56 protein-coding genes (2 of these 56 only partly in view) are annotated in these 57671 nt (G+C 42.1%); 24 read left to right on the top strand and 32 right to left on the bottom strand.

Annotated features, from left to right (window positions below; genetic code table 11):
• The 7 genes from PJIAN_RS07965 to leuD form a co-directional block, all read left to right on the top strand.
• Positions 1-35: the 3' portion of a 2-isopropylmalate synthase gene (locus PJIAN_RS07965; protein WP_068703833.1), read on the top strand. 1462 nt of this gene lie to the left of the window's left edge; 35 of the gene's 1497 nt are visible here — the last part of the coding sequence; its start codon lies off the left edge, out of view; the stop codon is at positions 33-35.
• Between the two features lie 59 nt (positions 36-94).
• A complete protein-coding gene (locus PJIAN_RS07960; protein WP_172795589.1) occupies positions 95-1420 on the top strand; it encodes a YihY/virulence factor BrkB family protein in 1326 nt (441 codons plus the stop codon).
• 38 nt (positions 1421-1458) lie between these two features.
• On the top strand, positions 1459-1815 hold the full coding sequence (locus PJIAN_RS07955; protein WP_068703829.1) for a four helix bundle protein: 357 nt from the start codon (positions 1459-1461) through the stop codon (positions 1813-1815).
• A gap of 33 nt (positions 1816-1848) precedes the next feature.
• Positions 1849-3240: a 3-isopropylmalate dehydratase large subunit gene (gene leuC / locus PJIAN_RS07950; RefSeq protein ID WP_068703827.1), complete on the top strand. Its 1392-nt coding sequence runs from the start codon at positions 1849-1851 to the stop codon at positions 3238-3240.
• Between the two features lie 98 nt (positions 3241-3338).
• Positions 3339-3767: an acyl-CoA thioesterase gene (locus PJIAN_RS07945; RefSeq protein WP_068703825.1), complete on the top strand. Its 429-nt coding sequence runs from the start codon at positions 3339-3341 to the stop codon at positions 3765-3767.
• Between the two features lie 43 nt (positions 3768-3810).
• Positions 3811-4194, top strand: a complete 384-nt coding sequence (locus tag PJIAN_RS07940) for a GxxExxY protein (protein ID WP_068703823.1) — start codon at positions 3811-3813, stop codon at positions 4192-4194.
• Positions 4195-4258: 64 nt separating this feature from the next.
• Positions 4259-4846, top strand: coding sequence for a 3-isopropylmalate dehydratase small subunit (gene leuD, locus PJIAN_RS07935; RefSeq protein ID WP_068703821.1), 588 nt, complete (start codon positions 4259-4261; stop codon positions 4844-4846).
• Positions 4847-5131: 285 nt separating this feature from the next.
• Here leuD and PJIAN_RS07930 read toward each other — a convergent pair whose 3' ends face one another.
• Positions 5132-5725 carry a DUF4136 domain-containing protein gene (locus PJIAN_RS07930; RefSeq protein WP_172795588.1) on the bottom strand — a complete coding sequence of 198 codons (594 nt, stop codon included), beginning with the start codon at positions 5723-5725 and terminating at the stop codon, positions 5132-5134.
• A 406-nt stretch (positions 5726-6131) separates the two neighbouring features.
• Between PJIAN_RS07930 and PJIAN_RS07925 the strand changes: the two genes are divergently transcribed.
• From PJIAN_RS07925 to PJIAN_RS07910, 4 genes are all read left to right on the top strand, one after another.
• The gene (locus tag PJIAN_RS07925) at positions 6132-8618 is read left to right on the top strand and encodes a glycoside hydrolase family 9 protein (protein ID WP_068703817.1); all 2487 of its coding nucleotides are present in this window, start codon (positions 6132-6134) and stop codon (positions 8616-8618) included.
• A gap of 45 nt (positions 8619-8663) precedes the next feature.
• A complete protein-coding gene (locus PJIAN_RS07920) occupies positions 8664-10538 on the top strand; it encodes a putative glycosyl hydrolase (RefSeq protein ID WP_153802521.1) in 1875 nt (624 codons plus the stop codon).
• Positions 10539-10771: 233 nt separating this feature from the next.
• Positions 10772-12247: a DUF5687 family protein gene (locus tag PJIAN_RS07915; RefSeq protein WP_068703813.1), complete on the top strand. Its 1476-nt coding sequence runs from the start codon at positions 10772-10774 to the stop codon at positions 12245-12247.
• A 53-nt stretch (positions 12248-12300) separates the two neighbouring features.
• Positions 12301-12996, top strand: coding sequence for an ABC transporter ATP-binding protein (locus PJIAN_RS07910; RefSeq protein WP_068703811.1), 696 nt, complete (start codon positions 12301-12303; stop codon positions 12994-12996).
• A 94-nt stretch (positions 12997-13090) separates the two neighbouring features.
• Here the strand turns inward: PJIAN_RS07910 and PJIAN_RS07905 are convergent, their stop codons facing one another.
• From PJIAN_RS07905 to PJIAN_RS07845, 13 genes are all read right to left on the bottom strand, one after another.
• Entirely contained in the window at positions 13091-14137 is a 1047-nt protein-coding gene (locus PJIAN_RS07905) for a DUF1573 domain-containing protein (RefSeq protein WP_068703809.1), read from the bottom strand.
• Between the two features lie 52 nt (positions 14138-14189).
• A complete protein-coding gene (locus tag PJIAN_RS07900) occupies positions 14190-14603 on the bottom strand; it encodes a DUF1573 domain-containing protein (protein ID WP_068703807.1) in 414 nt (137 codons plus the stop codon).
• A gap of 254 nt (positions 14604-14857) precedes the next feature.
• Positions 14858-16261 (bottom strand): NADH-quinone oxidoreductase subunit N, encoded by a 1404-nt coding sequence (locus PJIAN_RS07895; RefSeq protein ID WP_068703805.1) that lies wholly within the window; start codon positions 16259-16261, stop codon positions 14858-14860.
• Between the two features lie 48 nt (positions 16262-16309).
• The gene (locus PJIAN_RS07890; RefSeq protein ID WP_068703803.1) at positions 16310-17803 is read right to left on the bottom strand and encodes a complex I subunit 4 family protein; all 1494 of its coding nucleotides are present in this window, start codon (positions 17801-17803) and stop codon (positions 16310-16312) included.
• Positions 17804-17809: 6 nt separating this feature from the next.
• The gene (nuoL, locus tag PJIAN_RS07885) at positions 17810-19750 is read right to left on the bottom strand and encodes an NADH-quinone oxidoreductase subunit L (RefSeq protein WP_068703801.1); all 1941 of its coding nucleotides are present in this window, start codon (positions 19748-19750) and stop codon (positions 17810-17812) included.
• Between the two features lie 3 nt (positions 19751-19753).
• Positions 19754-20068, bottom strand: a complete 315-nt coding sequence (gene nuoK / locus PJIAN_RS07880; RefSeq protein ID WP_068703799.1) for an NADH-quinone oxidoreductase subunit NuoK — start codon at positions 20066-20068, stop codon at positions 19754-19756.
• A gap of 48 nt (positions 20069-20116) precedes the next feature.
• Positions 20117-20641 (bottom strand): NADH-quinone oxidoreductase subunit J family protein, encoded by a 525-nt coding sequence (locus PJIAN_RS07875; protein ID WP_068703797.1) that lies wholly within the window; start codon positions 20639-20641, stop codon positions 20117-20119.
• On the bottom strand, positions 20641-21144 hold the full coding sequence (locus PJIAN_RS07870) for a 4Fe-4S binding protein (RefSeq protein WP_201787352.1): 504 nt from the start codon (positions 21142-21144) through the stop codon (positions 20641-20643). Before PJIAN_RS07870 ends, PJIAN_RS07875 begins: the two co-directional genes overlap by 1 nt.
• A gap of 43 nt (positions 21145-21187) precedes the next feature.
• Positions 21188-22321, bottom strand: coding sequence for an NADH-quinone oxidoreductase subunit NuoH (gene nuoH / locus PJIAN_RS07865; protein ID WP_068703795.1), 1134 nt, complete (start codon positions 22319-22321; stop codon positions 21188-21190).
• A gap of 19 nt (positions 22322-22340) precedes the next feature.
• Positions 22341-23465 carry an NADH-quinone oxidoreductase subunit D gene (locus PJIAN_RS07860; RefSeq protein WP_068703793.1) on the bottom strand — a complete coding sequence of 375 codons (1125 nt, stop codon included), beginning with the start codon at positions 23463-23465 and terminating at the stop codon, positions 22341-22343.
• 6 nt (positions 23466-23471) lie between these two features.
• The gene (locus PJIAN_RS07855) at positions 23472-23927 is read right to left on the bottom strand and encodes an NADH-quinone oxidoreductase subunit C (protein ID WP_068703791.1); all 456 of its coding nucleotides are present in this window, start codon (positions 23925-23927) and stop codon (positions 23472-23474) included.
• Positions 23924-24481: an NADH-quinone oxidoreductase subunit B gene (locus PJIAN_RS07850; RefSeq protein WP_068703789.1), complete on the bottom strand. Its 558-nt coding sequence runs from the start codon at positions 24479-24481 to the stop codon at positions 23924-23926. Before PJIAN_RS07850 ends, PJIAN_RS07855 begins: the two co-directional genes overlap by 4 nt.
• Positions 24472-24822, bottom strand: a complete 351-nt coding sequence (locus PJIAN_RS07845; RefSeq protein ID WP_068703787.1) for an NADH-quinone oxidoreductase subunit A — start codon at positions 24820-24822, stop codon at positions 24472-24474. The genes PJIAN_RS07850 and PJIAN_RS07845 overlap by 10 nt, the downstream gene beginning before the upstream one ends.
• Positions 24823-25194: 372 nt before the next feature.
• Here PJIAN_RS07845 and PJIAN_RS07840 point away from each other — a divergent pair, with 372 nt between their 5' ends.
• A complete protein-coding gene (locus PJIAN_RS07840) occupies positions 25195-25578 on the top strand; it encodes an START-like domain-containing protein (protein ID WP_068703785.1) in 384 nt (127 codons plus the stop codon).
• A 16-nt stretch (positions 25579-25594) separates the two neighbouring features.
• Here PJIAN_RS07840 and hisH read toward each other — a convergent pair whose 3' ends face one another.
• The 4 genes from hisH to PJIAN_RS07820 all read right to left on the bottom strand — a co-directional run bounded on the left by hisH (position 25595) and on the right by PJIAN_RS07820 (position 27858).
• On the bottom strand, positions 25595-26179 hold the full coding sequence (hisH, locus tag PJIAN_RS07835; protein ID WP_068703783.1) for an imidazole glycerol phosphate synthase subunit HisH: 585 nt from the start codon (positions 26177-26179) through the stop codon (positions 25595-25597).
• A 150-nt stretch (positions 26180-26329) separates the two neighbouring features.
• A complete protein-coding gene (locus PJIAN_RS07830) occupies positions 26330-26800 on the bottom strand; it encodes a DUF4252 domain-containing protein (RefSeq protein WP_068703781.1) in 471 nt (156 codons plus the stop codon).
• Positions 26790-27335, bottom strand: coding sequence for a PG0215 family putative anti-sigma factor (locus PJIAN_RS07825; protein WP_068703779.1), 546 nt, complete (start codon positions 27333-27335; stop codon positions 26790-26792). Before PJIAN_RS07825 ends, PJIAN_RS07830 begins: the two co-directional genes overlap by 11 nt.
• A gap of 25 nt (positions 27336-27360) precedes the next feature.
• Complete coding sequence (locus PJIAN_RS07820) at positions 27361-27858, bottom strand: GFO_1088 family ECF-type sigma factor (protein ID WP_068703777.1); 498 nt, start codon at positions 27856-27858, stop codon at positions 27361-27363.
• A 124-nt stretch (positions 27859-27982) separates the two neighbouring features.
• Here PJIAN_RS07820 and PJIAN_RS07815 point away from each other — a divergent pair, with 124 nt between their 5' ends.
• Positions 27983-28762 (top strand): S1/P1 nuclease, encoded by a 780-nt coding sequence (locus tag PJIAN_RS07815; protein WP_068703775.1) that lies wholly within the window; start codon positions 27983-27985, stop codon positions 28760-28762.
• Positions 28763-28769: 7 nt separating this feature from the next.
• Here the strand turns inward: PJIAN_RS07815 and PJIAN_RS07810 are convergent, their stop codons facing one another.
• Together PJIAN_RS07810 and PJIAN_RS07805 are read right to left on the bottom strand one after the other, a co-directional pair.
• Complete coding sequence (locus PJIAN_RS07810; RefSeq protein WP_068703773.1) at positions 28770-29549, bottom strand: universal stress protein; 780 nt, start codon at positions 29547-29549, stop codon at positions 28770-28772.
• Between the two features lie 12 nt (positions 29550-29561).
• A complete protein-coding gene (locus PJIAN_RS07805) occupies positions 29562-30455 on the bottom strand; it encodes a DMT family transporter (protein ID WP_101750737.1) in 894 nt (297 codons plus the stop codon).
• Positions 30456-30626: 171 nt separating this feature from the next.
• On the opposite strand from PJIAN_RS07805, the gene PJIAN_RS07800 reads away from it, so the two are divergent.
• From PJIAN_RS07800 to groL, 4 genes are all read left to right on the top strand, one after another.
• A complete protein-coding gene (locus tag PJIAN_RS07800; RefSeq protein WP_068703769.1) occupies positions 30627-31364 on the top strand; it encodes a 3'-5' exonuclease in 738 nt (245 codons plus the stop codon).
• Positions 31365-31411: 47 nt separating this feature from the next.
• The gene (locus tag PJIAN_RS07795) at positions 31412-32788 is read left to right on the top strand and encodes an MltF family protein (protein ID WP_068704650.1); all 1377 of its coding nucleotides are present in this window, start codon (positions 31412-31414) and stop codon (positions 32786-32788) included.
• A gap of 378 nt (positions 32789-33166) precedes the next feature.
• On the top strand, positions 33167-33436 hold the full coding sequence (locus PJIAN_RS07790; protein ID WP_068703767.1) for a co-chaperone GroES: 270 nt from the start codon (positions 33167-33169) through the stop codon (positions 33434-33436).
• A gap of 62 nt (positions 33437-33498) precedes the next feature.
• A complete protein-coding gene (gene groL, locus PJIAN_RS07785; protein ID WP_068703765.1) occupies positions 33499-35133 on the top strand; it encodes a chaperonin GroEL in 1635 nt (544 codons plus the stop codon).
• Between the two features lie 152 nt (positions 35134-35285).
• Here the strand turns inward: groL and meaB are convergent, their stop codons facing one another.
• A complete protein-coding gene (meaB, locus tag PJIAN_RS07780; protein ID WP_068703762.1) occupies positions 35286-36374 on the bottom strand; it encodes a methylmalonyl Co-A mutase-associated GTPase MeaB in 1089 nt (362 codons plus the stop codon).
• A gap of 140 nt (positions 36375-36514) precedes the next feature.
• Positions 36515-38464, bottom strand: coding sequence for a 30S ribosomal protein S1 (gene rpsA / locus PJIAN_RS07775; RefSeq protein WP_084252325.1), 1950 nt, complete (start codon positions 38462-38464; stop codon positions 36515-36517).
• A gap of 237 nt (positions 38465-38701) precedes the next feature.
• Here rpsA and PJIAN_RS07770 point away from each other — a divergent pair, with 237 nt between their 5' ends.
• The 3 genes from PJIAN_RS07770 to PJIAN_RS07760 all read left to right on the top strand — a co-directional run bounded on the left by PJIAN_RS07770 (position 38702) and on the right by PJIAN_RS07760 (position 40991).
• Complete coding sequence (locus PJIAN_RS07770) at positions 38702-39361, top strand: B3/B4 domain-containing protein (protein ID WP_068703760.1); 660 nt, start codon at positions 38702-38704, stop codon at positions 39359-39361.
• Positions 39362-39503: 142 nt separating this feature from the next.
• Positions 39504-40265 (top strand): hypothetical protein, encoded by a 762-nt coding sequence (locus tag PJIAN_RS07765; protein WP_153802520.1) that lies wholly within the window; start codon positions 39504-39506, stop codon positions 40263-40265.
• 6 nt (positions 40266-40271) lie between these two features.
• Positions 40272-40991, top strand: coding sequence for a DNA alkylation repair protein (locus PJIAN_RS07760; RefSeq protein ID WP_068703756.1), 720 nt, complete (start codon positions 40272-40274; stop codon positions 40989-40991).
• Between the two features lie 217 nt (positions 40992-41208).
• Here the strand turns inward: PJIAN_RS07760 and PJIAN_RS07755 are convergent, their stop codons facing one another.
• The 5 genes from PJIAN_RS07755 to PJIAN_RS07735 form a co-directional block, all read right to left on the bottom strand.
• Positions 41209-41808: an IMPACT family protein gene (locus PJIAN_RS07755; RefSeq protein ID WP_068703754.1), complete on the bottom strand. Its 600-nt coding sequence runs from the start codon at positions 41806-41808 to the stop codon at positions 41209-41211.
• Between the two features lie 15 nt (positions 41809-41823).
• On the bottom strand, positions 41824-42573 hold the full coding sequence (locus PJIAN_RS07750; RefSeq protein ID WP_068703752.1) for a transposase: 750 nt from the start codon (positions 42571-42573) through the stop codon (positions 41824-41826).
• Between the two features lie 203 nt (positions 42574-42776).
• Entirely contained in the window at positions 42777-43706 is a 930-nt protein-coding gene (locus PJIAN_RS07745) for a DUF1848 domain-containing protein (protein WP_068703750.1), read from the bottom strand.
• The gene (locus tag PJIAN_RS07740) at positions 43703-44407 is read right to left on the bottom strand and encodes a hypothetical protein (protein WP_153802519.1); all 705 of its coding nucleotides are present in this window, start codon (positions 44405-44407) and stop codon (positions 43703-43705) included. Before PJIAN_RS07740 ends, PJIAN_RS07745 begins: the two co-directional genes overlap by 4 nt.
• A gap of 651 nt (positions 44408-45058) precedes the next feature.
• On the bottom strand, positions 45059-45541 hold the full coding sequence (locus PJIAN_RS07735; protein WP_153802518.1) for a hypothetical protein: 483 nt from the start codon (positions 45539-45541) through the stop codon (positions 45059-45061).
• A 538-nt stretch (positions 45542-46079) separates the two neighbouring features.
• Between PJIAN_RS07735 and PJIAN_RS07725 the strand changes: the two genes are divergently transcribed.
• The 3 genes from PJIAN_RS07725 (at position 46080) to PJIAN_RS07715 (ending at position 49747) form a co-directional block, all read left to right on the top strand.
• On the top strand, positions 46080-47606 hold the full coding sequence (locus tag PJIAN_RS07725) for a DUF4836 family protein (RefSeq protein WP_068703742.1): 1527 nt from the start codon (positions 46080-46082) through the stop codon (positions 47604-47606).
• A gap of 199 nt (positions 47607-47805) precedes the next feature.
• The gene (locus tag PJIAN_RS07720) at positions 47806-48450 is read left to right on the top strand and encodes an ATP-binding cassette domain-containing protein (protein ID WP_068703740.1); all 645 of its coding nucleotides are present in this window, start codon (positions 47806-47808) and stop codon (positions 48448-48450) included.
• Between the two features lie 109 nt (positions 48451-48559).
• Entirely contained in the window at positions 48560-49747 is a 1188-nt protein-coding gene (locus tag PJIAN_RS07715; RefSeq protein WP_068703739.1) for a transporter, read from the top strand.
• Positions 49748-49799: 52 nt separating this feature from the next.
• Here PJIAN_RS07715 and PJIAN_RS07710 read toward each other — a convergent pair whose 3' ends face one another.
• The 3 genes from PJIAN_RS07710 to PJIAN_RS07705 all read right to left on the bottom strand — a co-directional run bounded on the left by PJIAN_RS07710 (position 49800) and on the right by PJIAN_RS07705 (position 54053).
• Positions 49800-51410, bottom strand: coding sequence for a WG repeat-containing protein (locus PJIAN_RS07710; protein WP_068703738.1), 1611 nt, complete (start codon positions 51408-51410; stop codon positions 49800-49802).
• A gap of 451 nt (positions 51411-51861) precedes the next feature.
• Positions 51862-52059, bottom strand: coding sequence for a hypothetical protein (locus PJIAN_RS14900; protein ID WP_153802517.1), 198 nt, complete (start codon positions 52057-52059; stop codon positions 51862-51864).
• A 383-nt stretch (positions 52060-52442) separates the two neighbouring features.
• The gene (locus PJIAN_RS07705) at positions 52443-54053 is read right to left on the bottom strand and encodes a WG repeat-containing protein (RefSeq protein ID WP_068703737.1); all 1611 of its coding nucleotides are present in this window, start codon (positions 54051-54053) and stop codon (positions 52443-52445) included.
• Positions 54054-55128: 1075 nt separating this feature from the next.
• Between PJIAN_RS07705 and PJIAN_RS07700 the strand changes: the two genes are divergently transcribed.
• Positions 55129-56262 (top strand): helix-turn-helix domain-containing protein, encoded by a 1134-nt coding sequence (locus tag PJIAN_RS07700; protein WP_084252322.1) that lies wholly within the window; start codon positions 55129-55131, stop codon positions 56260-56262.
• A 311-nt stretch (positions 56263-56573) separates the two neighbouring features.
• Here PJIAN_RS07700 and pgeF read toward each other — a convergent pair whose 3' ends face one another.
• Together pgeF and PJIAN_RS07690 are read right to left on the bottom strand one after the other, a co-directional pair.
• Positions 56574-57365, bottom strand: coding sequence for a peptidoglycan editing factor PgeF (pgeF, locus tag PJIAN_RS07695; protein WP_068703734.1), 792 nt, complete (start codon positions 57363-57365; stop codon positions 56574-56576).
• 7 nt (positions 57366-57372) lie between these two features.
• A protein-coding gene (locus tag PJIAN_RS07690; protein ID WP_068703732.1) for a PaaI family thioesterase crosses the window boundary here: on the bottom strand, positions 57373-57671 show its 3' portion. The gene runs 100 nt beyond the window's last position; only the last 299 of its 399 coding nucleotides appear in the window; its start codon lies beyond the right edge, outside the window; its stop codon occupies positions 57373-57375.

Raw genomic sequence — 57671 nt, 5'->3', positions numbered from 1 at the left:
CATACATCGACGCTATCAATAAATTCATTCAATAAAACCGGTAAGCCGGATGAAATACTTCGGTTTCGGGCTCTGTTCCATTAAACCAGGCAATATGACAACAAAGCCAAAACAAACCTTGGTGGGGCGATTCAATCAGTTTATTTTCCACGACCTTTGGCACGCGGATACAAAATTGTTGCCCAAATACAAGGCTTTTGGCTACACAATGATGAAAATAGGGTCGGTGACCTACGACGAGTGGGTGAAGGGCCGGTTGGTGTACCGGGCTTCGGCATTGACTTATTTTACATTGCTTTCTATAGTGCCGGTTTTCGCGTTGTTGTTTGGCGTGGCTAAGGGTTTCGGGATGGATGCCCTGTTGACGCAATGGATGCAGGAGCATCTCGATTGGGCGGGTGATGCCTTGCCGACGATCCTTGATTTTACCAAATCGTTATTGGCTCACACCAAAGGAGAAGTCGTAGCCGGAGTGGGATTGCTGTTCTTGTTCTATTCTGTAATCCAAATGTTTGGATACATAGAAAAAGCATTGAACGATATTCGTCATGTTGAAAAACAGCGAACCTGGGTGCGGAAATTTACCGACTATCTGGCAATGATGATTCTTACTCCGGTCTTTCTGATTGCCTCGTCGAGTGCGATGATTTATTTGTCGCACACATTGCAGTCTGTGACTGATCAGGCCGAAATCAACTGGTTGTTCAAAGCGTTCTTTTCGTTTGTGCCTTACCTGATGAGCTGGTTTTTGTTTGCCTGCATGTACACCATTATGCCGAATGTCAGGGTTAAAATTAAACCTGTAATTATTGCCAGTATTATTGCCGGAACAGCGTTTCAGTTATTGCAGTTTGTTTATATCAATTTTCAGGTAGGTGTGGCTCGCTACAATGCTATTTATGGTAGTTTTGCCGCTTTGCCGCTGTTGCTGATTTTTTTGTATTACACCTGGAATATTTTTCTTCTGGGAGCCAACATTGCCTATACCATCGAAAATATCAAACGTATTGAAATCGAGCGTAGCGTCGTCTCTTTGTCGATACGAAAACAGAAGATTGCCTATCTTTTTCTGGTTCACTATATTGTGAAATGCTTTGAACGGCGTGAAGATCCTCCGGTGGTGCTGACGCTTGCCAAAGCGATTAAGTTGCCCGAGCATGTGGTACAAACGATGCTGACGAAACTGACAGAATCAGGAATCATACGCGAGGTGATAATACCGGATGCCGATAAAACGGGCTACCAGCCGGCGTTTGCCATCTTGCAGATGACTCTCGGAATGTTGATGGAAACCATTGAAAAGAAAATAGACGAGCACGGCTCGCTGCGTGACGTTGAAATCACTAATCAGCTCGAAGATATTCTCGACGAGTACGATACACAGTTCTCCAAGGCCAATGTGCTGATAAAAGACCTGTAATGAGTGGTTAGTGGTTAATTGTCAACGATTAATGAACTATGAAAGAGGGAATCTTAAAACAGAAAAGCTTTGAGTTTGCCATTCGGATTGTGAACCTGTTCAAATATCTGAATGAAGAGAAGTCTGAGTTTTTGATGAGTAAACAACTTCTCCGCAGCGGAACATCAGTTGGTGCAATGGTGCGGGAAGCCGAACATGCCGAGAGTAAAACGGATTTTGTGCATAAATTAGCGATTGCACAAAAAGAGATTAATGAAACGATTTATTGGTTGGATCTATTGCAAGCAACGGCTTATTTGACCGAACAACAGTTTGAAAGTGTCAATAAAGATGCGATTGAACTTATTAAACTATTGACAAGCAGTATTAAGACAACTAAATCCAGATTAAATTAATCACTAATAACTAACAATTCATAATTATATTTCATGTCTAAGACTTTATTTGACAAGATTTGGGACGCGCATGTGGTGACGGCAGTTACCGATGGTCCTACGCAGATTTATATCGATAGGCATTTTTGCCACGAAGTAACCAGCCCTCAGGCATTCGATGGCCTTCGTAAACGCGGTTTGAAAGTATTCCGTCCGGAGAAAACTACTTTGTCTCCCGACCACAATATTCCGACTCTGAATCAGGATAAACCAATTCAGGATCCGATTTCTAAAAATCAGGTAGATACACTCTCGAAGAATGCCGCCGATTTCGGCCTGACACTCTACGGATTGGGACACGAAAAGAATGGTATTATCCACGTAATCGGACCGGAAAACGGTTTGACACAGCCGGGTATGACCATTGTATGCGGCGATAGTCACACCTCTACTCACGGCGCATTCGGTGCCATTGCGTTTGGTATCGGTACCAGCGAGGTGGAGATGGTGCTTGCATCGCAATGTATTTTGCAACCGCGTCCTAAAACGATGCGTATCAACTATAACGGCAAACTGAAACCGGGCGTTACAGCCAAAGATATTGCTCTTTATACTATCTCTCAATTGACAACCGGTGGTGCAACGGGTTATTTCGTGGAATATGCCGGCGAAGCCATCTGTAACCTGTCGATGGAAGAACGTATGACGGTTTGTAACCTGAGTATCGAAATGGGTGCCCGTGGAGGTATGATTGCCCCTGACGAAACTACTTTCGCTTACGTACAAGGCCGCGAATTTGCTCCTAAAGGCGAAGCCTGGGACAAAGTGCTTGCTTACTGGAAAACCCTGAAATCGGATGACGGTGCTAAGTTCGATCGCGAAATCTCCTTCGATGCAGCATCCATCGAACCGTGGATTACTTACGGTACTAATCCCGGCATGGGGATGGCTATCGGAGGTGCAATTCCTACCATCGATCAGATTGATGAGGCTGGTCGCATTTCGTTCGAAAAATCGTTGAACTACATGGGCTTTAAACCCGGTGAAAAACTGGAAGGTAAACAAATCGACTACGTATTCCTTGGTAGTTGTACCAATGGTCGTATCGAGGATTTCCGCGCTTTTGCCGCTTACGTGAAAGGCAAAAAGAAAGCCGATAACGTGATTGCATGGTTGGTGCCGGGTTCATGGATGGTCGAAAAGCAGATTCGTGCCGAAGGTTTGGATAAAATCCTTACCGAAGCTGGTTTTGAATTGCGTCAACCGGGATGTTCGGCTTGCCTTGCTATGAACGAAGATAAGGTTCCTGCCGGAAAATATGCCGTATCAACCTCTAACCGTAACTTCGAAGGACGTCAGGGTCCGGGCGCTCGTACCATTTTGGCAGGTCCGCTGGTAGCTGCTGCTGCTGCTGTAACCGGCAAAATTACCGATCCGAGAAACTAAATCTCAGCACACAGAATACACGGAGACGACGGAATAGTAAATAGTATTCTTGAGATTCTGTTGATTCAGTGTTATCCGTGTGCAAAAAGCGATTAGGTATGAGTGCAGTATTCAAATCGAAAGTGCCTATTCAGGTTCGTTTCAACGATGTGGATATCATCGGACATGTCTCCAATACCGTGTATCTCAATTATTATGATGCCGGTAAAATGGACTATTTCGATCAGGTGATACCCGAAATCGATTTTAGTGGATTGGCTGTTGTGGGGGCTTCGATAAAGATCGATTATCTGAAGCCGATCTTTATGCGCTACAATATTTATGTCGAAACCCGTATCTCTGTCTTAGGAAATAAGAGTTTTACGATGGAACATTTGCTGATTAACAGCGATAACGGCGATCTTCTTTCAACGTGTACGGCGGTTGTGGTCTGCTTTGATATTAAGGCTCAAACCAGTTGTGTCATTCCTGACGATTGGCGCAAACGCATCATCGAATTTGAAGGCGAACAACTGATAATTAAATAAGCACACAGACTACACTGATTTTACAGAATGACACAGAATCAATATGCTACATGAAGCACTGACAGAAGAAATAATATACTGGTTTTATCAAGTGCATCATAAACTTGGATTTGGATTTCTTGAAAAGGTATATAAAAATGCACTTTATCTGGAATTAACAAACGCTGGTTTGAAATGCGAAACTGAGAAGCCAATTAATGTGTATTACAATGGCAAGGTTGTCGGGGTCTTTTATGCAGATATTGTGGTTGACGGTAAAGTTATCTTAGAGTTGAAGGCCGTCGAAAGTATGTGTAAAGAACATGAATATCAGTTGATAAATTATTTAAAAGCGTGTGAATTGGAAGTGGGTTTGCTTTTGAATTTTGGTAAGAAAGCAGAAATGAAACGACTGATTTATACCAACGATAGAAAAACAGTAAGTTAAAACGAGCATTCTGGAAATGCGGATCCGTATATTCTGTGTTTTCCGTGTGCGAAAAAAATAAAAAATGGAAAAATTTCAAACCATCACATCTTCTTGTGTTCCACTCCCTATCGAAAATGTGGACACCGACCAGATCATCCCGGCGCGCTTCCTGAAAGCGACTACCCGCGAAGGTTTTGGTGACAATCTTTTTGCCGACTGGCGTTACGATAAAGCCGGTCAGCCAATTAGTAACTTTGTGTTGAACAACCCAACCTATACCGGCCAAGTATTGGTAGGTGGCAAGAATTTTGGTAGCGGTTCAAGTCGCGAACATGCCGCCTGGGCGATTGCAGGCTACGGTTTCAAAGTGGTTGTGTCGAGCTTTTTTGCCGATATTTTCAAGGGCAATGCGCTTAATAACGGCGTGCTTCCGGTTGTTGTATCGGAAAAATTTTTGGCAGATCTTTTTGCGGCCATTAATGCGGATGCTAAAACAACGGTCACAGTGGATCTCGCTGCACAGACTATCACCAACAATGCCAATGGTGCTGTGGAATCGTTCGATATCAACTCTTACAAAAAGGAGTGTTTGCTGAATGGATTGGACGATATTGACTATCTGTTGAGCAAAAAAGATAAGATTGAAGCCTGGGAAACAGCTTCTATTTGATAATATTTTAGCACACGGAAAACACAGAAAAAACGGAACACACCGAATGACAGGTCATCCGTTCGCTCAGTGTTTTCCGTGTGCTTGTATTTTGTAGTTGTTTGCAGCTTTATTTACATAGCTTGGAGACCTTTCGATTAACGGTAAAAGGGATGTCTAAGAGGCTTTAATATCTGCCTGTTTTTTACGTTTTTAGCACCCGAAAAGCTTAGAAAAAAGAAAAACACCAAATGACCGGTAATCCGTCCACTCAGTGTTTTCTGTGTGCTTGTTTTTTTTGAAAAATTATTTCTTCGCCGGTTTGACCGGAAACTTCTTAAATAGTACTGCACTAGCCTTAGATATCTCTTCCGGGCTTTTTAGTGTCAATGTCTTCGGGCTCATCTCTGCACTGACAGCTGCTGAGTAGAGCAACATCTTGTTTTGAACCGCAACGATGTTAATCACCCAAATACCTTCCTTGTAAATGTGTGTTGAAGTGTACCCTGTATAGGGACGACGGAATGCGTATGGATGATACATCCCAAAGCGTCCGTAGTAGTAATCGGGATATAAGTTGGTGGTGATGTCGGCATTACGTTCGACAAACAGACTGAAGCTGATTTTTAGATCAGAAGCCGGATCTTCGGCATAACCACGGGCTGCCATCTCGCTGCGGATGCCATTCGCCAGATTATTATACTCTTCTTCCGAAAGTACAGCTTTCCCCTTCTTTGGCATTCGCATTGCTTCTGCAAACGGAGCGATGGAGAACGTTCTATACGTTGCGATCTCGGCTTTGTTTAGGACTGCGCTGTGTTCCAGTTTATAAGTACTAGCACAGCTACTGAGAGCAACCGTGACGGCAATCAAGAATGAAAATAATGCTATTTTTTTCATATCCATGTAAGTTTGATGGTGATTTTACATTTACGAATGTAAAAGTAACGGTTGGTTTGTTATATTAGTCTTTGTTTGGTAATGTTTTAGCACAATTTAATAGCAGAAAGGGCCTGACTTGCATTTATTAAGTATAAGTTAAGCCTTCAAAGGTGTTTTTATTAAAAGAACGGCCGTTGTCTAAGCTTAATTCTGAGCTCTGTCTACTTGGTTTGAGAATAATTATTTGCGGAATAAAGCTGTTGGAAGATTGTGGCGGAACGTAAATCTGTTTTTTAACATAATTCCTATGATGAAAAGGTTTTTTCGTTGGAAATAAGCTAATTAAATGCTACCTTCGTCCGGTTTCTTTTCTAAAAAAGAACTATTTATACCGTTTTTTCACAAAATCTAATACAACACAACCATGAAAAAAGCAATCTTATTGTTTGTTTTAAGCTTTGCTGTAATCTCGGTAGGCTATTCCCAAAGCCTCAAGATTAATAGCGATCAATATTTTGAGATGCCAGGACTTAATGTAATGGTGTTTTACGATATTTATCCGGAAGGGCATCAGGGAGCTATCGGAATTATCCAGAACGGAACCCGTGTGGCCACCAATGGAGACCTGCGGCTTGAACCTACTCCGGGACAGTGGCAACCGATTCCGGCAAGTGGTAAGAGAGAAGTCTTTCCCGACAAAAACGAAATCAGCATCAAATGTACCTACCCGGACGAAAGCCGCAACCGCAAAGGCTTTAATCCAGTGATCTATCCCGATTTAAATTTTAGTTACAATGTAAGGGTTATTGGCGAAGGTAAGAAATTTCGTATCATCGTTGATTTGGAGAAGCCTTTGCCAAAGGAATGGATTGGCAAAGTTGGATTCAACCTTGAGCTGTTTCCGGGCAATTTATTTGGTAAGGCCTGGTATGTGGATGGCAAATCGGGAATCTTTGCCAAACAACCGGTTAGTCCGATGCAACAGGATAATGACGGAGCGTGGCAGGCATCGCCTATGGCTTCAGGCAAAAAACTGACCATTGCACCGGATGCTCCCGATCAAACGATGGTCATCACAAGCCTCAAATCGGATATTCAACTACTTGATGGACGGTTTTACCACAATAACGGATGGTATGTGGTACGCTCGGAAGTGCCTGAAGGTGCCTTTAAAAATGCAATAGAGTGGGTGGTCGAGCCGAATGTTGTCCCCAATTTCAAACAAAAACCGGTGGTTCATATCAGTCAAATCGGTTATTTGCCCGACCAACGAAAGGTCGCTAATGTTGAACTGGATGCTTCGGAGACTCAGATCAGGAAAGTCTCTTTGATTCGTCTTGCAGAAGATGGAAAACCTGAAGTTGCGAAGTCGGCTTTGCCCGTAAAATGGGGTAAATATCTCCGGTTCAACTACTATCAATTCGACTTTTCGGATGTGAAGAAGCCGGGTATGTATCAATTGCAATACGATAATTATACTACCGAGCCTTTTAAAATTGATAATGATGTTTATCAACGAGGAGTGTGGCAACCGACTCTGGAATACTTCTATCCGGTGCAGATGTGCCACATGCGTGTGAACGAGGGTTACCGGGTATGGCATGGGCTTTGCCACATGGACGATGCGTTGATGGCTCCCACCGATACCAACCACTACGACGGTTATATGCAGGGACACTCTACGCTGACCCGTTTCAAACCTTACGAACAGGTGCCGGGGCTCAACATCGGCGGATGGCATGATGCCGGAGACTATGATCTGCGTGTCGAATCGCAAGCCGGTGCCGTACATAGCCTTGCTTTGTTGTACGAAGAATTTGGCCTGAAATGGGATCAGACCACCATTGATGAGACAAACAGAGTGGTTGAGATTCACCGTCCCGATGGGAAACCGGATGTTCTGCAACAAATAGAACATGGCGTTTTGTCGATACTGGGAGGTTACGAAAATCTCGGGCGGCTCTATCGCGGCATTATCGATCACGAGTTGAGACAGTATGTTCTTCTGGGCGATGGTTCCACTATGACAGACGGGCTCAAATACAACCCAAAGCTCTCTAAAACAGAGAAAACAGGTGCGGAATCGGGGGCGAGCGACGATCGCTGGGTATTTACCGAAGAAAACCCGGGCAGGGAGTTGTCGACCATTCCGGCATTGGCTGCTGCTGCCCGCGTTTTGAAAGAATATAATGATACATTGTCTGCCAAATGTCTCAAAGCCGCTCTTGAACTCTATGCTAAAAATAATACCGCTTCCGACAGTCGTGGTTGGGGCATCGCGTTCAACAAGGTGAATGCAGCCTGCGAACTTTATCTTACAACGAACGATCCTAAATACCTTGCCGATGTTTATGCTGCCAAAGAAACTCTCTCTAAAAGCCTGTTCTCTTCCGCAACTTATATTTCCAGAGTGTGGAATCTATTGAAGAATGAGGAATTTAAAAATGCTTTATTGCCGGCTTACCAACGTTTGAACGATCAGGTACAAAGTCAGAACAAACAGAACCCGTTTGGAGTTCCTTACCACATTGCCATTTGGGGAGATGGATGGTCGATTGAGCAGGCCGGTGTTCAGCAATATTTTCTGCATAAAAACTTTCCGACTATTTTTTCTTCCAATCTGATTTTTAATTCACTTGATTTTGTATTGGGCAACCATTTTGGCGAAAATACTTCGTCGTTCGTATCGGGCGTTGGTGCGCGGTCGGTGACTACGGCTTATGGACCAAATAGGGGAGACTGGTCGTCTGTTCCGGGCGGTGTAGTATCGGGCACTGGCATTATTCGTCCTGACTTTCCGGAGCTGAAAGTGTGGCCGTTTATGTGGCAACAAACCGAGTATGTGATCGGTGCCGAGACTACTAATTTTATGTTTTTGGTATTGGCTGCAGAAAAGCTGAAGGGAAAATAATATCAAAATTTTGAGATACCTCTAACCTTTAATCTTATAATCACAATGAAAAGAACGGTACTGTTTTCTGTTTTGCCATTTTTGTGCTTGATGGGTGTCAAGGCCGGCAATTACAAGAATTTTCGCGTGACGACTTATGTCATTGTTCAGGATGTGAATAAAATGGGCGATGAAAAGAAGCTGGAAGCGGAATGGAGTGAATTCACAAAGAGCGTAAAACCCGATAAAATCTATCTCGAAACTTTTCGTGACATGAATTTCGTGGACGAAAAAGCACTTCAAACGGCGATCAAATTTTTTAAAAGCAAAGGTGTTGAGGTAGAGGGCGGAATTACTTTCAACTCCCGGGGTTCGGTAACCGGACGTTGGGAGACTTTCTGTTACAGCAATCCCGAAACGAGAGTGCTTATCAGGAAAATTTCAGAGATTGCGGCCAAATACTTTGACGAAATCTTGTTGGACGATTTTTATTTCACCAACTGCAAATGTAAGCTTTGCGTTGCAGCAAAGGGCGATCAGAGTTGGGCTAAATTCCGAACCGCATTGCTCGATCAATCGGCCAAAGAACTGATTGTAGATCCGGCACATGCCGTAAATCCCAAGTGTAAGGTGATCGTGAAATTTCCCAACTGGTATGAGCATTTTCAGGGACTCGGTTTTGATCTTGAAAAGATGCCCACTATTTTTGACGGTGTCTACACTGGCGACGAAACCCGCGACCCGAAAGGCGAACAGCATTTACAGCCTTACGAAAGCTTTTCTATTTATCGCTATTTCAATAACCTTCGTCCCGGCTACAACTTCGGCGGATGGGTCGATAACGGTGCCAGTTATCTTGATATGTTTGCAGAACAATTGTGGATGACTCTGTTTGCCAAAACGCCGGAAATCACCATGTGGAACTATGGCGCAATGAAGGGAACCATTCGTGATACCCCCCGTTCTTGGAGCAAATATAAAACTTCATTCGACTACGACGATATGAAAGCAGAGTCAGCTTCACGCGGTGTTACCCGGCTTACGTATGGCCGTGTTGCCGATTACGCCTTTGAAAAAGCAGATAAGATTTTGGGTAAACTGGGAACGCCAAAAGGGATTAAATCGTACAAACCCTTTAATTCCGTAGGCGAGGATTTTCTTCAGAATTACATGGGAATGATAGGCGTTCCGGTGGAAATTGTGCCCGCATTTCCAGAGAATAATGAGCTTGTGTTGCTCACCGAAACTGCGTCTAAAGATCCCGATATTGTCGCTAAAATCAACAAGCACTTGCTCAACGGGGGCGAAGTGGTGGTTACTTCGGGCTTTTATCATGCGATGCAGGGCAAGGGTATCGAAAATATTTGCGAAATGGTTTACACAGACCGTAAAGCCGACATAGATACCATTATTGTACCGAGCGGTTGGTGGAGAAAGCCATATAAGACTGCGGTGACAATTAAAATACCGCAAATGACCTATATGACCAACGACTCATGGGAAGAGATTTCTACCCTGAGTTATGGTAACGGATGGCCTTTGCTACAGCGGAATTACTATGGAGCCGCCAATTTCTTCGTGTGGGTGATTCCTGAAAATTTCAGCCATTTATACGCGTTGCCTGATGCGGTGCTGAATAGTCTGCGCAACTTTATGGACAACGAAATAGGGCTGCACATCGAAGGTCCGTCGCAGGTGGCCTTGTTCCCCTATGATAACGGTACTTTTGTGGTAGAGTCCTTCCGCGACGAACCCGTGACTATTAACGTGGTAACCCGCAAGTCTAAAAGCATAAAAGATCTCGATAGCGGAGAGGTGATTAACGGCACCAATTCGCAGGGAGAACGTGTGTTGGGACGGAAAAATTATGAAGTGACCAAATACAGCGTTGTTGTACAGCCGCACTCTTTCCGCGGATTCTCTGTCGATACGACCAACTAACACGGATAGTGAACGATTTAGAATCAGTTCAGTAATAATGAAGGGCAGCCATACAAGCTGCCCTTTGTCGTTTTAGATTGTGTGATTTCAAAAGCCGATAATTAATTTTGAAAAAAATAGGATGTCGGTGTAAGTTTTTTTGTTTTTTGCGTCTAATATGATAAAGCATTTGAAACTCAAATTTGGCGTTTGATAAATTTATATACCTTTGTTGTGTTAAAAAATAATTGAATATGATTCTTTTAGAGTTAGTAAAGCAAGAATGGATGAAAGGAATTCGTTCGTCGGGATTCTATAAAAATGTTGCTGTGAGCATTTTTCTGGGGGTGTTTTCACTCTACATAGGGGGCTTATTATTCTTTATGGGTTTTTCTCTAAATAAAATATTGGAGGAAGTGCCGGGTGGAACTCCGATGGAGTTGTTCAATGGAGCCATGCTTTACCTGTTACTCACAGGCTTGTTGCTGCGCTTCATGATGCAGCAATTGGGTACGGTCAACCTTAATGCGTATCAGGTGTTGCCGGTTAACCGTTCTCTTCTGATTAATTTCCTGTTGCTAAAACCACTGGTTAGTCTGGCTAATTATGTGCTGCTGTTGGTGGTAATTCCTTTTGCGGTGCGTTCGGTGGCAGCTTATTATACCGGAGGAGTAGCACTGAGGTTTGTGGTGGCATTCGAACTGATGGTTTGGTGCAACTCCCTGCTGGCATCGTTTCTCAAGCGCCGGTTCGGTTCGGGATTATTGTCATTCGTATTGGTGTTGGTGGCTTTCGGTGCGATCTTTTTACTTGAATACCTGCATGTTTTCTCTCTGTTTGCCATTTCCAGGGCACTTTTCGGGTTTGTAGTGATGAACCCCATCGGATTGCTCATTCCGGCAGGAGCTGTTGTCCTTGCTTTTTTGCTCAACAAATGGTTTTTTGCTCAAAATTTCTATCCTGAAAAATTCAACAGCAAGTTGCAAAATTCACGCACGGCAACTGCCAACCTGTCGTTCCTCGATCGCTTCGGAATTATCGGTGAACTAATATCTGTGCAGCTTAAATTGATGTTGCGGCACAAAAGGACGCGTACTTTATTGTTTTTTTCGGCGATTTTTCTTCTTTACGGCTTGATGTTTTATACCAACGATCATCAATCTGATGGGATGCGCTTTTTCTGCTCCATGTTTATGACAGGTATTCTGATGTTTATTTACGGACAATGGTCGATAAGCTGGGACAGTGCCCATTTTGACGGAATTTTGACAAAGAATATTCCGACACGGACTTATGTCCAGTCCAATTATTACCTGATGCTGGCATTCAATGTCATCTGTTTTATTCTGACTACGCCCTATTTTTTGTTCGGTAGCAAGATTATTTATATGCACCTGACTGCATTTTTGTTCAATACAGGTTGCAACATCATCTTCCTGTTATTTTTTGCTACGTTCAACAATAAAAGGGTCGATCTTTCTCGTTCGTCGGCAATGAATTATCAGGGAACTACCTATAAAAGTTTTCTTATCGTTTTACCCATCATGTTTTTCCCTATATTGTGGGTCAATGTATTGGCGTGGCTTACATCGTTGACGGTTGCATTATGGTCACTGGCAGCAATGGGTTTGATAGGACTTATTTTTAGAAAATCCTTGCTCAATCTTTGCGTAAAGCAATTCAACAGTCGTAAATACATTATTGCGCAGGGATTTCGGGAGGTAGAGTAGAAGCATTTACATTCCTTCAACCTTCAACTTACAACTTACAACTTACAACTCATATGATACAAGTTTCCAATCTCAAGAAAGCATACAACGGAGTAACCGTTTTGAACATTCCGGTATTGAACATCCCCAGAGGCGAGAGCTTCGGGCTGGTAGGTAACAATGGGGCAGGGAAGACCACCTTTTTTCGCCTTATCCTCGATTTAATAGAAGCCAACGATGGCGAAGTACAAATCGACGGACAGAAAGTTGCCCGCAACGAAAGTTGGAAACCGTTTACCGGTTCATTTCTCGACGAGGGCTTTTTGATTGATTTTCTTACACCCGGCGAATATTTCAAATTTGTCGGTAAGCTCTACAACAAATCGGAGGGAGATATCGCTTTGTTTCTGGAGTCAATGGAAGAGTTTTTTAATGGAGAAATCAATGGCAGTAAAAAGTTGATTCGTGAATTCTCAAAAGGAAATCAGAAAAAGATTGGTATTGCAGCAGCGCTTCTTGGTGATCCTCAAATTTTGATTCTGGACGAACCCTTCACTGCACTCGATCCGTCGTCGCAGATACGTCTGAAACGCCTCCTGAACGATTTGCAAACCCGTCAGGGAATAACGATGCTCATCTCAAGCCACGATTTGAATCATGTCACTGAAGTATGTAAGCGAATTGTGGTACTTGAAAAAGGCGATGTGGTGAAAGATATCGCTACCGGCGAAGATACTCTCAAAGAGCTTGAAAGTTATTTTGCAGTATAACCTTATCTCGGTTAGGACGACCTCCGTTGGGGCGACCCTTGTGGTCGCCCTTTTACTTTCCTAAGGTCAACCACAAGGGTGACCTTACCCTTTATTATCGTATCGTTTCCCAGCTGACGGGTAGTTGGAGATCCGTTGTTGTCGGAGAGTTGGTCATCAGGTTGACATTTTCTATTTTTTGACCGATAGATTTGCCGGCTCTGACGGAGAAGTTGATGGTGGCAGTTTGTCCCGCCGCAATGCCTTGCGGTTGTAATTGGGCAGTAATGCAGTTACAGTCAGAAAATATCTTGCGGATAATCAACGGCAACTTACCCGTATTGCGTATATCGAACTTTCCTTTTATTGTTTTCCCGCATTTTATCTTGCCGAGTTTCACTTGCTTTGTCTGCAGGGTCGCAACCGGAGTAGTGGCTTTTTGAGCAGGAGTCAATTTTGAAAAATCCTCCGAAATAAAGCCGGTGATGTTCAGGTTGTTCCTTTGGGAGCCCGAAACATCGTTGTTTACGATCAATATTGCCTTATCGCTTCTAAATCCCCAATCGTTTATCAGAGAAGTATTGCATGTGAATTGAATGTTGCCTTTTTGGCCGGGAGAAAGCGTTTTCGGCTGTACCAAAGCGGTGATATGTTTGGGTAAGTTCCCGATAGAAAGCGTCAGTGAAGAATCAGATGTGTTCAGCACAGGTATTGAAACCACCTTCATTTCTCCTTTGTGAACCTCTCCGAATGGTATGATGGTCGACTTTAGTTTTAGTTTTCCGAAAGATACCGGAAAAGCTTGAGCCTGCGACAGGGGTTGGGCAATAACAGTTCCATGGATGGAAAGCTGCACGATGCTTTCCGTTGAATTGTTGTTAACGGTAATTGTCTTGGTGAATGTTCCCGGTCTGCCTGTAGCAGAATAGGTGACAGTGATTTTTCCTTTGGCTCCGGGAGCTATGGGTTGTTTTGTCCAGCTGGGTGTTGTGCAACCACACGAAGCAGTCACTTGTTGAATTACCAGTGGTGCTTTCCCTGTATTGGTGAAAACAAAGTCATGTGTCACCTTTCCGGTTTCTTCCTTTATGTTGCCAAAATCAAATCCTCTTGATACAAATGAAATGACAGGCTTCTCTCTGTATTGAGAAAAGCCTGTCATTGCGATGCACAAGAATAAACTGAAGAGTAAACTCCTGAACATTGAATTAGTGTTATTTCGTTGCAGTAACCTGAGCTGTAGCTTTCGGGGTAACCTGTCCTTTAATAATTAAAACCACAGGATTTTCAGCCGAGTTGTTGGTTACGGTGATGCTTTTTTGAAATGAACCCGGACGACCAGCTGCCGAATAGGTGACAGTAATAGTCCCTTTTGCACCCGGAGCAATCGGTTCTTTTGTCCATGAAGGAGTAGTGCAACCACAGGAAGCTGTAACTTGTTGAATTACCAATGGAGCTTTTCCTGTATTTGTGAATGTAAATTCGTGTGTGATTTTACCGGCTTCTTCTTTTACAGTACCAAAGTCATAGCTTTTTTCTGCAAATGATAAAACAGGTTTTGGACCGTCTTGTGCAAAACAAAAAGCTGTAAAGCAAAGCAATAGAGCAAAGAAAGATAATCTTTTCATGTCGATGATAGTTTAATTTTTATAGTGTACTAGATTCTTCTCAAATTGATTTTTCTAAAGCGCACTCGTTTGATAATAAGCATCAAAGAGTAACGCAAAGTTATGAAAAAAGATAAATTTTGATTTTACACGAATCATAAAAAATATTTATTTCTATGAATGCAATGCGTCAGGCGTTTGTAATGAATTGATTATAAAACAAAAAGACCCGAAACGAGTTGCGTTCGGGCCTCCTGTATGAATTATTTATGCGATCAGAATCTGCAAAGAGAGTCGATATATTGATAAATTGGAGTAACAAAGCCGATTGCAATCAAACCGATGAGGCAAATATAAAGGGCTGTTGTTAACTGACGGTTTCTGTTGAGAGGTGCTAAATGAGCCTCATTTTCATCGATAAACATGTATTTTACAACGCGTAAATAGTTGTAAAGTGACAATACCAGATTCACCCCGGCAAATCCTAACAAAACATACAAGCCGCTTTTCATTCCGGCAGTCAAAAGGAATAATTTACCAAAGAACCCTGCAATAGGAGGAACACCTGCCAAAGAGAAGAGCGCTACCGCCATTATCAAAGCATAGAAAGGATTCGATTTGTAAAGCCCCTTGAATGATTGAAGCGATTCGGAACCGGTAGAGTCAGCTACTGCGCTGATAACACCGAATGCAGCGATATTGCTTAATAAGTAGATCAAAACGAAATACACTACCGAAGCAGAACCGATTGTTGAGGCGGCAGTAATACCCACCAAGACAAACCCGACCTGAGCAATGGATGAAAAAGCAAGGAATCGTTTAGCGTTTTGCTGACGCAGTGCGAAAAGGTTACCCACCGTCATACTGAGGATGGAAACAATGCTGATGCCCAACAACCAGGCTTCTTTCAATCCTCCGAAAAGAGAATAGAGAACTGTAAGGAAAACGAAAATAACTGATCCTTTACTGATAACCGACAGGAAGTTGGTTACAGCGATAGGAGAGCCTTCGTAAACATCGGCAGTCCATAAGTGGAAAGGTACGATAGACATTTTGAATGCAAATCCGGCAAGGATAAATGCAAAGGCAAAAAGTGTCAGTACGTTCGGGTGCAGGTTGGCAATTACTGATGCGAAAGAAAGGTTTCCAACAGCTCCGTAAAGCAACGAAATACCGAACAACATAATACCTGTTGAGAACGCGGATGACAAGATCAACTTGATACCGGCTTCAGAAGAACGTTGTTCTTTAAGGTTGAAGTTCGACATGGCAGCAATAGGAATTGTCGACATTTCGAGTCCCAGATAAAGCATCAGGATATGTCCGCTTGAAAGCATTACATATACACCGAAGATACTGCCGAGCATTAACAGATAGAATTCCAAACGGTATTTTGACTGCTCAAGCCATGCATATGAAGTAAGAGAAATCAACAGCAAACCAAGATTGATGATGTTTTTTTGTAAAACTATCAAACCGTTAGTGCGGAAGAAATCTGAAAAATAGCTGCCTTCACTCAAGGGTAACCAACCGGCGATAAAGTTAAGCAACAGAAGCACGTTCATTGTGTTAAGGAAACACTTTACGTTCGTGTCAAAACCGCGCAGCGACATTATAAAAATTGCCAGAATGAGGGCTGCAAGGATAATCTCGAACCGAAACATCAAAACTATATCCATGTATCTTTAATTTACTGTATTACAATTTCAGTTATATTATGGCAGATCTTATTTGCCTACCACGGCGATAAAACGACTTACGATTGAAGTTGTATCTGCATCGATCAGGTGAATGAAAAGGAATGGTGCCAAACCGATGATTAAAATACCAAGTGTCAACAGAACTGCTGCCGAACGTTCGCTCCAGGTAGCGTCTTTGAATTTGAGGTATTCTTTATTGGTAACAGTTCCCCAAATAGCAAAGCCAACGGCACGAAGAATATAAACGGCAGTTACAACGATAGAAGCACAAGCTAAAATTGTGGCAACCCGGTAGAATACTCCGGTACGTTCCCATGAGCCGACAAACACAGTCATTTCAGAAACGAATCCACTGAAGCCGGGAAGACCGAGTGAACATAACCCTGAAATAATAAATGCAGAACCGATAAATGGCATCTGTTTCAGCATACCTCCCAGTTCGTCTGCCTGACGGGTGTGAGCTCTGTCATAAATCATACCGATGCTGGCGAAGAAGAGGGCTGTCATGATACCGTGCGATACCATTTGCATTACCGCTCCGGTAACCGCCGCTTTTGTCAACATGGCAATACCAAGAATAACAAACCCGCAGTGACTAACGGATGAGTATGCGTTCATATACTTGAGGTCTTTTTGCATCATAGTAGCAAAAGCACCGTAGATGATTGCAATGGATGCTGTAATGATGAAGATCCAGGAAAGTTCCTGAGCTGCATCAGGCAATAAATAAGTGGCCACGCGTAAACAACCATAACCACCGAGTTTCATTGAAATACCGGCAAGGAACATCGAAGCTGCTGTAGGTGCCGAAGAGTGACCGTCGGGCGCCCAGGTGTGGAACGGGAACATTGCAGTAAATACTCCGAAACCGGTAAAAAGCAAAATATAAAGGATGCGTTGAGTTTCAATTGGAATATGCATTTTAGCTATTTCCTGGAAATCCCATGTCTGTGCACCTGTGAAGTAGAACAAGCCTAAGATGCCGATGAAAACAAGAGCAGAACCAAACATCAGCATTAAAGCCAGTTTCATAGCACTGTAATCTTTACGTCCGCTTCCCCATACACCGATCAACAAATATTTCGGGATTACGGCAAGTTCGAGGAAGAAGAACATTACAAACAGGTTGGTAGAAATAAAGAACCCATAGGCACTTAAGCTGAGCAATAAGATCAGGAAGAAGAACTCCTTAACCTGTTTGCCAATTTTCCACGAAACCAGAATGCCGGCAACTACCACCATGGCAGTCATCAGAATCATCACCAGAGAAATTCCGTCAACGGCTGCGCTAAAATAGATTTGCAACGGAGCAAACCATTCGTAGCTGCTTTCAAGCAACATTTGCCCGGTTTCACCTGCATTGCGGAGGCTTACATAATAAGCGGTAATGCCAATTGCTAAAAATAACTGTACAATACTTCCCGAAAGCGCTGTCCATCTGACAACCTTATCCTTCTTTGCAACCAGAATGCCCAGGGCTGTAATGACGGGGAAAACGAGTAATAATGATAGAATATCCATTGGGTATTACATGAATTTGATGATTAATAAAGCAGCAAGCAATAACACTCCTCCGAGGAAGAACATGGTGTAAGATTGCAAGCGGCCGGATTGCATCGGTTTGATAGCTCTTGAAGTAGCAACTGTTGCTTCGGCAGAACCATTGATGAAAAGGCCATTCACTACAGTACGGTCAAACCATGCAGCAGGACGTCCTACTAAGTTGAACAATACTTTTTTGGTAATGAAGAGATATATTTCATCAATATAGAACTTGTTATAAGAAGCTTTGTAGAATGCATTGATAGAAGATGCGATTTTATCCGGTACATCGTTCTTTTTAGCATACAACAGGTAAGCAATTCCAATACCGATTAAACCAAATGCTACTGGAGCAATGGAGAAAGTCAAATGGAATGGTAGTTCCATCGCTTTGCCGTCTGCACTTACAAAGGAGCCGAAAGGAATCCAACCTGCGAGTGCAGCACCTACTGCCAGAATGATCAAAGGAATATTCATTGCCCAGGTATGACCTTCGTGGTTGTGACTGTGTTCGGGAACCGGATTGTGCCAGAATATACGGAAGTACAAACGGAACATATAATAAGCAGTCAGCCCGCTGGTAAATAAACCAACATAGAAAATTGTCGGATGGCTATGGAAAGCGGCGGCCAAAATAGCTTCTTTACTGAAGAATCCAGAGAGACCGGGAACCCCGGCAATCGCCAAACATGCAATCAAAAATGTAATGTGAGTGATAGGAAGCGATTTCCGCAGACCACCCATATCTTTCATTTCGTTGCTGTGAACCGCATGGATTACAGCACCGGCTCCAAGGAATAAAAGAGCTTTGAAGAATGCGTGAGTGAAGAGATGGAACATTGAACCGGTGAAACCTTCGCTGTTTTCAGCGCCCCAACCGGCAACTCCAAGTCCGAACATCATGTATGCAATCTGTGAAATGGTAGAGTAGGCGAGTACCCGTTTAATATCGGTTTGTGTACAAGCGATCAAAGCAGCAAACAGGGCTGTAAAGGCACCAATGTAGGCAATAATCAATAAAGCGTCCGGAGCTGAAATGGCAAATACAGGGAAAAGGCGGGCAACTAAGAATACCCCGGCAACAACCATCGTTGCTGCGTGGATCAAGGCCGAAACAGGAGTAGGGCCTTCCATAGCATCGGGCAACCAGATGTGCAACGGGAACATGGCCGATTTACCGGCGCCACCCATAAATACAAGTAGCAGTGCCCATGACAGTGCCGACATGCCCATAAAGCTGGTAGCTGTGAAGTTTGCAAGATAAGGAGAACCAACCTGAGTCAAACGTTCAATAATGGTAAAGAAGTCGAGTGATTTTGTATTGTAGCTCAACATCAGGATACCGATAAGGAAACCGAGGTCGGCAAAACGTGTTACGATGAATGCTTTTTTGGCAGCTGCAATGGCCGACGGTTTTGTAAAGTAGAACCCAATCAGCAGGAAGGACGAAACACCGACTAATTCCCAGAAGATGTACATCTGGAAAATGTTTACAGCAATAACCAAGCCCAGCATTGAGAAAGAGAACAACGACAGGTAAGCATAATATCTTTCAAAGTATTCTTCACCTTTCATGTAGCCGAGACTGTAGATGTGAACCATTGATGAAACAATGGTGATCACAAGCAGCATCATGACTGAGATAGGATCGAGAACAATACCCAGATCTATCGAGAGATTTTCAGTGAATTTCAACCATTGGAATTGCAGGGCAATGTGTTTTTCATGCACACCACCTACCAAACCGAAATCGAAGAAATAACCGGCAGCAACGTATATAGCAAGAATAGCTGTTGTTACCAATGACGCACAGCCAATCAGACCTGAGACCCGGTTGCTGAGTCGATTACCGAACAGACCCAAAACAATAAAGCTGAGTGCCGGTAAGATTACAATTAAAAGTGCAGATAAATCGTAGCTATTCATAGTTTAGTATTTCATTGTTGTGGTATCTTCAATATCAATGGTCTTGAATCGACGATACAGATTAATGATAATAGCAATGGAAATAGATACTTCTGCCGCAGCAACCACAATGATAAACATGGTGAAAAAGACACCTTCCAATTGATGCGGGAAAAGATACTTGTTAAAGGCGATGAAATTAATATTCACGCTGTTGAGTATTAGTTCCACCGACATGAGCATCGTAATCAGGTTACGACGGGAGAAAAAGCCGTATACGCCCAAAAAGAAGAGCGTGGAACTTAATATTAAAATGTGCGATAAGGGGACTTGTTCCATATCTTTATATATTTACTCGATAATAGGTTTATTAATCAGCCTTTGAAATTATTTTTCCGTTTCCTGGCTCTTTTTAATAGCAATCACAATGGCTCCGACCAAAGCGGCCAGCAACAGAATGTTGATTACTTCAAATGGGAAAACATAGCCATATTCGCTATAGTTCAACATTTGTAAACCGATGTTATGGACATTGGGCTCAACAGGAGTAACGCCAACAGCAGGTTTGAATACAAATTGAGAAACAACCCATGAGGTAAAGCCTAAACCGGCTACAGCCAAAGTTCCCGAAAGTAGTTTTTTGCTTACCTTGGCTTTGGGCAGTTTCTGACCGGAATGGTGTGTAAGGAAAATAGAGAAAATAATCAAAACTATGATCCCGCCTACATAAATAATGATCTGTAGAGCACCGATGAAATCAACATCCCAAAGGAAATAGAGACCGGCAACAAAGGTCAACGATAACAACAGGCTGATAGCAGCTCTGAAAATCTTGCGGCTGAACACGGTCAGCGCTCCGAAAACAACCACTAAGGTTGCCAGGATATAGAATATAATTGTCGATGCACTCATTATTCTTGAACTTTAGCAGTTACTTTTGGTTTTTCTTTCAGTTTTGATCCCGGCTGGTTAAGTATCTTTGTCAGAGTACTACGATCAAAACAACTTAATTCGTATGAATTGGTCATTTTGATGGCATCTTGCGGGCAAGCATCAATACACTGTTTGCAGAAAGTACACATTTCCAGGTGGTATACCCACTTGTCGAGTACTTTTTTCTTTTTGCCATCTTCCGTTTCCACCTGTTTCGAAATGATCTGGATGGAATTGTTGGGGCATGCCAGCTGACAAAGCGTACAAGCAGTACACTTATGTTCGTTGTTTTCGTCGTGAATCAAAATCACTTCTCCGGCGAATTCATCAGCCACACTTGGATTAGCACGGTTGTCCGGATAATTTTCGGTGATGATAGATTTCCAGGGAGTAACGAAATACTTTAGGGTCAACAAAAGTCCGTTTGCAAGTGATACAAACGCAAATGCGACCTCTTTCAAATAGTTATATAGTGCTTTCACTCTTTTATTAATTACGAATTAATGACTATCGAATGACTCACGATTAAAAATGTAATCCCAGCACAACGATTAGTGCAATGATTACCAGATTCACAATACTCAACGGTAAGAGGTATTTCCATTCCAGTTTCAATAACTGGTCAATTCTCAAACGGGGGAATGTCCAGCGGAACCACATCATAAAGAAGATGATCAGGAACAATTTACCGAAGAACCAAACCAAAGGCCAAGCCAGAGAAACCCATGAAATCCATGCAGGCCATGTTTCCATAAATTTCAGTGCCATAATATCATTAAAGGCATGTGCCCATCCGAAATCGAACGGAAGGTAGAACGGCTGCCATCCTCCAAGGAAGAGGGTAGATGCTACCATTGATACCACGCCCATGTTGATATATTCGTTCAGGTAGAAAATACCAAACTGCATACCGGAATATTCAGTATGATAACCTGCTGTCAACTCAGATTCAGCTTCGGCTAAGTCGAACGGAGCACGGTTACATTCAGCTGTACTTGCAATGATGTAAATGATGAATGCAAAGAAAGCAGGAAGGTGTCCTTTCAGAATCCACCAGCCGTTTGCCTGAGATTCGATGATGCCTCCGGTATTCAGTGTGCCTGCCAAAGCAACGATTGCTACAATAGATAAACCGGCAGACAGCTCGTAACTTACGATCTGAGCACCACTACGCATTGCACCCATCAGGGCATATTTATTATTACTTGACCATCCGGCCATTAATATACCAATTACCCCCATCGATGAAATAGCAGTAACAAAAAGAACTCCGATATTGGTATTCCATAAAACTAACCCGGGACCCCATGAAATTGGAGCCAGAGCTAACAATGAAACACACAGAGAAAGAACAGGAGCAACTACAAATAATAATTTGTCAGCTCTGGTTGGAGTAAAACATTCTTTCAGAAGAAGTTTGATGATGTCGGCAAATAACTGGCAAACACCATGCCAACCTACACGGTTTGGTCCGTGGCGTAACTGCATGTGTCCTGCAACTTTACGTTCCATGTACACCATGATGATAACGCAGACTAACAGTGCAACTACGGCAGCAACTGAGGCGACTACCAACTCGATGAGAAATACCAGCCAGGGTGCCATGCAACTCGAGAGTAACTGGTGAATCCAGGCCAAAACATCCGAAAATTGTATCATTGAAATCATATCTCTGTTTTTATCTGTCCATGTCAGGGATTACCAAATCTATTGTTGCCATGTTTGCCATAAGGTCGGCAATCTTCATACCTACAGAAATCGGTTTTACAGCTCCGAGGTTTGAATAACACGGGGTACGGAATTTCATGCGGTAAGGTTTCGCTCCTCCATCGCTTACGATGTAAACTCCTAATTCACCACGGGCGGATTCAACACGTTGATAGTATTCGCCAGCCGGTAATTTCAGTACACCTTTTAGTTTTGTGCGATAATCACCGGTAGGTAGGTTGTCAAGCAACTGTTCGATAATGTGAATAGATTGATTCATCTCTTCCATACGAACAACGTAACGAGCCCAGTTGTCGCAGCCGTAATCGATTACTTCTTTGAAATCAAGCTTTTCGTATCCGTCGTAAGGATAGAGTTTGCGGATATCGCAGCTAAGACCCGAAGCACGTGCTGTTGGCCCTGTACACCCAAGAGAAATGGCTTGTTCTTTTGACAGGATGCCAATGCCCTGCGTACGGTGTTGGAAAATAAAGTTGCCGGTAATCAGCTGGTCGTATTCTTTACGGTAATCTTTGATGCTTTTGATCAATGCCTTGAGTTTAGGAACAAAGTCAGGACGGACATCGTTCATTACACCTCCGGGGATGATATAGCTCATCGTAAGTCGGTTGCCTGTATTTTGTTCGAATAATTCGAGGATACGTTCCCGGTCACGGAATGCTAAAAAGAATGGGGTTACCGCACCGATGTCCATTGCGCAGGAACCCCACCATAATTCGTGAGAGGTAAGGCGCTGTAGCTCATCCATTATTATACGGATGGCTTTTGCACGGGCAGGAACTTCTATTTGAGCCGCTTTTTCAATAGCCAAAGCACAAACATGGTTATTGATGTGAGCCGAAAGGTAATCCATACGGCTTGTCAAAAAAATGGATTGCTTGTATCCAAGCGATTCTGTCATTTTTTCGATGCCTCTGTGGATATATCCGAGGTGGGGAAGAACGTCTTTGATGATTTCGCCGTCTAAAGTAGCTTCAACACGCAATACACCGTGGGTGGCAGGGTGCTGGGGGCCAATGTTGACCACAAATTCTTCAGTTTTCAGCTCTGATGGGGTTACTATTGGATTTTCCATTCTATTTTACAAAGAAATGATTCTATCGTCTTGATAATCTTTACGGAGAGGATAACCTACCCATTCTTCAGTCAAAAAGATACGGCGAAGGTTCGGGTGATTGGCGAAACGGATGCCAAACAAGTCATAAATCTCGTCTTCATACAGGTCGGCAGCTTCCCAAAGGGAATAAACCGATTCAATCACAGGGTTTTCACGATCTTCCAGTACCACTTTTACCATCATATCATGGTGATAGTAGGTTGAAGAGAGATGGTATACCATCTCAAATTCAGGATTGCGGTCTACTGCTGTCTCGCAAAACAGGAAGTTAAACTTTGTTTCGGGAGCATCACGTAATTGTTTCATTACAGGGATCAATTCCTCTTTTGTAATGAACAATACCGGAAAATCAAATGTCTCATCAACTTTCGAATTCGGGAAAGTTTGTTCGAGATAATGTTTCAGTTCCTCTTTTATCATTTGTCTTCTTCCTTTTTCTTTTTGGGTTTTTGAATAACGTAAGCTTTTGATTTACGGATCTTTTCCTGCAGGGTCATCATGCCGTGAATCAACGATTCGGGACGGGGAGGACAGCCTGGGATATATACGTCAACAGGAACGATTTGATCCACACCTCTCAAAACAGCATACGAGTTGTAATAGAACGGACCGCCAGAAACAGCGCATGCGCCCATTGCAATCACATATTTCGGATCGGGCATCTGGTCGTACAGCCGCTTGAGTACAGGAGCCATTTTGTAGGTAATAGTACCTGCAACCACAATCACATCACACTGACGCGGGCTGGCACGCATTACTTCAAAACCGAATCGAGACCAGTCGTATTTAGCAGATACGGTGCTCATCAGTTCAATAGCACAACAACTTGTACCGAACGATAAAGGCCAGGGTGAGTTGCTACGACCCCAGTTGGCAATTTTATCGATGGTAGTAACGATGAAATTTGTTCTTCCAAATTCATCTTTGTATAAGTCCCCGTCAAATTCAGGGATATATTCTTTTTTTACATCCATGAGAGTGCTTTCTTTTTATATGCGTACAAAAGTCCAATGAAAAGGAAACCCGTGAAAAGGAGAATTTCGATGAAGGCAACCATGCCTAATTCCCTGACAACTGTTGCCCAGGGGAATAAAAACACAATTTCCACGTCGAACACTAAAAATAACAATGCAAAGAGATAATAGCCAATATTAAATTGAACCCATGTCAAGCCTTTGGTTTCAATTCCACACTCATAAGGTTCGCCCTTTTGAGGGTTGGTGGAAGAAATACCGAATATTTTTCCGATATAAATCATTATAACAGCCATGGCTATTGCAATGATTAGCAGAGCGATAAGTGATGCGCTTCCCATAAATCAATAATTATAGTTTTAGAGCGCAAAGGTAATAATTTATACTATTATATACTATCTATTTGAGGAAGAAATAAGTGTGAAATTTACATCATGCTTGTAAAACATTGTTTTTTACTGAAATACCCCTCTGTATATTGATTAGGTTGTGTAGTTTATTTGTGTTTTTTTAATAACACGCTATGGAAATGTAGGGGGATGCAAAAAATAAATTTGCAAATTAGTTTGACAACGGAGGATAAGCCAGTATGGAATACTAAGTTTGGATATTACTGCATTGAATTTATAGAATATTTATTCCGTAAGTTTGAATTAAAATTTGGAATATTCGCTAAAAAAACCTATTTTGCAGCCGAATAACAATTACAGGCTATGACCAAAGAAAAATTTCAAATTGAATATGTTTTTCAAAATATCTCCTTCAATGTGCTGTGGAATAGTATCAGTACACCGATGGGGCTTGCTGACTGGTTTGCTGATAAAGTAGACGTTGATGGCCGGCTCTATACCTTTGCATGGGGAGATCATGGTCAACAGGCAGAACTTGTGCTACTGCACGGTGGTTCGTTTATTCGATTTCACTGGATCGATGATGAGAACGAAAAGACCTATTTCGAGTTGAAGGTGAGTGTGGACGAATTGACTTCTGCCGTGGCGCTTGTGATTACGGATTTTGCCGAACCGGATGAAAAGCATGATGCCATCCTGTTGTGGAATAAACAAATAGAAGATCTTAAACGGAGCGCCGGAATTTGACGTTCCGTTTTTTTGTCTACAGACTTAAAAAGTTTTCCAAAATTTTTTGGCCTACATCACCTGATTTTTCGGGGTGAAATTGAACCGCAAAAAAATTATCTTTCTGTAGAGCGGCACTATATTCGAGCCCATATGTTGTTGTAGCAATGGTGTTCGCTCCATAAGCGGCATAATATCCGTGAACAAAGTAGACGTAGCTGTGTTCCGGAATGTTAGCAAAAATCGGAGATTTCAGCCCTGATATGTCGTTCCACCCGATTTGAGGTACTTTTCCTGCGCTTGCGGGGAATTTTTTTACCTTTTGAGGTATTAATCCTAAGCAATCAACATCATTTTCTTCAGAATGAGAGCATAGAAGTTGCATTCCAAGGCATATTCCCAGTGTTGGCTGTTGCAGGGAGCAGATGACCTTGTCAAGTCCTTTTTCTTTAAGATATAGCATGGCAGAAGATGCTTCTCCCACGCCGGGGAAAATCACTTTGTCGGCTGCTTTTATTACTTGTGGATCGTCACTGACGGTTGCTTTGATTCCGATACGCTCCAGTGCAAATATTACAGAACGGATATTTCCGGCATTGTATTTGATAATGACTACGTTCATAAGTATTGTTTCTTTCAAAAAGTGGAGTAGTGGCAAGTGAATTATCCCTGTTTAAAAAGAATTTGCCGGGGTTTTCACAAACACCGGCAAAAGTAATCAATTTTCAGGTAAAAAGATGAAAAAGTGAATGTCAAGTTGTATGCTCTGTTGTTATTTTGCTATTTTTTCTAAATCTTCGTGAGTCAGGTTTCCTTTCATAACAATCAAACTCATTTCGGAATCGTTTTTAACTATTATCAACAGGTGGGAAACACCTTTACTGTCAGTGAAACCATATACGGTCGATTGATCTGATTTGTTTCTTGTCTCCATCATTTGCTCGTAACTGCCTCTTTTGATAAGGCTGTTTAGATCTTTCTGGAAACTTGCTTTTGCCTGACTGTTATTTGTTGTATTGAGAGTTAATATCTTCATGCTCTTTATTCTACCCAAAACCTCTTTAGTGTCTTTGTCGATGTTGCTGCCACCTAACCATTGAGTAAGGTTGAAAAGTCCTTTGCTGATAGATACGTACTCAAAACTTTTGTTTGTTGAATATTTTTCAATTAGTTTGTCGACGGTTTGTGCTTTCAGTCCTGCAACAGAAAGAACAATCATCAAGAGAATCAGTTTAGTTTTCATTATGCTTAATTGCGTTGTTAGTGTTCAGAGAATCGGTTGTTGAGTCGTGTTTGTTGAAAATTTCCATTACGCTCAGCTGTTTGCCCACCCTCCCGATTTGTTGAACATGAGATACGCTGTTGTTGAATTTTCCGGTAACTAAATGCAATTTCTCAGCGGCGATCATTAATGCTTTTTCAGGGTCATTTACCCTTTTGCCATTGACAATCATGTAATTGTTTTGGCGTTCGATGTAGTAGATAGATCCCATGGCCAGTATGACACAGGCCGCTGCCGCTGAACTCCATACAGAAATATGATATACCAGTCCGTGGTGCTTTCTGCGTGGTGTTACCTTTTGTTTGAAATCTTCGTCAAATGCAGAATTGGGTAAGGTTTCGGCTTCCAATCCGGCAAAGCATTCAAACAAAGGTTTGTATTGCTTTAGATCTTCTGCAATTTCAGTTTGTGCAAAATATTGTTGGAGCAGGTTTTCTTCGGCCAGCGAAGTGTCTCCTTCAAAATATTTCTGCAATAATTCTTTTATGTTATCCATGACAATCGATGATTGACGGTTTGTTTTACTTTCCTAAAAATGACTTTCGAATGCTTTGGCGAGCTCTTGACAGGTAAACTTTTATGGCGTTTTCAGTCATTCCTGTAATTGCTGCTATTTCATCCATTTCCAGCCCTTCCACATCACGAAGGTGAATCACAATTCGCTGTTGTTCGGGCAGTTCGCTGATAAGTTGTTTTACATTCTTTACAAGATCTTTTTGTTCGGTCTGTTCGTAAGGAGAAGGTTCTGAAGAGAAGCTTTCATCGTTATCTATCAGATCACTGAACTGTACCCTGTTGCGGGATCTTATTCTGTCAATACAATGATTTCTTGCAATTTGTAATGTGAGCGCCGTGAGGTTTTCTGCTTTTTCCAGTTCTTTTCGCGACGACCACAGTTTTAAATAAATATCCTGCACCGCATCTTCTGCTTCGTTTGTATTGTTGAGCAGTGCTTTTGCTAATCGGTAGATTTTGTTCTTTAGCGGCAGGATTTTTATTTCGAATTGCTGTAAATCCATGTACAAAATAGATGACGATAGAATCGTATAAAAGGTTACGTTGGTTATGTTATTTTAACATATCAATAAGGGGAATGTTTATTGGCCCGTAAAATTAGCTATATTTGGACAAAAATTTTTAGCGATGAAAAAAAATATAACTATTTGTTTTTTAGTGGGGTTGCTTTTTGTGCCTCAGGCAGTGTGGGGATGGGGATTGATTGGCCATCGTGTTATAGGTGAATTAGCCCAGAAAAAAATGAGTCCGGCAGCAAAAAAGAATGTCGACGCAGTACTGAAACATGCAAGTGTGGCTATGGTTGCCAATTGGGGCGATTTTGTCAGAAGTGATGACAAATACAAAGGTCAGGAAGTATGGCATTATAAGGATATTGCGGCAAATATGAGCCGTGAGGATTTTAATAAAGAAGCTGTAACCGAAAATAATGGAGAGCTAATCTTCCGGGTTCAGGAGCTGATTGCAAAACTGAAAAAAGATCCGAATAATGAAGAAAACCTGAAAATGTTGATTCATTTGATCGGTGACATGCATATGCCTTTACATATGGGACGTCCGGATGATAAAGGGGGAAACTCTGTTCGTTTGACATGGCAGGGACGAAACATATCCATTCATGCTTTGTGGGATGAAGCTTTAATTGAGTTTCAAAAATTGAGCTACACAGAATATGCAGATCATCTGTTCAGAACGCGTGTAGTGAAGGTTAACCCGTTTCAACCTGATTCAGTTCTGAATTGGGCGTGGGGGACTTACCAGACCGCTCAAAAAGTTTACGATTCTGCTCCCGAAGCAGAAAATCAGTATAAGTATAATTACAAATACATTGGGCTTGTGGAGGATCGTCTTGCGCAGGCTGGTGCTCACCTGGCGAGTGTGTTGAATTATATTTACGGAAATAAATAATCGGATTTTAATCACACAGAACATAGAGATCCGGGCGTGGATTGAGAACCATTACCGGAACCCCGGAGGTTTTAATGATTTTTCGTTCGGGCGGACCGAAAAAAATGTCGTCCAGTCCGTATTCTCTTGATGATGTGATGATAATCAGGTCTGCATCCCCATTGCTGGCTCGTAAAGATGCTTCAAGTTGTACTTTGAAGCTGTCTTTATGAGCCTGCTTTATTTCGCATTGGACGTCAAGTTGCTCAAAGAGACTTTGAATCTGATTGACACTTCTTTCTGCTTTCGACCCGTAATCTTTTGCTTTTAATAATGTTATAGAACTGTTGCAGAAGCGGGCTAGCTTGGATGCAAAAATTCCTTTTTCTTTTTCTTCGGTCAAAAAACCAACCGGAACCAGTACCTTGTTGAATTGAACAGATGTGATTTCAGGCTTGACAAAGAAATATGGAATTCGTAATTGTTTGCAATTGTTCAGGTGATACTGGATCTCTTTTGAAGAGTTTCTTGAGGAAAGTTCGATAATAAAAAAAGCAGCTTCGATTTCCGTCAGGGATTCGTGCAAAGTTGAGACTCCGGCAGTGCGGATAAAGCTTTGCGCGGTAAAACCACCTTCTTGCATCCATAATTGGTGCCGTTCCCTGAATTGTAGTTCTTCGGTTGTGTTTGCGGCATAGCTTAAGAAGCAAATTTCTTTCTGAAATCCTTCGGAAAGTATTTTTGCAAGTTGTATGGCTTTTTGAGGCAGATGAGTGCTGTCTGAATATATGGCAATATAGTCGCGCATGATTTGCTATTCTTATAAAGGTTTCATAAAGAGCAGAACGCAACCGCCCACACTTACGAAAGCCCCGATAATCTGATAAATGGATATTCTTTCCTTGAACATGATGGCCGAAGGAATGATAATGAAGATGGGCACCAAACCCATGAGAGTCGCAGCCACTCCCGCCTCGGTGTGCTGAATAGCGAATAAGGACAGAGCCACTCCCACAACCGGTCCGAAAAACGACCCGATAAGCACTGAACGTATTCCGGAACTATCTTTGGATGCACTGCGTATGGTATTCCATCTTTTTAGAAAAGTAACCAGGAGAAAAAAACATAAGCCACCTGTGAATGCACGGATTTGAGTTGCTGCCATGGCGTCGTAATTGCCAATGCCTTTTTTGCTTGCAATAAGCCCGACTGCCTGTCCGACTGCTCCGCCTAGTGCGAATAAGAAGCCTTTGAATGGAACTTTGAAATTCAGTTTTTCGCCTTTTTCTTTTCCCAACATGGCAATGACGATTCCCAGTACAGTGACGCTGATGCCAGTAACCTGAAGCAAGTGCAGGTGTTCTCCCAATAAAACGAATCCGATTAGTGCCGTAATGGGTGGAGCCAGCGTCATGACTAACTGTGCCATCCGGGATCCGATTTGTGTATAGGAGTAAAAGAGACAAAGGTCTCCCAAAAAGAAGCCGATGAATCCGGATAGCGATAGCCAGAACCATTGTTCGGGAGTGGCGTCGAGAGGCAGGAACATGCCTCTGGTGATCAGGGTTCCAAACCCCAGTAGCACGATGGCCATTGCCAGACGAATGATGTTGACGGCGAGCGAACCGATACGGTTGCCTGCTTTTTCAAAAAACAAAGCGCTGAATGTCCAGCATACAGCAACTCCAATAGCGGAAATTTCTCCTGTTTGCACTTGAAATGATTTATTAAAACGCAAAATTACATGATAATTCTCACATACTAAAAAAGCGGCGCTAAGTTACAAAATGGTGAGGCTGCAACTCGGAATCCAGCAAGCCGGAATGGGCAATATTTGCCGATATTGACTTTAAATTCTACCTTTGTCTTGCCAATACGCCTTAAAATGAAGAATATAAACAAAGACAGAATCGTTTTTCTTGATATTGAAACCGTTCCTCAAACGGTTGATTACAGGCAATTGCCCGGCAGGCTTCCCGAATTGTGGGAAGAAAAGGCCGAAGTCTTAAAAAAGAGAATGCCAGATCGTTATCCTGATGACGCAGATGCACAGTATGTGTTTGCCAATGGAGCCGGAATATTTGCTGAGTTTGGTAAAATTGTGTGCATTTCAGCTGGTTTTATTTATCGTAAAAACGGAAATGATTTTTTTAGGGTAAAATCGTTTTCTGGTGACGACGAAGCGAAACTACTCACTGAATTTTGTGCGATGCTCGAGCTTTTTGGACGTCCGCAGGAAATAAATTTATGCGGGCATAATATTAAAGAGTTTGACGTGCCTTATATTTGCCGTAGATTGTTGGTGAATGGTTTGCCAATTCCGGCTGTACTAGATGTGGCATCTAAAAAACCGTGGGAAGTTCCGTTTTTGGATACGCTGGAAATGTGGAAATTCGGAGATTATAAGAATTTCACTTCGTTGAACCTGCTAACGGCAATTTTTAATATTCCGACTCCGAAGGATGATATAAATGGTAGTCAGGTAGCTCAGGTTTATTATGAAGAAAGAGATGTGGAGCGGATATCTGTCTATTGTCAGAAAGATGTTGTGGCGACAGCTCAGTTATGGTTGCGCCTGAATGGTTTTCCCCTCATTGATGAAGATTGTATAGAGCATGTGTGACAATTGTTTTATATAGTGTAAACCAGAATAAGCACAAAATTATAATCTTGTTACATTCAAAATCTACATATCGGATTTTATTCCTGTTTATTGCCGGACTGTTTTGTCTTTCCGGTTGTAAGACATGGAAAAAACCTCCTCCGGTTAAAACGCTTCTTGATCGTGTCATAGAGCGTGATACTCTTAATGCCGTAATGTTATACGGATCAACTTCCTATTTTATCTATAAAGAACAGCCGATGGGGTATGATTATGATCTTTGCTCCAACTTGGCAGATTCTTTGGGCGTTAACCTGCATGTTATTGTTGCGAAGAATATGCACGATGCCTTTCGGCTTTTGCAATCCGGTAAGGCTGATTTGTTGGCTTCTCCTGTTTATAAAACACCATCGACACGGAAGTTTTTATTTACAGATGTTACAGAACAGAGTAAGCAAGTATTGGTTCAGCATAACGGAGATGAGTTGATAAATGATGTTACCGAACTTATTGGAAAAGAGGTATATGTGAAGGGGGATTCTCGTTATTCTGCAAGATTGTATAATCTGAATCTTGAGCTAGGTGGTGGAATTATTATTAAAGAAGTAGGTGATTCCATCAGTATGGATCAGCTTATTGGGATGGTTGCCGATGGAAAGATCCGGTTTACCGTTGCATCCAATACCATTGCGGAAATGAGCAAGAAAAATATGTCGGGTATTGACATTCATGTTGACGTTAGCTTTTTGCAAAGAGCATCGTGGATTACAGCCCCCGGAGACAATTCTTTGTTCAATAAGATTAATCAATGGTACGCGACTGCTCAGGATATGAACGTTGTAAGTGCTATTTCGGATAAATATTTCTTTGAAAATAAATTTTTTGTAGCTAACTATGTGAAAATTCCCAAAGGGGCAATTTCGCCCTACGACCACCTATTTAAAAAGTTTGCGAAACAGGTGGGTTGGAAATGGCAGATGCTGGCCGCACAAGCGTATCTCGAGTCGAATTTCGATCCGGAATGTGTTGCCTGGTCCGGAGCATCAGGGTTGATGCAGCTAATGCCAAATACGGCACGACATTATGGGGTGGATCGCACTCAGATTTTTGATCCGGCAAAGAATCTGGAGGCAGCAGTGCAGTATATCAAGATGCTGAACATGATGTTCCACGATATTGAGAATAAGGAAGAACGGATTAAGTTTATTCTGGCCTCGTATCATTCCGGTCCCAGCCACGTGTTGGATGCAATGGCTTTGGCAAAGAAATATGGTAAGAATAACCATTCCTGGCAGGGTAATGTGGAGAAATTTCTGAAACTCAAATCTCAATCTCAGTATTATAACGACGAGGTGTGTCAATACGGCTATTTTAATGCGTCACAAACCGTGCGTTATGTCTCGGATGTGATGAATCGTTATGAAAAGTATCTCAAAAGGAGATAAAAAGCCTCAGTTTTATTTACCCAACTCCGTTTTACCTCCACTAAACTGCCTTTGCTGCGCTGCCTTCCTGCAATGATGAATTGTTGTTCGACTGACAAGCTGTCAGGATTCGAGCAATGAAATTGTACGCCGGAAGGAAAATTTGACATTGAGAGAAAAATGCAATCAATCTTCAATAAATGAATGCTTCTTCTTTTTCCGCTCTGTAATCCTCTGAAAATAAAACAATATTCACGAATCTTAGTTATGAATACGAGTCAAGCGGTTCGTCTTTGGCACGCAATGTGTAATTAGAGACAACGTGCTTTGCAGCGTTTGCGGCAAATGCCAAAAAATACCAATAAATTATTTGTTTAATCATTTAAAATAGTTGATGTTATGACAATCAAACCATTAGCAGACAGAGTGCTGATTCAACCGGCTGCTGCCGAAGAAAAAACGGCAAGCGGTATTATTATTCCCGATTCTGCAAAAGAAAAACCTTTGAAAGGTGAAGTAAAAGCAGTAGGACAGGGTACAAAAGACGAAGAAATGATTGTAAAAGTAGGCGATCAGGTTCTTTATGGCAAATATGCAGGTACTGAACTGGAACTGGATGGAGTGAAATACCTCATCATGCGTCAGTCCGATATTTTGGCTGTTATCTAATCAGCCCGGTTGCATAAAAGAAACTCTTTTATTTGTAAACATCTAAATTATAAACCAATACTATGGCAAAAGAAATTAAATTTGATATTGAAGCCCGCGATTTACTCAAAAAAGGCGTGGACGAATTGGCAAACGCCGTTAAAGTAACTCTTGGTCCTAAAGGCCGCAACGTGATTATCGAAAAGAAATTCGGTGCTCCTCACATCACCAAAGATGGTGTTTCTGTGGCAAAAGAAGTTGAACTCTCCGATCCATACGAAAACATGGGTGCTCAGCTGGTAAAAGAAGTTGCTTCTAAAACCGGTGATGATGCAGGTGACGGTACAACAACCGCTACTGTTTTGGCTCAATCTATCATCTCAGTTGGGTTGAAAAACGTAACTGCAGGTGCAAATCCAATGGATTTGAAACGAGGTATCGACAAAGCTGTTACTACAGTCGTTGAAAATATCAAAGCACAGTCGAAAGAAGTTGGTGACGATTTCAATAAAATTGAACAAGTTGCTACTGTTTCTGCCAACAACGACGCTACAATCGGTAAATTGATTGCCGATGCAATGAAAAAGGTTAAAAAAGAAGGTGTTATCACTATCGAAGAAGCAAAAGGCATGGAAACTACTATCGAAGTAGTGGAAGGTATGCAGTTCGATCGTGGTTACATCTCTCCGTATTTTGTAACCAACACCGAAAAAATGGAAGTAGAACAGGAAAAACCTTTCATCCTGATCTATGACAAAAAAATCTCCAATCTTAAAGAAATTCTTCCTATCCTCGAAGCTACCGTACAAAGCGGTCGTCCTTTGTTGATTATCGCTGAAGATATCGACGGCGAAGCTCTCGGTACTTTGGTGGTTAACCGTCTGCGCGGTTCGTTGAAGATTGCAGCTGTTAAGGCTCCGGGCTTCGGCGATCGTCGTAAGGAAATGTTGGAAGATATCGCTATCCTGACCGGTGGCGTTGTTATCTCCGAAGAAAAAGGTATGAAACTCGACGGCGCTACCATCGAAATGTTGGGTACTGCTGAAAAAGTAACTATCAACAAAGACAATACAACTATCGTAAACGGTGCCGGTGCTAAAGAAGCTATCGAAACCCGTGTTGCTCAGATCAAAGCTCAGATTGAAACTACAACCAGCGACTACGATCGTGAAAAACTGCAGGAACGTTTGGCTAAACTGGCCGGTGGTGTTGCCGTTCTTTACGTAGGTGCTGCTTCTGAAGTGGAAATGAAAGAAAAGAAAGACCGTGTTGACGATGCTTTGAGCGCAACCCGTGCTGCTATTGCCGAAGGTATTGTTCCTGGTGGTGGTGTGGCTTACATCCGTGCTATCGAAGCTATCGAAGGCATGAAGGGTGATAACGAAGACGAAACAACCGGTATCGAAATCGTTAAACGCGCCATCGAAGAACCTCTTCGTCAGATCGTGGCTAACGCAGGTAAAGAAGGTGCTGTTGTTGTTCAGAAAGTAAAAGAAGGCAAAGCTGACTTCGGTTACAATGCACGTACTGACGAATATCAGGAAATGTATGCAGCCGGTGTTATCGACCCTGCTAAAGTTACCCGTGTAGCTCTCGAAAATGCAGCTTCTATTGCCGGTATGATGCTGACAACAGAATGTATCATTGCTGAAAAGAAAGAAGATAATCCTGCTCCTGTAATGCCTCCGATGGGTGGTGGAATGGGCGGCATGATGTAATTCTTTTTCATCATAACCCTAATGAAAACGGGATTGTCTCAGAGCGAGGCAATCCCTTTTTGCTTTAGATCAATGCTGTTGGTGTGTGTCGTCGTTAGAGACGCATTGCTATGCGTCTTTACATTTGGAAACACACATTTATCTATTCGGTGCTATTTCCCGAAATAACTATCCAGTAATTCTTTTGCGGCAATAAACGAACTGATTTTATTATCCACCACTTTCTGTTCGTATTCTGTTAGCAGTGCATCAATTTTTTCGTTGTTGTAAAAGTGCGATTTCAGCTGATCGTTAATCGATTCATACATCCAGTATTTCGACTGACGGAGACGCTTATGGTCAAAATAGCCCGATTCTTTCACAAATGCGATGTATTCGGTAATCATCTCCCACACGCCGTCGATATTGATGCCGTTTAATGCTGAGCAGGTCAATACCTTGGGTGACCATCCCGATTCGGGCAACGGAAAGAGATGGAGCGCACTGGTAAGTTGTGCTTTGGTTAGGTTAACGCGATCCACGTTGGTGCCGTCGGCTTTGTTGATGGTGATGCCGTCGGCCATTTCCATAATGCCCCGTTTGATTCCCTGCAATTCGTCGCCGGTTCCGGCAACCTGCAGGAAGAGGAAGAAATCGACCATGGAGTGCACGGCTGTTTCCGATTGTCCCACACCGACTGTTTCCACAAAAATGGTATCGAATCCGGCAGCTTCGCAAAGCATGATTGTTTCGCGTGTCTTGCGCGCCACACCGCCCAACGAGCCTGCGGAGGGCGAAGGGCGGATGAATGCGTTAGGATGGCTGGAAAGCTGTTCCATGCGGGTCTTGTCTCCCAGAATACTCCCTTTGCTGCGTTCGCTGCTCGGGTCGATGGCCAGTACCGCCAGACGATGATCATCGTTGACCAGATACATTCCCATTGCTTCGATAAAAGTACTTTTTCCTGCACCAGGTACACCGGTGATGCCGAGGCGAATCGATTTGCCGGTATAAGGGAGGCATTTCTCAATCACTTCCTGAGCAATGACCTGATGTTCGGGTTTGAGGCTTTCGAGCAGGGTTACGGCCTGACTCAGAATCGTACGGTTGCCTTTGAGAATTCCCTCTGTATATTCGGCCGCCGTATAGGTTTGTTTCTTTTTACGTTTCTGAAGGTAAGGGTTGACGGTGGGTGGTTGTTCGATGCCGCTGTTGACCGATAAACCTGAATAACAATCTTCGTTTTCGATATGATGAGCCATAAGAATTAGTTGTAAGTGTTAAGTTGTAAGCTTTTAGTTACTTACTACTTGTAACTTGCCACTTACAACTTGGCTACAAAGTTAATGAAAAAAGCCGCCCGAAAATCGGACGGCTTTTGATATTTGGACTTAAAAAAGAATTATTCGGCAGCAGCTTCTGCGTCTTTATCTTTTTTAGCAGCACGTTTAGCTTTAGCTTCAGCGGCAGCAGCTTTTTGATGAGCTTCTGTCTTTTCAGCTTCTGAAAGTTGATCTTTCAAATCAGCCAATGATTGAATGTCACCTAAAGTGGTTTTTTCATACGATTGGTTTGAAATAGTTTCTTCAACTTTCTTTGCTCTTTTGGGGCTGTTTTCTTTCTTTTCAGTTGAAATGCCGGCAGCAGCTTTTTGTTCGTCTTCGTGGATGCGGCTGTGAGAAAGGATGATTCTCTTAGCATCTTTGTTGAATTCGATCACTTTGAACTGAAGTTTTTCGTCCAGTTTAGCCTGTGTGCCGTCTTCTTTTACCAAGTGTTTAGGAGTAGCGAAACCTTCAACACCGTAAGGCAATGCAATTACAGCGCCTTTGTCGAGAACTTCAACGATAGTACCTTCGTGGATGCTGTCAACGGTAAAGATTGTTTCGAATACATCCCATGGGTTTTCTTCGAGTTGTTTGTGGCCGAGGCTCAAACGACGGTTGTCTTTATCGATTTCGAGAACAACTACTTCGAGGTTAGCTCCGATCTGAGTAAATTCTGACGGGTGTTTGATTTTACGGGTCCATGACAGGTCGCTGATGTGGATCAGGCCGTCAACGCCTTCTTCGATTTCAACAAATACACCGAAGTTGGTGAAGTTGCGAACACGAGCGGTGTGTTTAGAACCAACTGCATATTTGGTTTCGATGTTTTCCCAAGGATCTTGTTTGAGTTGTTTGATACCCAAAGACATTTTGCGTTCGTCGCGATCCAGAGTCAGGATAACAGCTTCTACTTCGTCGCCTACTTTCAGGAAGTCCTGAGCGCTGCGCAGGTGTTGGCTCCATGACATTTCAGAAACGTGGATCAAACCTTCTACGCCCGGCAATACTTCAACGAATGCACCATAGTCAGCAACAACAACCACTTTGCCGTTTACTTTGTCACCAACTTTGAGGTTAGTATCCAAAGCATCCCATGGGTGCGGAGTAAGTTGTTTCAAGCCGAGAGCGATACGTTTCTTTTCGTTGTCGAAATCGATGATTACAACGTTCAGTTTTTGATCCAGTTGAACCACTTCTTCCGGGTGAGCTACGCGGCCCCATGAAAGGTCAGTAATGTGGATAAGACCGTCAACGCCACCGAGGTCGATGAATACACCGTAGTTGGTGATGTTCTTAACGGTTCCTTCAAGAACTTGTCCTTTTTCGAGTTTAGAGATAATTTCTTTCTTTTGTTGTTCGAGTTCAGCTTCGATAAGAGCTTTGTGCGATACAACAACGTTTTTGAATTCGTGGTTGATTTTAACAACCTTGAATTCCATAGTTTTGCCAACGAATACATCGTAGTCGCGGATAGGTTTCACGTCGATTTGAGAACCCGGCAAGAAAGCTTCGATGCCGAATACGTCTACGATCATACCACCCTTTGTGCGGCATTTTACAAAACCCTTGATTGTTTCGTCGTTTTCGAGGGCTGCGTTTACGCGATCCCAAGAACGAGAAGTACGAGCTTGTTTGTGAGACAACAAAAGCTGACCTTTTTTGTCTTCCTGGTTTTCGATGTAAACTTCTACAACGTCACCTACTTTGAGGTCCGGATTGTAGCGGAATTCGTTCAACGGAATGATACCGTCTGATTTGAAGCCGATGTTAACTACGACTTCGCGTTTGTTCATTGAGATAACAGTACCGTCAACAACTTCTTTTTCTTTAACGGTGTTGAGGGTAGCGTCATACTGTTGGGTAAGGGCGGTGCGATCTTCTACAAGATTGTCGCCTTTTTCATAAGCATCCCAGTCGAAATCTTCGGTAGGAGTGGTTTTTGGTGCGGGAGCCACGGTGGCTGTAGCTTCTTCAGCTGCGGGAGTTTTTACATCTTCCACGATGTTTTCGTTTTGTTCTGACATAACTAATTTGTAACGTTAATAAGGTTAGACTTTATGTTGTCTTAAAAGCGCGGCAAAGGTACGATATTTTTCTTGTTTTGCAAAACATAAAAAGTTTTTGAGAGAGAAGGAGTTGGAAGGTCGAAATTCTTAAATTTGCAGATGTGGAAATTCCTGATTCCAAATTTCAGAATTCCATTGTGAATACTGAAAACCTAAATGGAAGTTTGGAATACTTAATCTTGAAATTTAACCGGTATGCTTACAATAACCGTTGACGAAAAAGTAAAACGAGCTTGCCCTGCGTTGGCGTTGGGGCTGATTTATTGCGAGGTGACTAATTCCGAACATAGTGAGGGCTTGTGGAGTGAAATCGCGAAAGCTGATCGCGACTTCAAATCAAAGTATAAAATCGAGCAAATCAATAAGATTCCGGCTATCAAGGCGACCCGCGATGCCTACAATGCATTGGGGAAAGATCCGAATCGTTACCGGCCATCGGCGGAAGCGTTGTGTCGACGTATTCTGCGTGATTTGCCCCTCTATCAAATCAATACGCTGGTCGATCTGATCAACCTGGTTTCTATTCGTACGGGTTATTCCATCGGAGGCTTTGATGCAGACAAGATTCAGGGTGACCTGTTGCTCACTGCCGGTACTGCTGACGATGAATTCGAGGGAATAGGGCGGGGGTTCCTCAATATTGAAGGCCTGCCGGTGTATAAGGATGCGGTCGGCGGTATCGGGACGCCAACCAGTGACCACGAACGCACCAAGCTCTCGTTGGAATCCAACCATCTGTTGATGATTATCAACGGATATTCCGGTCTTGATGGTGTTCGCGAGGCAATCGATTGGTCGCTGGAATTGCTTCAAAAATATGCCGGCGCAATATCAATCGAGACGAAAATCATGTAGCTTTGTGTTGTAAATGACTTGATTGTCAGAGAACCAATTAATTTTTACTCCATGAAACGAACATGTTCTGTCAAACATCCAAGAAAAAGATAGTGTTGCAACATGGAGTTCCATACGCCATCAACTTTAAAATTATTATCGTATGAAAAAGTTTGTTTTGTTTTTAAGCTGCTTTGCCTTCTGTTTTATGTACAACCAAATGGTAAATGCGCAGACGACCGTAGTTCGTTTTATGGTGGAACTTCCCGGACAGGGAATCTCTCAGGATTCGGCGGTATATCTTGCCGGTAGCTTTAATGGCTGGAATTCGCAGGATGAAAATTATCGGATGCAACGGGTGGATGCCCGTCATTATTCACTTGATGTGCCCTGTTTTACTGACAAAAATTACGAGTACAAATACACGCTCGGAGGATGGAAACACGTTGAAAAAACGGCAGAAAACAAAGAAATCGATAATCGTAAATTCACCTCTACGAAGAAACTGAAGATTAAAGATTCGGTGGCTGCGTGGAATGTGCCGACACCCAAAAAAGAGGCGCAACAAAACCCGCTTTCGGGCATGCTGACGCAGGATCAGATAGATAAGATGATGCAACTTAAAGATTCAGTCACGAAAGGTCTTGCTCCGGTTATTCCTCAATTATTGGGAGTTTTGCAAAAGGTGAATACCAACCTGCTGGCCGATAAACCCGATATTGACCTGAGTAAACAGTATAATGCCGAAGCTATGAAAATTGTGTCGCAGGTGCTTGAATCGGTTACCGGTACGTTGATGCAGGTGATGAATGTGCTGACCCCGGAGCAAAAACAGAAGCTCCGCGATGCAATGAAGAATTCTACCAATCCCGGCGATCTGATTAATATAATAACCAATTCGAAACCGACACCCGCCGATAAATAGCCTGTTATGACAAGTAAAGAACTGATTGCCGATATTCGCACTTATTGCGAAGCGCATGCCGACGAGGCGATGGTAAAGAAATACAGCCGTTACTTCAAAGGTGAGTACAATGCTTACGGGCTTACCCAACATTTGCTCGAAGATAAGGTGCGTCAATTGCAGGAAGAAAAGGGTGTGTCGCTTGAACTAATGCTGGAGGCTGCCCCCGAACTGATTGCCGCACCTAAATATGAAGAAGCATCCTTTGTATTCCGCATGCTTGATGTCAATAAAAAACAGTACAGCCGTGAGGTGTTCGACAGGATTGCTACCTGGTATGGTGTGGGTATTCGCAACTGGGCTCATGCCGATGTGTTGGGAATGATGATTTTGCCCGTCTTTCTCGAAAAAGGGATTGTGGAACCTGAAGATTTCCGCCCGTGGCTTTCGGCTGCGAATCCGTTCCAACGGCGCTCAGTGCCGGTTACCTTTATCAAGCATATCAAAAAGCATCACGAGGCGATAGAACCTTTCTTTACGTTTCTGGAACCGTTGATGAGCGATCCGATCCGAGAAGTGCATCAGGGTATTGGCTGGTACCTGCGCGAGGCGTGGAAACTGGCTCCCGAACCCACTGAAGCTTTCTTGTTGAAATGGAAAGAAACGGCTGCCCGCCTCATTTTCCAGTATGCCTGCGAAAAGATGACCAAGGAGAAAAAGGAGCTTTTTCGGCGCAGCAAGAAATAGACTACGTCGCACACGGAATGTGTCATGTAAATTAGTTTCGCACACAGAATACACGGATTGTACGGAACTACACAGAAAAGTCAGGACTTTACATAAAATGAAGCCCTGACTTTTTTATGAGGTAAAATTCCGTGATATTCTGTTTTATCCGTGTTGTCCGTGTGCAACGAAAAACAACGGTGATATTCTGTCTCATCTGTGTCTTCCGTGTGCCAAATTAATCGCGTTCTACCACCCGTAACGATTCTATCTTTTCCAGCTTTCCCATAAACATTGGATAAATTGCTTGCCGTACCGATAACTTCATGCGGCAGGTCATATCGAACTGTTGTTCGGTGACGGTGGTGTCGGTCTCTTTCAGTAGCGACATCACATCGTTCATGGTCAGGTAGTCGAACTCTATTTCGAGGGTGATAGTTACCTCCTGTTCCTTGATTTCGTTGTTGGCGATGGCATCGGCCGCCGCGGCCTTGTAGGCGGTAATCAGTCCGCCGGTGCCCAGTAGGATGCCGCCGAAGTAGCGCACCACGATAATCAGAATGTTGGTAAGGTTGGCCGAGTGGATCTGCCCGAGGATGGGGCGGCCGGCAGTGCCCGAGGGCTCGCCGTCGTCGTTGGCGCGGAACTCCGTGCGATCGGCTCCCAGTACGTAGGCGTAGCAGACGTGACGTGCATCGTAATACTCCTTGCGGAAGGTTGACACAATGCTTTTTACCTCCTCCGTATCGGATACGGGGATGGCGAACGAGAGGAATTTACTCCCTTTCTCTTTATAAATGCCTTCGGAGCGGCGCGCTATGGTAAGAAAACTGTCCAAATGTGCGGTTGTCGTTTATTGTTGTTCGTCGTTAAATTTGTCGCGTTCCCATTTTGCGGGATTGTCAAGAATATAGGCCGATATTCGGACCTCGTCTTGCCAATCGCGAATAATATGGTCGTAATAATTGCGTTGCCATAATTTGCGATCGTATCGCGGCCATGTATTGATTTTTACCCCACGGATATATTCGTTGGTGGTCATCGTTTTGAACCAATCCATCACATCTCCGATGGTTGCCCCGCATTTTTTGTTGTGCATACCGTATTGTGCATCGATTTCGGAATGCGTCGTTGTTTGGAAATGCGGGATTGTTTGGGGACGCACCGTTGTTTCGGAATTGGAGATTATTTCGGGATGCGGAATTATTTCGGGACGCCCACGTAGGGGCGCCCCTACGTGGGCGTCCGTATCCGTAACGTGGGTGTCCGTATTTGTGTTCGTGTCCATGTCCATTCCCGTAACGTGGGCATCGGTTGCCGGAACGTTATCCATTTCCAAAATTTCAATAATACAATGCATGTGATTGGGCATTACCACCATTTCCCGACAACGTTTATCGGGGAATTTGTTTTCGATTTCGCGATACCATTTTTTAACCATGCGCCCGGCATCGTTCAATATCATTTCGCCATTGATCACCTTTCCGAACAAATGCAATCGGTTTTGTACCACAACGGTCAAAAAATACAATCCGGCACGGGCATAATCGTACCCTTGCAAACGTATGTTTTTACGTCGGTGTTCTTCATTGTGTATGGTCATGGGTGGCGTGCAATGATAAAAGAGAACCAATCGGTTTGAACGCGAATGACGCGAATTTACACAAATTCAATTTGCATTTATTTGCGGCGATTGGCGTTCGTCGGCTCTTCTTGGTTGAATGGTTTGCAAAGATATGGAAATTCTATTGAGGGTTTATTGGTCGTTTTCTTAGATAGAACTACCGATTTTATTTGTGTCTAATTCTAAAATAACAAATTATCTTTCTTTAGGGGGCAGACTGCTCTTTCTTTTATGATATCATTACTATTAATTTGGCCTGTAAGTAGAGGCGATTCTGGATCATGCTTTAGTCTGTTTTTTAAAACAACATCATTGTTGAAATTAGCATAGCAATACAAGCAATTATGTCCGCAAGTATTATATTCTCCTATATCAATACTCTGGACGCATCCACACTCTTTTCTCTGACTTTTATCTTTTGAAATATGTATTTTACTTCCGAGTAGCTCTTCTACTATTTCATTGTCGATGCATTTCCCATGCCCTATACCATGGCTTTCAAGGTCAATATTCTCAGAACATGTTTGAATGATCATGCCATATTGTTGAGCTATAGGAAGAATTTTATCTGTGATTTTATATATTTCTGTTTCTGTGAGTTCTCGGGCATATGTACCCTTTAAGTTTCTTTCTGTCTTTTGATAATTGTCTATAAAGCTTATAACGCATCGCTTTGTAAATCCGGATAAGCGTTTGGCAAGCTCCTCAAAGTATTTTACATGGTAATCAATATCTATTTTATCAGTCAGTAGAATGGGATCATATCTCCAGATAACCCTGTTGGTGCCAATTCTTTTGGAGAGATCAATAAAAGTGTCTATTACCACGTCCTTCTTAGGAACTTTAACTTCCATCCTCTTGTCGTATGGATTTATGGTATATTGAAAATAATATTTGAACTCGTCAAGCTCATCTAAACGAGAAAGCATTGCTTTTGGGTTTTTTGTCCAAAATACAATACAATCAACCACTTTGGGATTGATAGGTACCCGGCTGATTTGGTGTATGTTCATTGGATTTCGAACATACACAAATCCTTCTTTTACTCGATTGAGAAACCATTCGGAGTAAAACGCAGGAATATCAGTTCTACGGCTAACGCTTAGGATCATTTACTCCGAGTTTTAAAAATGATTGATTGTGCACTGGAACAAGGTGTTTTGATGTCAAATCGACTTTTAATTACTTGAGGAATATCGAAAATTAAAGTGTCATATTTGTGGTTCTCACCACCATAAGGGTGAGGTGGTTGGTTTGGGAAACGATATAGAAATTGAGATGTGATATTGTTGTTCATTGAGTGTTTGTATATGTTAGCAGATATTGATCTGATGTCATAGTGATTAATGTCATTGGTAATTATAATCGATTTGTCTGGCAGTTTGTCTATTACATTGGCGGTGAATTTTTCAATAAATTCATTTATTCTGTCGGAACAGTTCAAATTAAACTCATTGAGGATATACTGCAAGATTACAAAATTATAGTCAAGTTTCTCATTGCCTTTTATTGTTTCAATAAAATCAAATACATCGGAATAGATGTATTCAATATTGTATTGGGGAAATATTTCTTGAATTTTGTTTTGTGTATTTTGCCATCTTACATTGTTGTCAACTCCCACATAAGAAATTGGTCTAGAGGTTGCTTTTTGCATTAAGTAACGATCAATTCCAAAAAGATCAGCACAAGAACCGCAACCTAAATTTAATATTTTGAATTGGTCAAATCGATTAAAATTAAACGCACTGAATAAATGACCTATTTCAGATGCGTATTTATAAATATAACTGCAAGTATAGCAGTAGATCATATTGTCGCAATCATATCCTCTAGAGCTGCCATAGTGGCATTCTTGCAGGCAGATATTACAGTTGTTTTTGCATGTGTGTTCGCAATTTAAACATTTCCCATTCTTTGTTATGGAGTCATTGCAAAATTGAACTAATTGGTTTATTGGCATCTTATGGCGTTTTACATGGGGTAGTGAGGTTTTAGTAGAGCATAAAATCCAAATGCAATGTTACTGTTTTATCCTCACGTTTCCAATCGTTTTGCTAATATTTTGCACTTATAAAAAAATCTACGCAACTACCTGCGAGTCCTCTTTTATCCTTGACTTTGGTTGATGGATGCGGAAATCGTTTCCTTGTTGCTCCGATCTATATGCTTTCGGGTGGATAGCATACTTCCGCAGGTTCGCTCGATATCCTCGAAGCATATCGTTTGAACCTGAAAAGGTATATGTAATATGCTTTTAGGTCCAGCTGATACCCTCTGAGGTTCAAAATATACCCTCGAAGCATATTGTTTGGACCTGAAAAGGTATCTGTGATACGCTTTTAGGTCGACGTGATACCTTCGGAGGTTCGAAATATACCTTTTTAGGTGGGTGATGCAACTTCATAGGTGGAATGACAGGATAACCCCTTAATCAGAGGTTATCCTGCGGTCGGTCGGACAATTATTTGGTTGCGGTCAGCTCCTGCTTGGTGGGGCGGGGGAACTGCTTTTTCAGCTCATCGTAAATGGCCTGCGCTCCGGGAACATTGGAATGACAGGCGTTCTTTATCGAGGAGTAAAATATCAGCGCCGCATCGTAAGCCTCGCTGCCGGCAACCATCTGCGTGTCTTCCAATCCGCGTTGCAGAGTGGTCAAGCCCTGCAGAACGGACATGGTGGCGGTTACCAGCGCATAGTCTTTCTTTGCTTCGGCAAGATTCAGGTAGGAGGGCACCAACGTGGGATTGTTGGTGGCAAACTCCAGCGCTTTGGCTACGAATGCAACCGTCTTTTCGCCCATTTTCAATCTGTTCTGTCGCTCTTCGGCAGTCAGATTGGTGGTCAGTACGTTTGCCAAAAGCGTGCGAATTTCTTCCGTTTTGGTTTTCACTGTGGTAAGAGTCGGGGCTGTAATTTCAGCCGAGATCATGTTTTCTTGTGCCATAAATGGTACTTTTTTAGATTATTGAATGATGGATGATGTCTATAGGCATTTGCCTTCCCTCCTTTTCATCCGGTAAGAAGGGAATTTGTTGACTATGTATGAATTTTAAAACAGAGGGGTAAACTGTTAGTTGCTGCACGACAGCGATTGAAACCCCGGAATGCAAAGCAGCAGGACTGAGTTGCCAGAATGCCGCAATAGCAGACATTTCATCGTAAAACGACGAATGTGAAGTTGGTTAGTGTGGTTGCTTATTGATATATAGTTCAAAAGCAGTTGTAAATATATGACAAAGCTTTGAAATGACAAAACATATTTATTCAAAATGTTTTGTTTTTGTTTGTTAATGGCGTTGCTGGTTGCGGTAATCCTATTTTTGATGCTGCTGATGGTCGGTTAATTAAAAAGCTGTAAGCGGTTATAAACAGTGTCGTGTTTTTGTGAATTTATGCTCGTTTCAAATCAAAAAAGAGTACATTTGCAGCCAAAATCGGAAAAGTTACGGATTTGTATTATCTCTCCTAAAATCTTTATAACGATGAGACCTCTTTTTTCTGCCGGCGTGCGTCAAATGACTGCATTATTGCTGCTTACTACAGCCCTTGTAATCTCTTCCTGTTCCAAAAAGGAATATCCCGACAATCTTACGATTATCCCCAAAGAGAGCTCTTTGGTGGCTTGTATCGACCTGAAAGCCCTGGCCGAAAAAGCCGATATGAAAGAGTTGAAGAAGTCGGCAACTTTCAAGTCGCTCAGTCAGGAAGTATTTTCCGATCAACCGGCTCTGAAAGCAATTCTGGACGATCCTTCCAAAAGCGGCGTGAAATTTACACAGGTTTTCATGTTCCTTACAGGTACGAAAAATGTGGGCGTTACCCTCGAACTGGACGATGCCTCCGATTTCGAATCGATGCTGAAGAAGCTTGCCGAACAGGCGGGTATTGCGCTGGATGTGAAGAAAGAATCGGATTGCAACTACGTGACGATGCCTCAGAACGACAGTACCCTGTTGGTATGGGACAAGCATAAGGCGTTGTTGGTTGCCAATACTCCAAAAGATCAGGCGATAAAAATATTTACAACTCCTAAAGAGTCGAGCATTGTGACGGTGAAGGATTTTGCCGATGCTTACAAACAAAAGAAAGACCTCTTCCTCTGGACAAAAAACGACAGCGCATCGAGCAGCCTAGGCGCACTGTTGCAATTGCCGGTGATGGCGGCCGAGACCGAATTAATGAAGGGTACTTTTACGCATGTCAATCTTGAGTTTAAGGATGGTGAAGTGGTTTGTACTTCCGAAACCACACCGCTTGAACTGGCAAAGAAACTGGATGCCAGATATATCAACGCTCATCCTGATGATAATATTCTGCGTTACTTCCCGAAAACAGCCTTCCTGATGGGACGTGTGGCGCTCAATATGCCGGCTATTGCACAATACCTCTCGACAAGCAAGGATAGCAAAGCATTTGCCAATGCAGATAACCTCAGGGTGATTAACTCCCTCAACGGTGATATGGTGTTCTCTGTGTTTAATTTCGCCAATGGCGTGCTTCCTGTTCCTCAGTTAGCTGTCGCTGCTACGGTGAAAGACAAATCGCTTTACGATTATATTCTCAAACAGTTGCCCGCAATGGTGCAAGAGAAGAATACCGGTGCCTACCTGACGCTTACTCTCGATCCGTATGTGTTTTATTTGGCGCAGAAAGGTAATTTGCTAATGGTGGCCAATAGCGAAGATGCCATTAAATCGTTTGCAGAGGGCAAACCGCAGCCTGTAAGCCTGCTGGATGCTTCTCCGGTAGCCAATATTAAGGGATGTCCCGGCGTGTTTTATCTCAACCTTGATCCCGATAATTATCCGCAGGCTATCATGAGTTTGCTCGATACGTTTGGCGGTGGTGCCGGTTCGAAATTCAAAACCATGCTTTTCCTGAAAGATTTGCAGGGAACGTACGATCCGAATACGGCGCAAGGCAAAGTGGTGCTGAGACTGAAAGACAACAAGAAAAACAGTCTGGCAGTGATCCTGCAGAAAGCCGACGAACTCGTTGCGGCAAGATAATGCATTCGAATTTCATTAACCATTAATAAGTTAAGAAATATAGAGTTGGTTTAGGTCTGAAATCTTTTGTGTGCTTTTTGTGGTTAAAGCGATCTTTTATGATAGCAAGAGTTTGCAGGTAATAGAACGAACTTCTTAATATCCTTCATGTCTTAATGGTAAAAAATAGTGCTTCATTTTTAATTATTCATTATACAAAGTGCAAACAATAGAAATACACGACATTGTCCCTGATCCTATTGCCGACATTGCATCCAAGTCGTCGGAAGTGTGGTTTAAGGATCATTCGTTTACACGCGGCAAACACTACCTGATCACTGCCGAATCGGGTACCGGAAAATCTTCTTTTTTCGACTTCCTCTACGGGAGGCGTCACGATTTTCAGGGCTCTATCACCTTCGACGGTGCATCGCTTCATTCATTCAAAGTGCGCGACTGGAATAAGGTCCGTCAACACAACGTCAGCCTGGTTTTTCAGGGGTTTCGCCTTTTTCCGGAACTTACCGTTTGGGAAAATCTTCAGTTGAAGAATCATCAAACCGGTTATCTCTCCGATCAAAAGATGATGCAGCTGCTCGAAACGCTTGGAATACCCGAAAAGAAAGATATTCCGCTCCGGTTTATCTCTTACGGGCAGCAGCAACGTGTGGCCATTATTCGTGCCATGTGCCAACCTTTCGATTTCCTTTTGCTCGATGAACCGTTCAGTCACCTCGATGAGGTAAACCAACGAACGATCTGCAATATGGTGAGCGCCGAATTGAAAGAACGCGGTGCAAGTCTTATGCTCTGCTCTCTCGGCGATCCCTATTTCTTTGAATACGACGAAAAACTGAATATGTAAACTCAATTTGAAAATTTGAAAATATACCAATGTGCCTATTGCCGGTTTGTAAGGCAGTTCTCTTCATTGTCACATTTTCAAATTTGCACATTTTCAAATTACCAATAGAATGTTACTCTGGAAATTATTACGCAAAAATATTGTGGCAGGGCAATTGGCAGGTTATGTTGCCGCCACGCTGCTGGGGCTTACTATCGTGCTGCTCTCCCTGCAATTTTACAACGACCTGCAACCGGTATTCAGTGCCAAGGAAGGCGTTTTTGCCCGTGACTATTTGGTCGTTAGTAAAAAGGTTTCTCTTCTGAAAACACTAAAAATCAGCTCGACCGAATTTTCGAAAAATGAGATGGCGGAAGTTCAGTCACAGCCTTTTGTGAAACGGATGGCTGGATTCACCGCGGCAACATTCCGCGTGTATGCCTCTACAGCAATTTCCGGTAAAGTGGCTAATTTCGGCACCATGCTCTTCTTTGAATCGGTGCCCGATACTTTCCTGGACATCAACTCCACCGACTGGAAATGGAACCGGAATGCCAATTTTATCCCAATCATCATTCCCCGCTCGTATCTGACGCTTTATAATTTCGGATTTGCTCCCAGTCAGGGATTGCCGCAATTATCTGAAAAAACTATTGGTTTGTTGAATATGAATATCGAGTTGTCAGGCAACGGTAAAGATGCCATCTTCCAAAGCCGTATTGTGGGATTTACGGATAGAATCAACTCTATTTTGGTGCCTCAGGAATTTATGGACTGGGCCAATGCCGAGTTTGGAACGGGTAGCGCACAACCTTCCCGTGTAATTATTGAGCCGCATAATGTTACCGATCCTAAGCTGGGGGAATATTTTGCGGCACATCAGTATGAAATTGCCAATGATAAGGCGTCGGCAGGGCAGGCTTCGTCTTTCCTGCGTACCCTTATTCTTATCGTGATGGGGGTGGGGATTATTATTACCCTGCTGGCTTTGGGGCTGATGCTGTTGAGTATCAATTTGCTTATTCAGAAGAATCATACCAAAATAGAAAATCTCTCGCTGATGGGCTTCTCGACTGAGAAAATAGCGAAGCCTTATCAATATCTGGTGGTGATTCTTAATGTGGTAATTTTGCTGATAGCATTGGTGTTGGTGAATTACTTCAGGGGGCAATATACCGCCAGTTTCAATACCAGTATCCATATCGATGATGGCAATCTGGCCTGGAATTATATTCTGTGGGGCGTTTATATTGTAGTCGCTCTCTCGGCCATCAACATCGGCTGGATTTATATGAAGGTAAAAGAAATCAGGAAATAAAAACAATCATCCCGGCTTAAAGATCGCTTGATCCGAAAGCCGGGATGTTTCCTTAGTGACTCCAGTATTCTAACCCATTTATATTGATATATCCTTTTGTGTCGTCTTGTGTGCCGACGAGTGCCAGTCCATTTTTGAAATCGGATACCCATTTGTATTTGCAGGAGATGGTCAATCGCCCTTTTTTGTTGATAAACCCTGCAAGTCCGTCAGCTTCAATCCATGCCATTCCTTCCGAAAACTGCCCGATAAACTGATAGTTACAAGGTGTGATTTCCCGGCCTGTAATATCGATCAACCCAAATTTACCGTTGCGCCTTACTCTTGCTAATCCGTTGCTAAGCGTGTCGATTGAATCGTATATGCAAGGTGTAATCTCTGTGCCGTTGAAGTCTATTATGCCCCATTTCCCGTTTAATTTGAAACAAGCCATGAAATTGGTGAACCTGCTAACTGCATCATACATGCACGGTGCAACTTCTTGTTCGTGTGTGTCGAAAATGCCCCAATATCCATCGGAATAGATGCCAATCAATCCCTCGCAAATAGACTTGACGGCTTCGTATCTGCAAGGAACTATTATTTTCCCTTTCCGGTTTATGCATCCAACCTTTCCGTTCAGGGATACTTCGGCGATGTTGTCTGTGAAATGGCCTATGTAGTCAAACTTACAAGCAATAACTTCATCTCCGTTAGTATTTACTGCTCCCCAGTGGAAATCATTTTGAACAACAGCTAATCCTCCGTGAAATTGGCCGATTGCGTCGTATTTGAAAGGAATTATTTCGTTTCCATCGGTATCGGTATAGCCCCAGTATCCGTCTTTTTGGCATCTGGCAATTTTGTCGGTGAACCGATCGATAAATTGAAAAGAACAAGAGACGGTTTCTTTGCCCGATTCATCAATACAACCCCATTTGCCGTTTCTTTTAACGCGGGCAATATTGTTGGCAAGCGGTTCAATTTCAAAATACCTGCAGGTACGGTTGTCTTTACAAACAAACTCAATTAAGCTCCAATCTTTATCTATTTTGACCTTTAGCAAATTTCCTTCGAATTTTTCAATGTCGTTGTACCTGCAGGTAATTAATTCACATCCGGTGTAATCAACTACACCCCATTTTCTATTTGCCTTAATACTAAATAAGCCGTTGCCAAGATATTTAATGTTCTCGTGTGTGCACACTAAAACTTCTTCTCCAAAGTTGTTTATAGCGCCCCATTTGCCGTTTAACTCAACCTCAGCATATCCGTCTGTGAAGTTGCCTATATGGTCGTACTTGCAGTTGGTGAGCCTTTTTCCGCTTCTGGTCGCTAATCCGTATTTGTTGTTTTGTTTGAGTATTATTTTGCCATCGTTCAATCGTTCTATAGAATCATATCTGCATGGATAAATTTCTTTACCGGTATAGTCGATCAATCCCCATTTTTTATTTGCTCTGATTTTTGCGCTGTCGCCCTTAAAGAGGCAAGCTTCCTCATAAATACAAGGAATGATGATTTTTTGTATTGTATTGCAATAACCCCATTTGTCTTCTTTTCTGAATGGAATTAAAAGGTTGCCGGTAGCAGCTCCTGTCGGTTTGAGCTTCCGTATATTCCATTTATTTAGTCGTATTGCTTGCGGTCTGCTAAGTCTTACTTCTGGTTTGGCGGTAAACATAATGAGATTTTGATTGGTTACGACTTTAGATGCTGGTGTGTGGTATGTTTGCCGCTAATAATCTGCAGACAAAAGATAATGGTTCAAAGAGGAAGATTCTTAGTGTTATCTTTCTTTCGATTGCCCGATCTTAATGTTTTATAGTATTGTGATGCCGCATACCGGATTGTGTATGCTCTGATGTTAACCCCGTTGGAGATTTACATGTGGGGAAGACATTCCAGAACGCCTTCTCCCGACGATAAAAGGAGTTTTGTCAGGATGCTCAGGGATGGGTGTTTTATATTGCTGGTCGAGAGTGTCATGTTGCGCAGTTGTATTTGTAATGTATTGAAATTAAGCGCAGATTGTTGATCGGCTAATGAACGAGTGTAGTGCGGCTGCTGCTATCTGGAAAAACACAAAAAGCCGGATAACTCTCTTGCAATGCGATAGAATAGTTTCTTTAGGCTTAACCCCAGTCGTACCAAATAACACTACTGCTTACGACAGTGATTGTTATAGGTGCTTTTTCTTTGTTGTCGGGCAGGGTGGTGGTCACAATCATTCTCTCGTTGTTACTGTCTTGTTGGGTAGGAAGAATTTGCTTGCGGGTAGTGGATAGTCTTCCTGTTACAGTCCTTGTGTGGTGCAAAGTTCTTGTTCTCATTGTTTTTCGTTGAAGGTTCTTTGGAGAAAATCATTGGCAGAAAGAGTTTCAGGTACATCACGTATTTCAGAAAACTACATTCGGCATTACGCTTAAAATACAGAGAGTCACAGTGGAGGATCAGTTGCACATTGCAAATATAACCCCGAAAAGAATGATTTGTTTTTTATGGTGGGTTAAATCGCTCCATGGTTTGGTTAAATGGTGCAAACGGTAAGTCGGTAAAATGGACATGGTGATCTGGCTTCGTTTTAATGTTTTGATTCCTTATATGTCATAATTATTGGACTGTATTATTAAAATAAAGCATTATCGGCTAATGATTTCTTTGAAACGTTATCACAATTTCTTGAGAATCGATAGGTTTTTCTTGTGTTACCAAACTAGTCTTCCCAATAAGTGGCGCCATTGGTATGTACGAAACCGATCGTGTTATTCTCAAGTCCCGCTATGGCCAGATTATCTTCGAACTCCCAGACCCATTTGTATTTGCAGGGTATTACTTCCTTGCCGTCTTTGTTGATAAATCCTGATTTTGAATTTGTCTCTACCCAAGCCAGACCGTTTGAGAATTTGCCGATATGTTTATACTGGCATCTGACGACTTCCTTGCCCTGGATATTTATCAGTCCGGTGAGAGATTTATTATATACACGGGCTACTTCATCACGAGGTAATTCTATTTTGTCATACCTGCACGGCACAATTTCTCTTCCGGTATAATCAATAATTCCCCATTTTCCTTTAATCTTTACGCGAATCATAGTGTCGTTGAACCTTGCAATTGCGTCGTATACGGTAGAAGTTAGTGACAGGCCTTCGGAGTTTATTAAGGTCCAATAGCCGTTCAGGTGTACACTGTAAGCGTTTTTGCAGGCCGGTTTAATGGATTCATAGCCCGAAAACAGCATTACCTTGAAGTTCTTATTGATAATGCCCAACCGGTCGTTTACCGCAATCTCAGCTTTCCCGTTGTTGAAATTGCCAATGAAAGTGTATCGAAACGGGGCTTTTACGTCACCAAGATTGTTGATGATGCCCCAGCGATTATTTTTGCAGACCCCGGCTAACTGTTCCTGAAAATTATTTACCATATCATATTTGCAGGCAATAACTTCATGACCGCTCATGTCTACAAATCCCCAGTGTCCGTTGTATAAACAGCGTGCCAGTCCGTCAGAGAAGTCTCCTATTTGCTTGTAAATACAAGGGACGGCAATCTCTCCTTTTGTGTTGATATATCCCCATTTTCCGTTTGTTTTGACTTTGGATAAACCATTTTTTATATTCTCCATTATCGTATAATGGCACGATACGATCTCAGTTCCATCGGAAGTGATGATGCCCCATCCATGATTGTCACTCACTCGAAATAGCGAACAGTCATAAATATCAAAGCAGTTAAACTTGCAGGGGGTAATTTCTTGACCGCAACTATCGACCAATCCCCAACGTTTATTTGGACAAACTGCAAAATATCCATTGCCTAAATTTTTTATGTCCTGATATTTTGGGGGTAATATTTCTTCTCCTGTTATTGAAAGAATACCTTTTTTATCTTCATTTTCCAATTCGGCATATCCTTTGAGAAATTTGCAGATAAAATCATATTTGCATGAAATAATTTCCATTCCAAATATGTCGGTTAGTCCCCATTTGCCTCCTTGTTTTACCGATAAAATTGTTTCGATATTCATTTCAATAGCATCATATCGGCAACTTATCAGTTCGTTGCCATTGTTCGTGATTATACCCCATTTGTTGTTTTTGCATACAATGGCAATTCCGTTTTTGAATTTCCGGACAGCATCATACAGACACGGAATAATTAATCTCTTTTGAATGTTGCAGAATCCCCATTTAGTTCCTTTTCTGTAAGGAATTAGAATATTTTCGGCTTGTAGTCCGGTATTCCTGGTGAAAAGTGTGGGTCTGAATGGTAATCTGGCGACTGAACGTCTGTTGTACGAGAAAAGGATGCTGTTTTCTTCCATGCTGTTCAAGTATTAGAGTTCGTAATCAATGAAATTTGATGGATAAAATCTGAATATGATGGGTGATGAAAATGCTGTTTTTGACTAATTGTATTGTAATCAGGTATGTATATTGTTTTCTGTGTTTTGCTTATAGGTGACGAATAGCCAGCCCATGATATAAGATATTATGAGATTTTGCTGATTTACAACAGTGTTGTTCTAATCAGTAAATAATAATTGAAAAGGTCTTAAGTTGGTTATAAGAAGAACTGGTAAGTTCTCTTGACGGCGTTACCCCCAATCAAACCAGGGAGTGTGTGGTTTTTTTAAAACGATCGAAGAAGATATGGTTGACTCAATGATGAAAGAGCCGGATTCGTTTCTGCTGATTGGTGTAGCAGGTTGATCGTTTTCGGATGAGTTTTTGTTGGCGTTATTCAACCTCTCTTGAGCACTAAACGTGTTTGGTTCCCTGTAGTGTAGTGTGTCTTTGTTCATACAGTTCTGAGGTTTAAGTCTGTTAATAAAGATGTTTTGATAGCATATTCTTCAAAAGGATATACTATAACTTCAGTTGTAGTAAAATTTCCTACATGTTTTGTAAGTAGAATTACGGTGCTGTGAAAATAATTATGTAGAATTTTATTTTTACAAATATAGCATTCAAATTGAAAAATAGATTTTAATTAACATATAATTAACGTGATTTAATATTAAATAAATACAATAAAATTATGACGTTTTATTTGTTTGTATGTTTGTAATGTCCACAAATAAATAGATATAAGTAATATTGTGGCTGTTTGTTGTGTGTTAAATAAAGTATTACTTATTAAGTCTTATTGAAAATTAAAATTGAATTTTTATGTAGTTGAATGAACTTGTGAGCTATGTTGCTGGATGTTCTTGGTGGTGTGTTTAATTATTTGATATATAGTTTATTGTATTTTCTTTTGTGTGTTGAGATTACGAAACTGGATTGTTGTGGAAAATAATTATTTAGATCAAAAATTGTATCTTTGCAGTGGCAAAATGGTCATAAGTATCCTTTGGTCTTGACTTAAAGAAAGATTATAACACTAAAAGCTGTCAGATGGATAATTCTATTACCTTATATGTAAACACGACCTTGATTATAAGTTGTTTGGTGTTTGCTATAGTTTTTTTTGCCTTCCCTTTACCTCCTGACTCAAAAGGGTTGAAAAGTTACAAGGTTTCCCTACGGACTTTGGGTATAGCCTATTCTCTTTTTGCATCTTTGGTGTTAATATCAGAAGCAATTGAAGAACCGGAAGTGGATTTATTGTCTGTGATAAATCTAAATATTGCATCGTTGCAATCTATTTTATTTGCCATGGCATTAGTCATATTACTTAATCCAGCCAAAATAACCAGGAAATATCTGCTTAAACATGTAAGCCCGATAATCGCTTTTGATCTTATTTATACTTTGGTTGCTCTTCGTTGGGGAAATCCTGAGATTGGTAATTTAGATGCTTTAGTGAAGCTTAGTCTGACACCTCCAGTCGTTATCAGGGAATGTTTTTGGTTGTTTTTTGTGATTCAGCTTGGGTATTTGACTGTTATTTTTATTCGTGCAGTTAAGAATTATGATAAGGCATTAGATAATTATTTTTCCGACGGTTATAAGATTCATATTCGCTGGGTGTCCATTTGTTATTATTCGGCCTTGTCGCTGGGTGTATTTGGGGTATTCATGATGTGTTTCTTTTCTTTTGTATGGGAAATTGTCTTTACGGTCTGTTGTATTATCTATTATGTCGGATTTGGGGTTTGCTATATTCAATATCCCAGAACGTTTATAAAGATAGAACCTGTGCTTCGTCCGGTTATTAAACCATCTGAAATTCATCTGAAAATCAATAACCGTTTTTCGTGGGCAGAACTAAAGGGAAAGGTGTTGAAAGAGAAGTATTATACCCGCATGGGGGTAAATATTGAAGATATGGCTCAATATTTGAAGGTTGGACGAACAACACTATCTGGTTTAATCAATAAGGAAGAGGGGGTTAACTTTAATTCGTGGATTCGGAGGCTTCGTATTGCAGAAGCTATTCGGTTATTACAAGAAAATTCAGAACATTCTTTGAGTCAGATATCAGAAATGGTAGGTTATAGTGAGCCCTCAAATTTCAGTCGCCAATTTAAGGCTGAGACAGGTGTTTCTCCTTCTGAATGGTGTCTACAAAAGCGTTTCCCTGCATAATCGATTTTTGAACGGTTTTTGACTTTTACTTATGCCCTTTCATCATCGTTATTTGTTAATTCGTACGCTGTTTTGTACAAATTGATAAGTTCGGTGCTGGTAATATTCTCTAATTTTGCAGAACCAAAAACAATCGTCATACCTCCAATTACATTTTGGTTTTACTTTTTGATATATAATTGCCGTGAGGCAAATGATCATTAATATTCCAAATCTAGAGAGAAAAATAATGAGTTAATTGGAGTATGAGACAATCTTCAACTGTCAAAGTTGAAGATTGTTTTTTTTTGATACGTATGGAAAGTTTGGAATTATTTTTTCAGGCAGATACCGCTTAACATACGCCCTGAATGGCTTCCCTGACGCCGTGCGGAAAAGAAAAGGTCAGGTTCGCTGAACGTGCAGTGGGGTGAGACTTCGATATTGTTGACTCCGACAGCTTCGAGTTGTTTTTGAACCGCAAGGCGGATGTCAAATAAAAATTTGTCATCGTTCTTTTGAGAAAAAAACTGATGTGTGTCGAATCCGTTGATGTGAAATTGAGATTCCAGCTCGCCTCCCACTTCGTAAACGGCTCCACTGATACAGGGGCCTACTGCTGCTATCAGATTAGCCGGATTGACTCCGAAATTATCTTTCATGGCCTCTATCGTACACCCAACGATGTTATTTAATGTGCTGCGCCAGCCAGAATGGATAGCGGCAATACTTCGGGTTACAGGATCAAATAAGAGAATGGGTACGCAATCGGCAGTTGTTGTCGTGATACAAATGTCCGGCGTATTGCATATAAGCGCATCAAAACCTTCTAAAGAGGCTTTTCTTCTATTCTCATCCATTTTTAGTAATGAATCGTCTACAAGCTTGACGTTGGTGCCGTGTACCTGATGCGCTCCAATTAAGCGATTCAGGGGAATACCGAGATCAGCGCAAAGAAGCTGCCGGTTTTGGATTATATTTTCCCTGCTTTCATCGGAAAAATTCCCCAGATTTAATGAGGCATATTCGTCACTGCTTACTCCACCCTGACGGGTAGAGCTAAAGTGAAGTATTTGTTCGGTGAAACGGTTAAGATTTGAATATGTGAGTAGATTGACAGACATTCCTAGATTAAAATTCGATGGTTTTGGGTGTGATGTAGGCAGTGCCTTTGAAGTTTGCCAATAATGCGCCATTCTCGTCAAAGATATTGATGTCGCAGGTGCACAATTTATTACTGCGTGCTATTTCCTTGGCTTCTGCGGTTAAAATACCTTCAGTGCTTTTTGCAAAGAATGATATGGATGCGTTAATCGATAGTGTGATAAATCCATACGAATTGACAGCAGCCGCAAAACAGAAGTCGGCAAGAGTAAACAAAAGTCCGCCGTGTACTACGCCGGCACCATTGAGGTGTCTTTCCTCTATTT

The organism is Paludibacter jiangxiensis, assembly GCF_001618385.1.
In the GTDB taxonomy this organism is placed as follows: Bacteria; Bacteroidota; Bacteroidia; order Bacteroidales; family Paludibacteraceae; genus Microbacter; species Microbacter jiangxiensis.
This window is presented reverse-complemented; position numbering and strand designations above follow the sequence as displayed.

Coding starts and splice junctions, on each gene's coding strand:
- PJIAN_RS07960 (WP_172795589.1), top strand. CDS start 95: ATGACAACAAAGCCAAAACAAACCTTGGTGGGGCGATTCAATCAGTTT.
- PJIAN_RS07955 (WP_068703829.1), top strand. CDS start 1,459: ATGAAAGAGGGAATCTTAAAACAGAAAAGCTTTGAGTTTGCCATTCGG.
- leuC (WP_068703827.1), top strand. CDS start 1,849: ATGTCTAAGACTTTATTTGACAAGATTTGGGACGCGCATGTGGTGACG.
- PJIAN_RS07945 (WP_068703825.1), top strand. CDS start 3,339: ATGAGTGCAGTATTCAAATCGAAAGTGCCTATTCAGGTTCGTTTCAAC.
- PJIAN_RS07940 (WP_068703823.1), top strand. CDS start 3,811: ATGCTACATGAAGCACTGACAGAAGAAATAATATACTGGTTTTATCAA.
- leuD (WP_068703821.1), top strand. CDS start 4,259: ATGGAAAAATTTCAAACCATCACATCTTCTTGTGTTCCACTCCCTATC.
- PJIAN_RS07930 (WP_172795588.1), bottom strand. CDS start 5,725: ATGAAAAAAATAGCATTATTTTCATTCTTGATTGCCGTCACGGTTGCT.
- PJIAN_RS07925 (WP_068703817.1), top strand. CDS start 6,132: ATGAAAAAAGCAATCTTATTGTTTGTTTTAAGCTTTGCTGTAATCTCG.
- PJIAN_RS07920 (WP_153802521.1), top strand. CDS start 8,664: ATGAAAAGAACGGTACTGTTTTCTGTTTTGCCATTTTTGTGCTTGATG.
- PJIAN_RS07915 (WP_068703813.1), top strand. CDS start 10,772: ATGATTCTTTTAGAGTTAGTAAAGCAAGAATGGATGAAAGGAATTCGT.
- PJIAN_RS07910 (WP_068703811.1), top strand. CDS start 12,301: ATGATACAAGTTTCCAATCTCAAGAAAGCATACAACGGAGTAACCGTT.
- PJIAN_RS07905 (WP_068703809.1), bottom strand. CDS start 14,137: ATGACAGGCTTTTCTCAATACAGAGAGAAGCCTGTCATTTCATTTGTA.
- PJIAN_RS07900 (WP_068703807.1), bottom strand. CDS start 14,603: ATGAAAAGATTATCTTTCTTTGCTCTATTGCTTTGCTTTACAGCTTTT.
- PJIAN_RS07895 (WP_068703805.1), bottom strand. CDS start 16,261: ATGGATATAGTTTTGATGTTTCGGTTCGAGATTATCCTTGCAGCCCTC.
- PJIAN_RS07890 (WP_068703803.1), bottom strand. CDS start 17,803: ATGGATATTCTATCATTATTACTCGTTTTCCCCGTCATTACAGCCCTG.
- nuoL (WP_068703801.1), bottom strand. CDS start 19,750: ATGAATAGCTACGATTTATCTGCACTTTTAATTGTAATCTTACCGGCA.
- nuoK (WP_068703799.1), bottom strand. CDS start 20,068: ATGGAACAAGTCCCCTTATCGCACATTTTAATATTAAGTTCCACGCTC.
- PJIAN_RS07875 (WP_068703797.1), bottom strand. CDS start 20,641: ATGAGTGCATCGACAATTATATTCTATATCCTGGCAACCTTAGTGGTT.
- nuoH (WP_068703795.1), bottom strand. CDS start 22,321: ATGATACAATTTTCGGATGTTTTGGCCTGGATTCACCAGTTACTCTCG.
- PJIAN_RS07860 (WP_068703793.1), bottom strand. CDS start 23,465: ATGGAAAATCCAATAGTAACCCCATCAGAGCTGAAAACTGAAGAATTT.
- PJIAN_RS07855 (WP_068703791.1), bottom strand. CDS start 23,927: ATGATAAAAGAGGAACTGAAACATTATCTCGAACAAACTTTCCCGAAT.
- PJIAN_RS07850 (WP_068703789.1), bottom strand. CDS start 24,481: ATGGATGTAAAAAAAGAATATATCCCTGAATTTGACGGGGACTTATAC.
- PJIAN_RS07845 (WP_068703787.1), bottom strand. CDS start 24,822: ATGGGAAGCGCATCACTTATCGCTCTGCTAATCATTGCAATAGCCATG.
- PJIAN_RS07840 (WP_068703785.1), top strand. CDS start 25,195: ATGACCAAAGAAAAATTTCAAATTGAATATGTTTTTCAAAATATCTCC.
- hisH (WP_068703783.1), bottom strand. CDS start 26,179: ATGAACGTAGTCATTATCAAATACAATGCCGGAAATATCCGTTCTGTA.
- PJIAN_RS07830 (WP_068703781.1), bottom strand. CDS start 26,800: ATGAAAACTAAACTGATTCTCTTGATGATTGTTCTTTCTGTTGCAGGA.
- PJIAN_RS07825 (WP_068703779.1), bottom strand. CDS start 27,335: ATGGATAACATAAAAGAATTATTGCAGAAATATTTTGAAGGAGACACT.
- PJIAN_RS07820 (WP_068703777.1), bottom strand. CDS start 27,858: ATGGATTTACAGCAATTCGAAATAAAAATCCTGCCGCTAAAGAACAAA.
- PJIAN_RS07815 (WP_068703775.1), top strand. CDS start 27,983: ATGAAAAAAAATATAACTATTTGTTTTTTAGTGGGGTTGCTTTTTGTG.
- PJIAN_RS07810 (WP_068703773.1), bottom strand. CDS start 29,549: ATGCGCGACTATATTGCCATATATTCAGACAGCACTCATCTGCCTCAA.
- PJIAN_RS07800 (WP_068703769.1), top strand. CDS start 30,627: ATGAAGAATATAAACAAAGACAGAATCGTTTTTCTTGATATTGAAACC.
- PJIAN_RS07790 (WP_068703767.1), top strand. CDS start 33,167: ATGACAATCAAACCATTAGCAGACAGAGTGCTGATTCAACCGGCTGCT.
- groL (WP_068703765.1), top strand. CDS start 33,499: ATGGCAAAAGAAATTAAATTTGATATTGAAGCCCGCGATTTACTCAAA.
- meaB (WP_068703762.1), bottom strand. CDS start 36,374: ATGGCTCATCATATCGAAAACGAAGATTGTTATTCAGGTTTATCGGTC.
- rpsA (WP_084252325.1), bottom strand. CDS start 38,464: ATGTCAGAACAAAACGAAAACATCGTGGAAGATGTAAAAACTCCCGCA.
- PJIAN_RS07770 (WP_068703760.1), top strand. CDS start 38,702: ATGCTTACAATAACCGTTGACGAAAAAGTAAAACGAGCTTGCCCTGCG.
- PJIAN_RS07765 (WP_153802520.1), top strand. CDS start 39,504: ATGAAAAAGTTTGTTTTGTTTTTAAGCTGCTTTGCCTTCTGTTTTATG.
- PJIAN_RS07760 (WP_068703756.1), top strand. CDS start 40,272: ATGACAAGTAAAGAACTGATTGCCGATATTCGCACTTATTGCGAAGCG.
- PJIAN_RS07750 (WP_068703752.1), bottom strand. CDS start 42,573: ATGACCATACACAATGAAGAACACCGACGTAAAAACATACGTTTGCAA.
- PJIAN_RS07745 (WP_068703750.1), bottom strand. CDS start 43,706: ATGATCCTAAGCGTTAGCCGTAGAACTGATATTCCTGCGTTTTACTCC.
- PJIAN_RS07740 (WP_153802519.1), bottom strand. CDS start 44,407: ATGATCTACTGCTATACTTGCAGTTATATTTATAAATACGCATCTGAA.
- PJIAN_RS07735 (WP_153802518.1), bottom strand. CDS start 45,541: ATGGCACAAGAAAACATGATCTCGGCTGAAATTACAGCCCCGACTCTT.
- PJIAN_RS07725 (WP_068703742.1), top strand. CDS start 46,080: ATGAGACCTCTTTTTTCTGCCGGCGTGCGTCAAATGACTGCATTATTG.
- PJIAN_RS07715 (WP_068703739.1), top strand. CDS start 48,560: ATGTTACTCTGGAAATTATTACGCAAAAATATTGTGGCAGGGCAATTG.
- PJIAN_RS07710 (WP_068703738.1), bottom strand. CDS start 51,410: ATGTTTACCGCCAAACCAGAAGTAAGACTTAGCAGACCGCAAGCAATA.
- PJIAN_RS14900 (WP_153802517.1), bottom strand. CDS start 52,059: ATGAGAACAAGAACTTTGCACCACACAAGGACTGTAACAGGAAGACTA.
- PJIAN_RS07705 (WP_068703737.1), bottom strand. CDS start 54,053: ATGGAAGAAAACAGCATCCTTTTCTCGTACAACAGACGTTCAGTCGCC.
- PJIAN_RS07700 (WP_084252322.1), top strand. CDS start 55,129: ATGGATAATTCTATTACCTTATATGTAAACACGACCTTGATTATAAGT.
- pgeF (WP_068703734.1), bottom strand. CDS start 57,365: ATGTCTGTCAATCTACTCACATATTCAAATCTTAACCGTTTCACCGAA.